Raw genomic sequence first — 57671 nt, 5'->3', positions numbered from 1 at the left:
CCCCAACGTCGTACGGGTCTACGACGTGGTCGACGAGGGCGAACGCCTGTGGATCGTCATGGAGTTGGTGGCCGGCCGCTCCCTGGAACGGATCATGGCGGAGGAAGGCCCGCTGGGTCCGCGCGAGACGGCCCGGATCGGGGTGGGGCTGGTGGCGGCACTGCGGCAGGTCCATGACCGTGGCGTGCTCCACCGGGACGTCAAGCCGGGCAATGTGCTGGTGGAGGCGGAGGTGGCGCGCGGACGGGGCCGCGTGGTCCTCACGGACTTCGGTATCGCGGCGATCCAGGACGCGAAGGCCCTCACCATGGTCGGCATGTTGGTCGGCTCGCCCGACTACATGGCCCCCGAGCGGATCTCCGGCCGTGTCCAGGGCCCGCCGTCCGACATCTGGTCCCTCGGCGCCACACTGAGCGCGGCCCTCGCCGGCCGCTCCCCCTTCTCCCGCGACACGACCCTGGCGACGCTGCACGCGGTCCTCTACGAGGAGCCCGAACTCCCGCCCACGGCAGGTCCGTTGAGCGACATCCTCGCCGCCCTGCTGGCAAAGGACCCGGCCCTCCGCCCCGGCCTGGACGAAGTGGAGACGGCCCTGCAACCGGTGGCGTATCCGGTACCGACGCCGATGATGCCGGTGATGGGGGGAGACGCGCGCAGGGAGGGGGCGGACGAGCCGGGTGGTGGGGCCGTCGGGAGGGAAGAGGCCGAGTCGGGGCGGGAGTTGGAGCCCGGGAAGCCGGAGCCGGAGCCGGAACCCCGCTCTGTGAGTGGTCCGGCGCCAGAACCCGAGGCACTGGCCGAGCCGGAACCGACAGGCCCGTCCGCCCACGAGCACGAGCGGACGCCGGCACCCTCAAGAGAATCACCCACCCCCGCCTTCCTGGACGTCTCCCGTGCCCCGTCCCCGCCCGACCCCCGACAGCCGGACGAGATACGCGACGCGATACCGCCACAGCCGTCGACGGACTCCCGAACCGGAGTCGAGCGACACACCATCAACACTCGACGAGCCACCGCCCCGACTCCCGCTCCAACTCCCGCCCCCGACGCCGGCCACACCCCCACACCCGTCCCCGCCTTCCCGGACCCCCTTCGCGCCCTCAACGCCTCCACAGAAGCCACCGCCCCCGAGTCCCGCCCAGAGGCGCACTCCGCGACCCCGGCCGGCAACTCCACCGGCCCCACTCCCCGCCGCGCGGGCGTCTCCCTCTCCCGCTCGGAAGCGGTGACCGAGCGCCGGCCCGCCCCAGGCCCGGGACGCGCGCCAGGTGGTGCCCGGGAGTACGGCGGCATGCCGCCCGGCGAACTCCCCGGCCCGGCGGTTCCGGCGCACCCCCGGCCCCGGCGCGGACATCGCCGTACGGGCATCGTGGCCGCCGTCGGAGTCGCGGCCGCGGGGGCTGTCGTCGCGGTCGTGCTGGCGACCGACTTCGGGGCGCCGAGGGACGATCAGGCAGGATCCTCGCCGTCGGCGTCGTCGGCCGCGTCCTCTCCGGGCGCATCCCCGTCGTCCACGGTCGAGGGCACGTCGAGGCCGCTGAGCCTGCCGCCGGGCGCGCACCGTGAGGCGGGCGGGTTCGCGTGGGCGCCGCCCGAGGGCTGGCGGCGGGACGTCAAGACCGGGTCGGAGGTGCACTACACCTCACCGGACGCCGCACAGGAACTCGCCGCCAAGTCGTCCCTGGCCCGCGACGACTTGATGGACTCCTGGCAGAAGTCCGAGCGGAACGCCCAACAGGGCAGGGACTACGTCAAGATCCGCCTGGAGCGCACGACCTTCCGCGAGCACCCCGCGGTCGTCTGGGAGTACACCTTCACCCTGAACGGCGACCCCTGGCACGCCCAGCTGCTCGGCTTCACCGTGGACGGCAGGACGTACCAGATCAACACGTGGTACCGCCCGGACATCGAGGCACAGGCCCTGAGGACCTACGAGAAGGTGAGGGACGGTTTCACGGTGCTGTGACCGGCAGAAGGCGAACGGGCAGAAGACGAAGGGGTGGTGGGTGCGATGCCGCACCCACCACCCCATACCTCCTACCGGCTACCGGATACCGGCTGTCGGCATTCGACGACCTCAGCCGGTCTTGACCTCGTCGCGGGCCGCGTCCGGGGCAGCCGCCTCGACGCCCGCCGGCCGTCCGCGGCCGACCTTCTGCTTCACGAACGCGGTCACCAGGACCAGCGCGGCCACGAGGAGCGACAGCAGCACGGTCTTACGTCCGTCGTGCTCGGTGTCGGTCAGCATGTAGCCGAGGACGAACACGATCAGCGCGGCCGTCGCCCAGGTCAGATACGGGTACAGCCACATCTTCACGACCAGCTTCTCCGGCGCCTCGGCCTGGATGATCTTCCGCATGCGCAGCTGCGAGAAGCAGATCACCAGCCAGACGAACAGCGCGACCGCGCCGGAGGAGTTGACGAGGAAGAGGAAGACGGAGTCCGGGAACTTGTAGTTGAAGAACACGGCCACGAAGCCGAACGCGACGGAGGCGAGGATCGCCGTGCGCGGCACGCCGTTGGAGGTCGTGCGGGCGAAGGCCTTCGGCGCGTCCCCGCGCTGGCCGAGCGAGAAGGCCATACGGGAGGCGGTGTAGAGACCGGAGTTGAGACAGGACAGCACCGAGGTCAGCACGATGAAGTTCATGATCTGACCGGCGTGCGGGATGCCGAGCGAGTCGAGCGCGGCGACGTAGGAGCCCTCGTCGGCGATGGCCTTGCTGTCCCAGGGGAGCAGGGTGACGACGACGAAGATCGAGCCGAGGTAGAAGACGGCGACACGCCAGATGATGCTGTTGGTCGCCTTGGTGACGGCCTGCTGCGGGTTCTCGGACTCACCGGCGGCGAGGGTGGCGATCTCGCTTCCCATGAAGGAGAAGACGACCAGTAGCACACCGGTGAGAATCGCACCTGGTCCGTTCGGCAGGAATCCACCGTGGTCCGTCAGATTCGCCAGCCCGGCCTGCTCGCTGTCCACACCCGGCAGCACCCCGAACACGGCCAGCCCGCCGATCACGATGAACGCGGCGATGGCGACGACCTTGATCCCGGCGAACCAGAACTCGAACTCGCCGTACGACCCGACGGAGACGAGGTTGGTGGCGGTCAGCACCACCATCACGATCAGGGCCCAGCCCCACTGCGGGACGGACGGGATCCAGCCCTCCAGAATCTTCGCACCGGCGGTGGCCTCGACCGCCAGCACGACCACCCAGAAGAACCAGTACAGCCAGCCGATGGAGAACCCGGCCCAGCTGCCGAGCGCCCGGTCGGCGTGGGCGGAGAACGACCCGGACGTCGGGTTGGCCGCCGACATCTCACCGAGCATCCGCATCACCAGCACCACGAGCGTGCCGACGAGGGCGTAGGAGAGGAGGATGCCGGGTCCTGCGGTGGCGATACCGGAACTGGACCCGACGAAGAGCCCGGCGCCGATGACACCACCGATGGCGATCATGGACAGATGACGGTTCTTGAGCCCGGCCTGTAGGCCGTGGCCGCCGGCGGCCGGTTGGGCCGTCTTCTGGGTCGGCTGCGAAGTCATGGAACGGATTTCCTTTGCGCCGTGGGAACGGTCCTCGTACGAGCGGATTTGGTGTGGTGTACGAGTCGGACCAGTGAATCGGAGGAGAACGGATTCGGGAACCTTTGATTCGGGATTGTTACTTGAGGTTTCCTTGAGCTTCTATAGTGCGCGTCACAATTCACGAGATCGGCACCCGACGCTGCTGCCCCGAAACAGCCGTGTCACACTCGTTCCATGCGCGTGTATCTCGGCTCGGACCATGCGGGCTACGAACTCAAGAACCACCTCGTCGAGTGGCTCAAGGCGGCCGGTCACGACCCGGTCGACTGCGGCCCCCACATCTACGACGCCCAGGACGACTACCCGCCCTTCTGCCTCCGCGCGGCGGAGAGGACGGCCGCGGACCCCGACGCCCTCGGCATCGTGATCGGTGGCTCGGGCAACGGCGAGCAGATCGCCGCGAACAAGGTCAAGGGCGTCCGCGCGGCGCTGGCCTGGAGCGAGGAGACGGCGTCGCTGGGCCGCCAGCACAACAACGCCAACGTCGTCGCGGTGGGTGCGCGCATGCACACCACGGAGGAGGCGACGAAGTTCGTCGAGACCTTCCTGGGCACCCCGTTCTCCGGTGACGAGCGCCACATCCGCCGAATCGACATGCTGTCGTCCTACGAAACGACAGGCGACCTCCCCCCGATCCCGCCGCACCACCCGCAGCAGTAGCCGAGGGCCACTTTCGTCCAGGCATTCCAGCCCGTCCGGCGTTTGAGGACGAGGCCCGTGCCGTTCCTAGCCCCCACCCACCCGCTGGAGGCCGTCATGAGGCCGCGGTCTCCTCTGGTTGGTTGCGGTCCCCTCTAGTCGCCGGTCCAGGCAATGTCAGCCCGTCCGGCGTTTGAGGACGAGGCCCGTTCAGGGCCGACAGCGGGGGTCTGGGGGCGGCAGCCCCCAGAAGGGCCCGGGGTCGAAGGGGCAGCGCCCCTGGAGGATGGGACGGGTAGGGGCGGCGGGGGCGAAAACCCATTGCGCCGCCCACCCCACCCGCACACGAACAAGGAGCCACCGTGCCCGAGGGCCACACCATCCACCGGCTGGCCCAGGACTACGCCACCGCATTCCTCGGCACGACCCCCCGCGTCACCAGCCCCCAGGGCAAGTTCTCCGACGCCGCAGCCCTCCTCGACCGCGCCGAACTCACCCACACCGAGGCCCACGGCAAACACCTCTTCCTCGCCTTCAGAGCCGCCGACTGGATCCACATCCACCTCGGCCTCTTCGGCAAGGTCAACTTCGGCCCCAGCCCCGCGCCCCCACCCACGGACACTGTCCGCCTCCGCCTCGCCGACACCACCTCGTACGTCGACCTCCGCGGCCCCACCACCTGCGCCCTGATCACCCACACCGAGAAGCAGGCGATACACGACCGCCTCGGCCCCGACCCCCTCCGCGACGACGCAGACCCCGGCACCGCGTACAAGAGGATCTCCCGCAGCCGTACGACCATCGCCGCCCTGCTCATGGACCAGAAGGTCATCGCGGGCGTAGGCAACGTCTACCGAGCCGAGGTCCTCTTCCGGCACCGCATCGACCCCTACCGCGCGGGCAAGGACATCACCCCCGCACAGTGGGACGCCATCTGGACGGACCTCGTGGACCTCATGCACGAGGGCGTCCGCAACAACCGCATCGACACCGTCCGCCCCGAACACACCCCGGAGGCGATGGGCCGCCCGCCCCGCGTCGACGACCACGGCGGCGAGGTCTACGTCTACCGAAGGGCCACCCTGCCCTGCCACATCTGCGGCAGCGAGATCCGCACCGCCGACCTCGCCGCCCGCAACCTCTTCTGGTGCCCGAACTGCCAGACGCCGTAACGCAATCCGGCCAAGTCTGAGAACCCCCGGATCAGAATCCGTGCGGCAACCACGGCGCCACAACAGACGCGAACCCCACCGAAGCCTCCGCCAGCGCCCCCTGCCGCACCTCCCGCACCCGCCCAGCCGCCCCCAGCGCCGCGAGGCTCACCCCGCCGAGGTAGGCCGCCCCCAACTCCCGTACGGACAGGGAGAGATCGGCCGCATCCGTCGTACGCTCGCACGACGCACCCTTGGCGTCGCCGCTCAGCCGCCAACGCCCCGAGTTCCAGGGGCAGAAGGCGTCCGCCACCTCGAACACCACATCCACCGGCGTCTGATAGGTCCGCGCCGCGAGCGCCGCCCCCACGTCCACCAGCCGTACGTGCAGCGCGTCCCGCACCCGCACCGCGCACCGCCGGATGTCGGACACCTGGTACTGCCACGCCTCGTCCACCGGCCGCGCGTACGCCTTCACCGTGGACGTCAGGTCGACATCGAACAGGAACCGCCACAGCGCGGCGGCCGCCGCCGGGTCCAGGGCCTGGGTGTCCCGCAGCCGCACGATGCCCTTGGCCCCGCTGCCGTCCCACTCCGGCTTGACGTGGAAGCGCGCGTAGCCCACGACCTCCCCGTCCCGCTCCGCCAGCACGCACTGCAGCGGCGACCCGCCCTCCCGCTCGCCCTCCGGGTCGAGCAGCCCGAGCCGCTCCCAGCCGGGCAGCCGCGCGAGCATCCCCGGCCGGCCGGATACCCGGCGCGCGTACACGGCCTCGCACGCGTCGATGACGTCGGCCGGCACGGCGTACCGCAGACGTACGTCGTCGGTACCGGGCGGCACCGACAGTGAGACGCGCGTCGTGTCGATCTCGGCGCTCACCTGGAAACTGCCGATGCCGTAGCCGAACCGGCCGTAGATCTCCGGCTCGGAGGCGGTCAGGATCGCCAGCGGCCAGCCCCACTCGCGCACGTCGTCCAGCTGCCGGCGCATCATCGACGTCAGCACCCCGCGTCGGCGATGCGTGGCGGCCACGCTGACCATCGTGACCCCGGCGGCGGGCACGGATGCTCCGCCGGGCACGGTGAGCCGGAAGGCGAACGCGCCGGTCGTGCCCACGCACGTGTCCCCGTCCCAGACGCCGATGGAACGGTCGGTCCCGATGAGCGAGTTCCACAACTCCCGCTCCTCGGCCGCTTCCGGGACGCCACCGAAGGCGCGGATGAGTGTGTCGTACCAGTTGTCCCACTCGTCCTGCCGCAACGCCCGCAGCTCGGGGTGGCCGGCCTCGCGCCCACTGTCTTTCGCCATGAACCATGCCTACCAGGGCATTGCGGGACGAGCGAGGGAATTTCTCATTGGCGGCGGCGAGACCGCTTTCCGTGAAGTTCACTGTGAAGTTGAACCTCGGACGGGGGACAAGTGGGACCTCCCGTGCCAAGCAGCTGGTCCGATGGATAGGGTCCCGAACTAATGGCAGCAGGACGAGAGCGGCGCGCGGCGGCCGAGACGTTCATGGCCCGGTTGAGGATGCACTGGCACCGGGCCCGCGTCGGCGTGCGCCGAAGCGCCGTGGACTACTTCCGCGGCGACGGCTCGGACTGGATCGCGCTGGCCGGCCTGCTCGTGACGGTGCCGCTGATCTGCGCCGTGACCATGGCCAACCCGGTGTGGTTCTCCCCGGCCGCGCTGGTCCTGCCGATCGTCGCGGGCGGGCTGCTGCTGCGCCCGGCGAGCCTGCTGGGCCTGTACGCGGCGGCGGCGACGGCACTGATCGTGGAGTCGGTGCAGCTGGGGCCGTACACGGAGGGCCCGTCCCGCGTCACCCCCGGCGTGGTCCTGGTCGTGGCGGCGTGCGGCTTCTTCGGCCTGCTGATCGCACAGTTCCGCAGCCGCGTCGGCGTGCCCTGGCGGCGCGGCGGCACGATGCTCTTCGACCTGCGTGAACGCATCCGCGTGCAGAGCAAACTGCCGCAGCTGCCGCACGGTTGGCATCGCGAGATGGCCCTGCGCCCGGCGGGCGGTCAGTCCTTCTCGGGCGACTTCGTGGTGGCGGCCCGCACGAACGGGGGCCGCACGCTGGAGGTCGTCCTCACGGACGTGTCCGGCAAGGGCATGGACGCCGGTTCCCGCGCCCTGCTCCTCTCCGGCGCCTTCGGCGGCCTCCTGGGCAGCCTGCCCCCACACGCGTTCCTCCCGGCGGCGAACGGCTATCTCCTCCGCCAGGACTGGGACGAGGGCTTCGCGACCTCGATCCACCTGGTCCTGGACCTGGACTCGGGCGACTACGAGCTGTACTCGGCGGGCCACCCGCCGGGCCTCCAACTGAGCGCGGGCAGCGGCCGCTGGGAGGAGAAGGCCGCCGAGGGCCCCCTCCTGGGCGTCTACGACGGCGCCCAGTTCGACCCCGTGAAGGGTTCACTCCGCCCCGGCGACGTCCTGATGCTGTTCACGGACGGCCTGGTGGAGACCTCCGACCGAGACATCGTCGAGGGCATAGACCGCCTGACGGGCGAGGCCGACCGCTACGTGGCCGGCGGCTTCCACGGCGCCGCCTGGCACCTGATCGAAGCGGTGGCAAAGGACGTCAACGACGACAGGGCCCTCCTACTGATCTGCCGAGAGGGCCCCACGGCAACGGCGACACGCTGAGCCCGCGAGCGGGTACGTCCCGACGCCGGTCCCGAGCGGTCCGGTCGGGTCTGCCGACGGCACGGTCCTGCCCGGTCTGGTCTGCCGGTGGCCAGGTCTCGTCGGGCCTGGTCTGCCGACGGCCCGGTCGTGTCGGGTCCCGTCTGCCGGTGGCCAGGTCTCGTCCGGTCCGGTCTGCCGACGGCCAGGTCCCGATCGGCCAGGTCTGCCGACGGCCAGCACGACGCCGATCCGCACCATCCGGCCCGTCCGGCATGTGAGGCATGTGAGGCATGTGAGGCATGTGAAGCCGAGCCTGCACCGTCCCTAGCCCCCACCCACCCACTGGGGGCGGCCATGAGGCCGCGGTCTCCTCTAGTTGCCGGTCCAGGCACGCTCAGCCCGTCCGGCCTGTAAGGCCGAGCCCCATGCCGTCCCTAGCCCCCACCCACCCGCTGGGGGCGGTCACCAGGATGCGGTCCCCTCTGGTCGCCGGTCCAGGCATTTCAGCCCGTCCGGCGTTTGAGGACGAGGCCCGTTCAGGGCCGACAGCGGGGGTCTGGGGGCGGCAGCCCCCAGGAGGGCCCGGGGTCGAAGGGGCAGAGCCCCTGGAGGATGGGACGGGTAGGGGCGGCGGGGGCGAGACACTGGACCGGTGACCGAAACACCGCACACCCACCTGTCCCTGCCCGACGTAGAGGCCATCGCCCGCGCAGCCCACGCCCACCAGACCGACAAGGCCGGCCGCCCCTACACCGAACACCTCATGGCCGTCGCCGAAGGCGTACGCACCCGCCACGGCAACGCCGACCAGATCGCGGCAGCCTGGCTCCACGACGCCGTAGAGGACGACGCACTCTCCGAACAGTGGCTGGAAGAGGCCGCCCTGAGCCGCCGTACAAAAGACATAGTGCGCGCCCTCACCAAGCACCCCGGCGAGCCCCCCGAGGCATACGCACAACGCATCCTCGCCACCGACGGCGCCCTACTGGTGAAGCAGGCGGACCTCGCCCACAACGCCGACCCGAAACGCCTCGCGGCCCTCGACGAACCGACCCGGAAACGACTGACCGAGAAGTACGCACGCATGCGCGCCCTCCTCAACCTCCCCGGAGACGAAGACGCCGCCGAGGACTGAGTAGTCCCCGGCGGCGTGAATCCCCGACGCAGCGTCAGGCGTTGACCCGCTCCCGAGCCACCGCACCCTCACGCTTCTCCCGCTCCCGAGCCACCTCGGCAGCATCCCGCTTGAACGCCCACTCCATCTTCGGCTCCATCGCGAACCGGAAGACCCGCTGCACCGGCGAGGTGCACAGCAGCGTGACCCCGGCAGCCGCGACGACACTGACGAAGATCTCGCCGAGCGGCCGATGCAGCCAGGCGTGCTCGAACCAGCCCTGGTAGTCACCGGCCTTCACCACGAAGCCGTGCAGCAGATAGCCGTACAGCGTGCCCGCGCCGAGCGCCGTGAACCACATGTGCCGGCGCGGCACCCAGGCGAAGAAGCAGGCCGTCAGCACCAGCGAGCAGCCGAACATCGCCAGCACCATGACCGGCCCGGCCCACCACGGCGCGCCCAGCTCCTGCGCGGCGTCCCGGTGGTAGAACCACGCGGTGTTCATCCGCGGCACCGCCCACCAGCCGAAGCCCAGCGCCACCGCGAACACCGGCACGGACAGGATCCGCACCGTGCGCGTGCGCACCATGTGGAAGTGCTCGGGCTTCATGCACAGACCCAGCACGAAGTACGGCAGGAACTGCAGAACCCGCTGCAGATCCAGGTCGTCACCGATCTCCGGGGTGACGGTCCCTGCCATGGCGAGGCCGAGCGCGAGCGGCAGCGGCCAGCGCACCATCTTCCAGATGGGCGTGGTCATCCGCCAGATGAACAGCGCGCACAGGAACCACGTCAGGTACCACGGGTCCAGGAGGCTGATGTCCTGGCCGGGGTCCTCGGCGATCCAGCGCTTGAAGAGCGGATAGGCCGTCTCGAAGACGATGTACGGCACCGCGACACCGGTGATCAGGCGCTTCATACGGCTGGGACTCGCGTCGAAACTGCGCGAGAAGAAGCCGGAGATGATGATGAACGCCGGCATGTGGAAGGTGTACACGACGGTGTACACGCCCTCCAGGATCCGGCTGTCGCCCTTGATCGGCTCCCAGGCGTGTCCTATCGCGACGAGCACGATCGCCAGGTACTTGGCGTTGTCGAAGAACGCGTCGCGCTGCTTGGCACCGCCGGACGCGGCTCTGGCGTCGCCCTGAGCCTTCTTGTTCAGCGGTGAGCGCGGACTCGGCACTCCGTCCGCCGACTGCTGTGCCGGGGGGAGTGGCGCTCTGTTGTTGCCGTGCGGTCGCAGCGAGTCCGTCACAGACCCTCCCGCCGGAAGCCGGGGAAGTCGATCCAGGACCCTGCTGCGTATGCGGGGGACGAGGCAGCGTGGAACATCTGAGGCACCCTAGCGTTGCCTGTGGGATTTCGTAAAACCCCCGAGGTCGTTAGCGGCTATTGCGTGAGACGTCGCGTGTACAACGAACATGCACCTGGCGGACACCCGTTGGTCACCCTCATTGTCCGGATTCATCCTGACTAAGTAGTGCATATGGCCAGGAGGTGACGTAGATGAAATGATCACCGTGCCGTGAATTCGAAATACCGGCGAACACGTTGTGTGGCAATGGAAACGATCTCCTCGAATTCTCTGTACGGGCGTCTCCTCGAAAAGCCGCACGGGTCCAACGCGAGAGGTCGGTGCGCGCCAAGGGTCCGCACGGATCCAGCACAGGTGTGGCGAACGAAACGTCACGTGCCGCATAGCGGGGCCCGGTTGGTGGCACGATGGTTCTGGCGGGGGTGTGCTGGGTCGCGTCCCCGGGCCGGGAGAGCGGACCGACCGAGGGTGTGATCTGTTGTGGCCATTTCGCTGTCAGTGGTGTTGCTGTTGGCGATCGTCTTGGTAGTGCTGATCCGTGGCGGATCCCTGAAGGCCGGTCCAGCCGTCGTCGCCGTGCTGTTCGGCTTCTTCCTGGCCTCGACCGGCATGGCCGACGACATCCAGAGATTCCTCAACTCGATAGCCGAGACCATCAACTCGATCCAGTTCTAGGGCCCACGGGGTGGCCCGGAGGGGTACGGATACCCTCGTTCGTGATCGTCGAACGTTATGGAACGACGGTGCGGACGGGGGACGTACGGGATGGCGCTGCGCGAATCGGACCCGGCCGAGGTCGGTGGCTATCGGATCGAGGACCGTCTCGGCTCCGGTGGCATGGGCGTGGTGTACCTCGCCCGCTCCGCCTCCGGCCGCCGCCTCGCCCTCAAGGTCGTACACGCGCAGTACGCCGACGACGACGAGTTCCGCATCCGCTTCCGCCGCGAGGTGGCCGCCGCCCGCCAGGTCAGCGGCGCCTTCACCGCCCCCGTCGTGGACGCGGACGCCGACGCGCCGCGCCCCTGGATGGCCACGCTCTACATCCGCGGCGAGGACCTCGGCACCCACGTCCGCCGCCACGGCCCCCTGCCCCTGCCGCAACTGCGCGAACTCGCCGCCGGCCTCGCCGAGGCCATCCGCGACATCCACCGCGCCGGGATGGTCCACCGTGATCTGAAACCGGCCAATGTCATGCTCGCCGAGGACGGCCCGCGCGTCATCGACTTCGGTATCTCCCGCGCCGCCGAGTTCGCCGCCTCCGACGTCCTCACCCAGACCGGCCGGGTGATGGGCACACCGCCCTTCATGTCCCCGGAGCAGTTCTCGTCCCCGCAGGACGTGGGCCCCGCCGCCGATGTCTTCTCCCTCGGCTCGGTCGTCGCCTACGCCGCCACCGGCCACGGCCCCTTCGACAGCCCGAGCCCCTACGAGACGGCCATACGCGTCGTCGACGGCGACGCGCAACTGGACGGCGTCCCGCCCGAGCTGCTCCCCTTCGTCCGCCTATGCCTGGAAAAGCACCCCAAGTCCCGCCCCTCGCCCGACGAGTTGATACGCCTCCTGCGCGACGGCGAACTCCCCGACCCGCGCCCCACTCCCGAGGCCGCCCCCACCCCGGACGCCCCCACGGCCTCCCGCCGCAGACGCCGAAAACGCCTCCTCCTCGCCTCCACCCTGGGCGCCCTCCTGCTGACCGCCGCGACCACCCTCACGGTCCTGGCCGTCAACGAGGAGCCGACCCCGGTCGATCGTGACCTGCCCGCCGGGTGGCAGGCCTGGCACAAGAAGTCAAAGGATCCGAGCGTCGACCGGGACCCGATCGGCGCCGACGGCCCGTTCAGCCGCTGCGCGGCCACCGGCCGCTCCCTCGTGTGTGCCGGCGACGACGTCATGGCGACCAGCTTCGCCCTCGCCGACGGCCGCAACACCTGGGCCCGACCCATCGACGACACCGCCGACGACCTCGGCGGCGGCGACCAGGGCACGATCATCGGCGCCGGCGGCGGCCGCGTGTATGTCTACGGCGCCGACGACCGGACGGTCGGCGACCTCAGCCCGTACCGCTACACGGTCCAGGCGCTCGACGCCGACACCGGCAAGGTGATCTGGAAGACGGTCACCGGCGACAGCCAGGAGGCCACGGAGCCCAACAGCGACCAGGGCTACTCCATCGCCGTACCCGACGGCGTCCTCGCCGTCTACGGCGCGAAGGGGCAGCAGTACGCCCTGCTGGACGCCGACGACGGCAAGGTCCGCTGGAAGCGCCCGCTGCCCGACCCGGACGAACGGATGTGCCTGCTGCGCGCCGCCGCCCGGAACGCGTACCTGGTGTGCCAGAAGTGGACCGGCGAGGACGTGACCAGCACGAGCATCGCCCAGCTCGACCCGGCCACCGGCCGCCCCCGCTGGACCGTGACGGTCGGCAAGGACCAGGACATCCTCGGACAGGCCGACGGACGCCTGGTCGTGCTCAACACATCCGGTACCCGCCGCACCCTGACCCTGGTCAACGCCGCCACGCACATCGTGACGACCGTACGGCTGTCCGAGCCCCAGCCCGAGTCCGCGGCCCCCGCCCTGCTGAACGGCAGGCTCTACTTCACCTTCCACAGCGGCAGCGTCCGCGCGTTCGCCCCGGACAGCGGACGCCGGCTCTGGGAGAGCAACTCCACCGTGGAGTCGTCCGGCCCACCGACCGCCTCCGCGACCCACCTCTACCTGGCATCCCCCAGCGGCCGCCTGGCAGCCCTGAACCTGCGCACAGGCACCGTCGAGGCCACCCTCCAGGGCCGGGACGACGGCGGCACCGCCGACTCCAGCGGCGTCGGCGCCCCACTGGTCCTCGTAGGCGACGCCCTCTACGTCCCGTACGGCATCCGCTGCGTCTACACCGTGGACGTACACACCCTGTGAACCCCCGCCCCGCCCCCGAAAACGATCAGGGCCAGGTCGAGGACTAACCCTCTGACCTGGCCCTGAGCCGTATGGAGCGGGCGACGGGAATCGAACCCGCGTAGCTAGTTTGGAAGACTAGGGCTCTACCATTGAGCTACGCCCGCACACGACGCGCCGCAGGTCAGGTGACCGCGGCACAGGATGCATCGTAGCGGGTCGGCCCCCCTCGCCGCACACCCCGTAAATGCGGCGGCCCGGCTGTCTGCGGGCATGTACCCTACGTGTCGCACCAGCACGGGGTGTGGCGCAGCTTGGTAGCGCGTCCGCTTTGGGAGCGGAAGGCCGTGGGTTCAAATCCCGCCACCCCGACCACGACCGGTGAAGACCGGCCACATGCGTGACGGCTTTGTGCGATCGCGTCGCATGATCGCCTTTGAGGGCGTGTCACCGCTGCCGTTACTATGCAAGCTGCACGCCCGTGTGTCTCTCCTATCCGAAGTCCTCCCGGGCGGCGAATCCGCCGGACCAGTCTGGTCCCGGCAGAATCCAAGAAGTCAGCCACAAGGAGACCGAACCGTGAAGAGCGCCGTGGAGACCCTGAACCCGACTCGGGTTCGGCTCACTGTCGAGGTGCCCTTCGAGGAGCTCAAGGACAGCCTCGACGCGGCGTACAAGAAGATCAACCAGCAGGTCACGGTGAAGGGCTTCCGTAAGGGCAAGATCCCCGCCCGCGTCATCGACCAGCGGTTCGGCCGCGGTGCGGTCCTGGAGGAGGCGGTCAACGACGCGCTTCCGAAGTTCTACACCGAGGCCGTCAACGAGGCCGAGCTCAACGTCCTGGGCCAGCCCGAGGTCGACATCACCGAGCTGAAGGACGGCGAGACGCTGAACTTCACCGCCGAGGTCGACGTCCGCCCGGCCATCGAGATCCCGGACTACGCCGGGATCGAGGTCGAGGTCGACGCCGTCGAGGTGACGGACGAGGACATCGAGAAGTCGGTCGAGCAGCTGCGCGAGCGCTTCGCGTCGACCTCCCCGGTCGAGCGGGGAGCCGAGGACGGCGACGTCGTCACCATCGACCTGGAGGCCAAGGTCGACGGCGAGGTCCTGGAGGACGGCGTCGCGAGCGGCGTCTCCTACACCATCGGCTCCGGCGAGCTGCTGGACGGCATCGACGACGCCGTGAAGGGCCTGGAGGCCGGTGGCGAGGCCACCTTCGCCTCCGAGCTCAAGGGCGGCTCGGCGGCCGGCAGGGAGGCCGAGGTCACCGTCAAGGTCACTCAGGTCGCCGCGCGCGAACTGCCCGAGCTGGACGACGACTTCGCGCAGCTCGCCTCCGAGTTCGACACCCTCGACGAGCTCAAGGCCGACAGCCGCAAGCGCCTCGAGAACATGAAGCAGTACGACCAGGCCACGCAGGCCCAGGAGCGCGTCCTGGAGAAGCTGCTCGAGCTGGTCGAGGTGCCCGTCCCCGAGAAACTGCTCGAGGACGAGATCAACACCCGTAAGCACAACCTCGAGCACCACCAGCTCGGCCAGATGGGCCTCGACCTCGAGAAGTACCTCGAGATCCAGGGCAAGACGGTCGAGGAGTTCGACGCCGAGACCAAGGAAGCCGCGGTCAAGGGCATCAAGACCCAGTTCGTGCTGGACGAGCTCGTCAAGCAGGAGAAGCTGAACGTCAACCAGGAGGAGCTCACCGAGCACCTCATGCGGCGCGCGGCCTCCTCCGGCATGTCCCCCGACCAGTTCGCCCAGGCGGTCGTCGAGGGCGGCCAGGTTCCGCTCCTGGTCGGCGAGGTCGCCCGCGGCAAGGCCCTGGCCGTCGTGGTCGAGAAGGCCGTGGTCAAGGACACCAACGGCGAGGTCATCGACCTGGACGACGAGGACGAGGTCGAGCAGGCCACGGAGACCGTGGAGGTCGCCGAGGGCACCGCCGACGAGGCCGCCGAGGAGAAGTCCGAGGGCTGAGCCCACGGCACCTGGAAGCCGTAAGGAGGGCCCTGGAGACGTATCGACGTCCCGGGGCCCTTCTGTCGTACGGCTCTGTCGTACGGCCGGGCAGTGTCCCTGAAGGGGCGGGTGGAACTGCGCGAACGGCCGCAACGGCGCCGCAGCCGCCCACGCACCCGCACAGTCACGGCGAGCGGGCGGCGGCCGCCCGCCGGAGGCTCTACGCCCCCGGCGAACACTCCCGGAACCGGGATGGCACCGCACAGCCTGCGCGTTAGGGTCCATGAGTATGGGGGCAGGGAAGTCGGCGAAACCGCCGGAGGCCCCCCGCAGGGAACACGTGAAGACGGCCCGGCGCCGTCGTAAGACGAGCAGGTGGATACGTGACGAATCTGATGCCCTCCGCCGCCGGCGAGCCTTCCATCGGTGGTGGCCTCGGCGACCAGGTCTACAACCGGCTGCTCAACGAGCGGATCATCTTCCTCGGCCAGCCGGTCGACGACGACATCGCCAACAAGATCACCGCACAGCTGCTGCTCCTTGCCGCCGACCCGGACAAGGACATTTACCTGTACATCAACAGCCCGGGCGGTTCGATCACGGCCGGCATGGCGATCTACGACACCATGCAGTTCATCAAGAACGACGTGGTGACCATCGCCATGGGCCTCGCGGCCTCGATGGGCCAGTTCCTGCTCAGCGCGGGCACCCCCGGCAAGCGCTTCGCGCTGCCGAACGCCGAGATCCTGATCCACCAGCCCTCCGCGGGCCTGGCCGGCTCGGCCTCCGACATCAAGATCCACGCCGAGCGGCTGCTGCACACCAAGAAGCGCATGGCCGAGCTCACCTCGCAGCACACCGGTCAGACGATCGAGCAGATCACCCGTGACTCGGACCGCGACCGCTGGTTCGACGCCTTCGAGGCCAAGGACTACGGCCTCATCGATGACGTCATCCCGACGGCCGCCGGAATGCCGGGCGGCGGCGGCACCGGGGCGGCCTGAGGCCCCCCTGCACAGCCCTCAGCCGACCGCCACAGCCCCTAGGAGACAGATAGTGAACGACTTCCCCGGCAGCAGCCTGTACGACCGCACGCGCGCCGAGTACACGGGTCCCGCCGCCGAGTCCCGCTACGTGATCCCGCGCTTCGTGGAGCGCACCTCGCAGGGCATCCGCGAGTACGACCCGTACGCGAAGCTCTTCGAGGAGCGCGTGATCTTCCTCGGCGTGCAGATCGACGACGCCTCCGCCAACGACGTCATGGCGCAGCTGCTGTGCCTGGAGTCGATGGACCCCGACCGGGACATCTCGGTCTACATCAACAGCCCCGGCGGCTCCTTCACGGCGCTCACGGCCATCTACGACACGATGCAGTTCGTGAAGCCGGACATCCAGACGGTCTGCATGGGCCAGGCGGCCTCCGCCGCCGCCATCCTGCTGGCCGCCGGTACGCCCGGCAAGCGCATGGCGCTGCCCAACGCGCGTGTGCTGATTCACCAGCCGTACAGTGAGACCGGCCGCGGTCAGGTCTCCGACCTGGAGATCGCCGCCAACGAGATTCTCCGGATGCGCTCGCAGCTGGAGGAGATGCTGGCCAAGCACTCCACCACGCCGATCGAAAAGATCCGCGAGGACATCGAGCGCGACAAGATCCTCACGGCCGAGGACGCGCTGTCGTACGGCCTGATCGACCAGATCATCTCGACCCGGAAGATGAACAACGCCGACGTTCGGTGACGCGGACCCGGTATTGTCTGCTGCCCCTTGGCACGGTTTGGGACGGTGCACGTCAAAGTGAACCGCGCCAAGGGGGGCCCGAACGGGGGGCCAGGCAAGGTACCGTCGACATAAGGCAGCACCAGGAGCCGCTGGATTCGAAAACGTCCAGTCGTCTCCCAGGCGAAGGGGAAGCACACCGTGGCACGCATCGGTGACGGCGGCGATCTGCTCAAGTGCTCGTTCTGCGGCAAGAGCCAGAAGCAGGTCAAGAAGCTCATCGCAGGCCCTGGTGTGTACATCTGCGACGAGTGCATCGATCTCTGCAACGAGATCATCGAGGAAGAGCTCGCGGAGACCAGTGAGGTCCGCTGGGAGGAACTGCCCAAGCCGCGCGAGATCTACGAGTTCCTCGAGGGCTATGTGGTCGGCCAGGAGGCGGCGAAGAAGGCCCTCTCCGTCGCCGTCTACAACCACTACAAGCGCGTGCAGGCCGGCGAGAACGGCGGCGGTCAAAGCCGCGAGGACGCCATCGAGTTGGCGAAGTCCAACATCCTGCTGCTGGGACCCACGGGCTCCGGCAAGACCCTCCTCGCCCAGACCCTGGCGCGCATGCTGAACGTTCCGTTCGCCATCGCCGACGCGACGGCGCTGACGGAGGCGGGCTACGTCGGCGAGGACGTCGAGAACATCCTGCTGAAGCTGATCCAGGCGGCCGACTACGACGTCAAGAAGGCCGAGACCGGGATCATCTACATCGACGAGATCGACAAGGTCGCGCGGAAGAGTGAAAATCCGTCGATCACGCGAGACGTGAGCGGTGAGGGCGTCCAGCAGGCCCTGCTGAAGATCCTGGAAGGCACCACGGCCTCGGTCCCGCCGCAGGGCGGCCGCAAGCACCCGCACCAGGAGTTCATCCAGATCGACACGACGAACGTCCTGTTCATCGTGGGCGGCGCGTTCGCCGGTCTGGAGAAGATCATCGAGTCCCGGGCCGGCGCCAAGGGCATCGGCTTCGGCGCGACGATCCGCTCCAAGCGGGAGCTGGAGGCCAAGGACCAGTTCGAGGACGTCATGCCGGAGGACCTGGTCAAGTTCGGCATGATCCCCGAGTTCATCGGCCGCCTCCCCGTCATCACCTCGGTCCACAACCTGGACCGCGAGGCCCTGCTCCAGATCCTGATCGAGCCGCGCAACGCCCTCGTCAAGCAGTACCAGCGCCTCTTCGAACTCGACGGCGTGGAACTCGACTTCGAGCGCGAGGCCCTGGAGGCCATCGCCGACCAGGCCATCCTCCGCCAGACCGGCGCGCGCGGCCTGCGCGCCATCATGGAGGAGGTCCTGATGTCGGTGATGTACGAGGTCCCGTCCCGCAAGGACGTGGCCCGGGTCGTCATCACGGCGGACGTCGTCCACTCGAATGTCAACCCGACGCTGATTCCGCGGGATGCGCGGGGTCGGGGGCCGGGGGAGCAGAAGACGGCGTAGCCGCAGCCACGGACACACGAAGGGGCCCCGGTCAACAGAACCGGGGCCCCTTCGCAGTTGACGCGTCGGGCGTCAGACCTCTTCGGGCGTCAGGCCGCGACGCGGATCTCCGCGCGGACCTTCGTCGTGATGTCCACGGCGACATCCTTGGAGATGCCCTTGGTGGCGTCACCCGGCGACACCATCGCGATGGTGCTGTAGTCCGCCCACGCGCAGAACCAGTCCGTCTTCTCCTTCTTGGTGGCCAGGTCGGTGCCCTTGGCGGCCTGGCACTTCATGACCGCGCCGTCGAGGTCGACGACCTCGGCCGTACCGACCAACTCGGTCGCGCCCGCGCCGGAGGAGCCGGAAGAGCTCTTCTCGGACGACTTCTTGAAGTCGGTGAAGAACTTGTCCAGGGCCGCCTCGGGATCGGCGATCTCGCCGTAGGCACCGAAGTACGTGATGCCCTTGGCCGTCGCCAGTTCGGACAGGTCCGGCGTGGTGCTCGGGTCGCTGGGGTCGTAACCGCTCAGGTCCGCGGTCGAGTAGACCCCGACCACGCTCTCGCCGTTCTTGACGCCGCTCTTCTCCAGGTCCTCGGCGGTGTCGTTGGACCCACCGATGGTCTCCCCGGCCTTGGTGGCCCGCGTGTACTCGCTGAGCAGCTTCTCCGGCGTAGCCAGCTTGTGTGCCCCGTCGTCCTCGACGCCGCCCGCGCCGCCACGCGCCCCGCCGAGCGCGAAGTACGCCCCGACGCCGATCGCCACCACGACCGCCACCGCGCCGATGATCAGGCCGGTCTTCTTGCCGCCGCCCGCCGGCGCCGGCGGCTGCGGCATTCCGTACGGTGCCTGGCCGTAGGGCGGCTGCTGGCCGTACGGCTGCTGCGGCGGGACGCCCTGCGGGGCCTGCTGCGGGTAGCCGTACCCGGGCTGGGGCTGGGGCGGCGGAGTCTGCTGAGGGTAGCCATAGCCGGGCTGGGGCGCCTGAGGCTGCTGCCCGTAAGGACCGGGCTGCTGAGGCTGCCCGCCGTACGGTCCGGGCTGCTGGGGCTGCCCGCCGTACGGGCCCGGCTGGTTGTAGCTCATTTCTGGGTTCCCCTCCAGATGCTTATGTGTTCCTGACATCCTGGCGCAGACGCAGGCAACGCATGGCATCGGGGTGCCCACCGTTACAGAACAAACGCGTTTCGGGACACGCCCGGGACACCCCTAAACTGAGCCCGTGACCGAGAACGCTCAGCAGCAGCCAACAGCGCCCGACACCGAACTGCCGACCCAGTACGCGCCGGCCGACGTAGAGGGGCCGCTGTACGAGCGCTGGGTAGAGCGCGGTTACTTCGAGGCGGACGCGAAGAGCGACAAGCCGCCGTACACGATCGTCATTCCGCCGCCGAACGTCACGGGCTCGCTCCACCTCGGGCACGCCTTCGAGCACACCCTCATCGACGCGCTGACGCGCCGTAAGCGCATGCAGGGCTACGAGACGCTGTGGCAGCCCGGCATGGACCACGCCGGTATCGCCACGCAGAACGTCGTCGAGCGTGAGCTGGGGAAGGAAGGCAAGTCCCGGCACGACCTCGGCCGTGAGGCGTTCGTCGAGCGCGTCTGGCAGTGGAAGGGCGAGTCCGGCGGGCAGATCAGCGGGCAGATGCGTCGGCTCGGTGACGGTGTCGCCTGGTCGCGCGAGCGCTTCACCATGGACGAGGGGCTCTCCCAGGCCGTCCAGACCATCTTCAAGCGCCTCTACGACGACGAGCTGATCTACCGCGCCGAGCGCATCATCAACTGGTGCCCGCGCTGTCTGACGGCCATCTCGGACATCGAGGTCGAGTACCAGGACGACGACGGCGAGCTCGTGTCCATGAAGTACGGCGAGGGCGACGAGACCATCGTCGTCGCCACCACCCGCGCCGAGACGATGCTCGGCGACACCGCCGTCGCCGTCCACCCGGACGACGAGCGCTACCGGCACCTGATCGGCAAGCTCATCAAGCTGCCGCTGACCGACCGTTCGATCCCGGTCGTCGCCGACACGCACGTCGACCCGGAGTTCGGCACCGGCGCCGTCAAGGTGACCCCGGCCCACGACCCGAACGACTTCGAGATCGGCCAGCGGCACGACCTGCCGGCCATCACGATCATGGACGAGCACGCGGTCATCACCGCCCACGGCCCCTTCCAGGGCCTGGACCGCCTCGAGGCCCGCTCGGCCATCGTCGCCGCGCTGCGCGCCGAGGGCCGGATCGTCGCGGAGAAGCGGCCGTACGTTCACAGCGTCGGGCACTGCTCGCGCTGCAAGACCACCATCGAGCCCCGGCTCTCCATGCAGTGGTGGGTCAAGGTCGGCCCGCTCGCCAAGGCCGCCGGTGACGCGGTCCGCGACGGCCGGGTCAAGATCCACCCGCAGGAGATGGAGAAGCGGTACTTCGACTGGGTCGACAACCTCCACGACTGGTGCATCTCGCGGCAGTTGTGGTGGGGTCACCGCATTCCGGTCTGGTACGGCCCGGAGGGTGAGGTCGTCTGCGTCGGTCCCGACGAGCAGCCCCCGAGCGGCGAGGGCTGGCATCAGGACACCGACGTCCTCGACACCTGGTTCTCCTCCGGCCTGTGGCCCTTCTCGACCCTCGGCTGGCCCGAACAGACCGAGTCGCTCGCGAAGTTCTACCCGAACTCCGTCCTGGTCACCGGCTACGACATCCTCTTCTTCTGGGTCGCCCGGATGATGATGTTCGGCCTGTACGCGATGGACGGCACCCCGCCGTTCCACACCATCGCCCTGCACGGCATGGTCCGCGACCAGTTCGGCAAGAAGATGTCGAAGTCCTTCGGCAACGCGGTCAACCCGCTGGACTGGATGGACAAGTACGGCTCCGACGCCCTCCGCTTCACCCTCGCCCGCGGCGCCAACCCCGGCGTCGACGTCCCGATCGGCGAGGACTGGGTCCAGGGCTCCCGCAACTTCGCCAACAAGATCTGGAACGCCACGCGCTTCGCGCTGATGAACGGCGCGACGGTCGACGGCCCGCTGCCGGAGCCGTCGGCGATGTCGTCGACGGACCGTTGGATCCTCTCCCGGCTGAACTCCGTCGTCGCCGAAGTCGACGCGTTCTACGACGACTTCCAGTTCGCCAAGCTGTCGGACGCCCTCTTCCACTTCGCGTGGGACGAGGTCTTCGACTGGTACGTCGAGCTCTCGAAGACGACCTTCCAGGCGGGCGGCGAGGCGGCCGAGGTCTCCAAGCGCGTCCTCGGCGAGGTGCTCGACGTCACCCTCAAACTGCTGCACCCGGTGGTCCCGTTCGTCACCGAGACCCTGTGGACCACCCTCACGGGCGGCGAGTCGATCGTGATCGCCGAGTGGCCGAGCGACAGCGGCTTCCGTGACAAGGGCGCGGAGCGGGAGATCGAGTCGCTCCAGTCGGTCATCACCGAGGTCCGTCGCTTCCGCGCCGACCAGGGCCTGCAGCCGGGCCAGCGCGTCCCGGCCCGCCTGACCCTCGACGGCACGGCACTCGCCCCGCACGAGCCGGCCATCCGCCAGCTGCTGCGCCTCCAGCCGGAGGGCGAGTCCTTCACGGCCACGGCGACGCTGCCGGTCGCGGGCGCGGAGGTCGCCCTGGACCTCTCCGGCGCGATCGACGTCGCGGCCGAGCGCAAGCGCCTCGCGAAGGACCTGGCGGCGGCCGAGAAGGAGAAGGCCCAGGCCAACGCCAAGCTCGGCAACGAGGCATTCCTGGCGAAGGCCCCGGACAACGTCGTGGAGAAGATCCGTGGCCGCCTGGCGAAGGCCGAGGAGGACATCGCCCGGATCGCGGCACAGCTGGAGCGTCTGCCGCAAGCGTGAGTCGTTCTGCGTGACCGAGGCCCCGGCGCCGCACAGCGCCGGGGCCCTTCACGTCCCAAGGGGCGCGGGGAACTGCGCGACCGGCCCAGAACGGCCCGCACTCGCCACACCGGACCGACCACCCCACGCCGTGGGCGCACTGTCAGTGGGCCTCCGTAGACTGACCCCGTGAGTGAAAGCGACGACCCCTTCGACGAGATCATCGCGGCCGAGACCGACCGGGACCCCGATCTCGCCGTCATCGAGGCCGGCAGCCGCACCCTGCGCACCCAGGGCGGCCCGCCGGAGGCGGACGTGCCCGCCCGCCCCGAGGACCCCGAGCTCGACAAGGCCCTGCGCGAGGTCGAGGCGGAGCTTGCCACCCGCTGGGGCGAGACCAAGCTGGAGCCCTCGGTCAGCCGCATCGCCGCGCTCATGGACGTCCTGGGCGAGCCGCAGCGGTCGTACCCCTCGATCCACATCACCGGCACCAACGGCAAGACGTCGACCGCCCGCATGATCGAGGCCCTCCTCGGCGCCTTCGAGCTGCGCACCGGCCGCTACACCTCGCCGCACGTCCAGTCGATCACCGAGCGGATCAGCCTCGACGGCGCCCCGATCACCGCCGAGCGCTTCATCGAGACGTACAGCGACATCAAGCCGTACATCGAGATGGTCGACTCCTCGCAGGAGTACCGCCTGTCCTTCTTCGAGGTGCTCACGGGTATGGCGTACGCGGCCTTCGCCGACGCGCCCGTCGACGTCGCCGTCGTGGAAGTGGGCATGGGCGGCTCCTGGGACGCCACCAACGTCATCGACGGTGACGTCGCCGTAGTGACGCCCATAGACCTCGACCACACCGACCGGCTCGGCGGCACCCCCGGTGAGATCGCCTCCGAGAAGGCGGGCGTCATCAAGCAGGACGCCACCGTGATCATGGCCCAGCAGCCGGTGGACGCGGCGCAGGTGCTGCTGAAGAAGGCCGTGGAGGTCGACGCCACGGTGGCCCGGGAGGGCCTGGAGTTCGGGGTCGTCGCACGTCAGGTCGCCGTCGGCGGGCAGCTGGTGACCCTGCGCGGACTGGGCGGTGAGTATCCCGAGGTGTATCTGCCGTTGCACGGCGCGCACCAGGCGCACAACGCCGCCGTCGCCCTCGCCGCCGTGGAGGCGTTCTTCGGCGTCGGCGCCTCGCGGGCCGAGCCGCTGGACGTCGACGCCGTCCGCAAGGCGTTCGCGGCCGTCGCCTCACCGGGCCGAATGGAGGTCGTACGGCGCTCTCCGACCGTCGTGCTGGACGCCGCCCACAACCCGGCGGGCGCGCGGGCGACGTCCGAGGCGATCCAGGAGGCCTTCGACTTCACCCGGCTGATCGGGGTCGTCGGCGCGAGCAGCGACAAGAACGTGCGGGAGCTGCTCGAGGCCTTCGAGCCGATCTTCGCCGAGGTCGTCGTCACGCAGAACTCCTCGCACCGCGCCATGGACGCCGACGAACTGGCCGCCATCGCCGTCGAGGTGTTCGGCGACGAGCGCGTGCAGGTCGAGCCGCGGCTGCCGGACGCCCTGGAGGCCGCGATCACGCTGGCCGAGGAGGAGGGCGAGTTCGCGGGCGGCGGTGTGCTCGTCACCGGGTCCGTCATCACGGTCGGCGAAGCCCGACTGCTGCTGGGGAAGGGCTGAGTCCGACCAATGCGTACTCTCTGTTCCTCGACCCTGATCGGTGAGTTCTTCGTCATCGGCTTCGCCGGTCTGGTCGCCATGAAGGATCCCGACCTGGCCATGTCAACGGTGTGGACGGTCAGCGGGATCGCGATGTTCCTGTGTCTGCTGCTGTGCGGCCTGGTGACCCGGCCCGGCGGGGTCGCACTGGGCTGGACTCTTCAGGTCGCGCTCATCGCGTCCGGCTTCATCATCCCCACCATGTTCTTCCTGGGTGCGGTCTTCGCGGCGCTGTGGTGGGCCTCGGTGCACTACGGCAGGAAGGTGGACGAGGCGAAGGCGAGATTCGCGGCGCAGGCCGACTCCTCCACACCTGACGCTGCGTAACGGGCGCCTGGACACGCCCTGTAACCTCATCCCACCGCACACCAGCAGTAAGAAGGAGCCCTCCCGTGACCCAGCGCACCCTCGTCCTGCTCAAGCCCGACGCAGTACGCCGCGGCCTGACCGGCGAGATCATCAGCCGTATCGAGCGCAAGGCTGGCTGGCAGATCACCGCGCTGGAGCTGCGCACCCTGGACCAGGAGACCCTGGAGCAGCACTACGGCGAGCACAAGGGCAAGCCCTTCTACGAGCCGCTGGTGGAGTTCATGGCCTCCGGTCCGGTCGTCGCCCTGATCGTCGAGGGAGAGCGGGTCATCGAGGGACTGCGCGCCCTCGCCGGTCCGACCGACCCGATCGCCGCCGCGCCCGGCTCCATCCGCGGTGACTACGGTGTGATCGTCCGTGAGAACCTCATCCACGCGTCCGACTCCGAGGAGTCCGCCGAGCGCGAGGTGAAGATCTTCTTTCCGGGCCGCGCGTAAAGCCCGTCCCAGTTGAACGGAGAGGGTGTGGGGATTGAAGTCTCCACACCCATGTGCATACCAGATGCATATGCGTGGCGATCGAGGGAACGAGTGCCCCCGATGGCCCGTCTCCACAAGCGGGGCGACTCGCCATCTGATGACAATGGCGAAGACCCTCCCGCAGTGTTCGTGCAGGCGCGTCTACGATGGAAGCCTTCACGTCACAGCACCCACTTCGCCGACCTGACAAGCCATCAAAAGCTCCCGGGAAGGCCAGACGAATCCTGATGGGGAACTCAATGTCGTTCATCGGCCGTGACATGGCTGTCGACCTCGGGACCGCCAACACGCTGGTGTACGTCAGGGGTCGCGGGATCGTACTCAACGAGCCGTCCGTCGTCGCGATCAACACCAACACCGGTGGCATCCTTGCGGTCGGCGCCGAGGCGAAGAAGATGATCGGGCGCACGCCCGGCAACATCGTTGCCGTACGTCCGCTGAAGGACGGCGTGATCGCCGACTTCGAGATCACCGAGCGGATGCTCCGCTACTTCATCCTGAAGATCCACAAGCGGCGGTATCTGGCTCGTCCGCGGGTCGTCGTCTGTGTGCCCTCGGGCATCACGGGCGTCGAGCGCCGCGCCGTCATCGAGGCGTCGTCCCAGGCCGGCGCCCGTCAGGTGCACATCATCGAGGAGCCCATGGCCGCGGCCATCGGCTCCGGCCTGCCGGTCCACGAGGCCACGGGCAACATGGTGGTCGACATCGGCGGCGGCACCACGGAGGTCGCGGTCATCTCCCTCGGCGGCATCGTCACCGCCCAGTCCATCCGCGTCGCGGGCGACGAGCTGGACAACGCGATCATCCAGCACATCAAGAAGGAGTACTCGCTCCTGCTGGGTGAGCGGACGGCAGAACAGATCAAGATCACGATCGGTTCGGCGTACGACCTCGACGCTGACGAACACACCGAAATCCGCGGCCGGGACCTTGTCTCCGGCCTGCCGAAGACCGTCGTCATCTCGGCCGCCGAAGTGCGCAAGGCGATCGAGGAACCGGTCAACGCCATCGTCGACGCCGTGAAGACGACTCTCGACAAGTGCCCGCCCGAGCTGTCCGGCGACATCATGGACCGCGGAATCGTTCTCACCGGCGGCGGTGCTCTGCTGCGCGGCCTCGACGAGCGGCTGCGCCGCGAGACCGGCATGCCGATCCACATCGCCGAGGACCCGCTGGACAGCGTGGCGCTCGGCTCCGGCAAGTGCGTCGAGGAGTTCGAGGCGTTGCAGCAGGTGCTGGACGCCCAGCCGCGCAGATGAGGTAACTCTTCGGTTCCGCCGTACGGGATGATCTCCTCTCGTACGGCGGATCGTTGATATAGAGGCATAAGCTCCCCGAAGAGCCTCGAACTTCCCATACAGCTCCGCGTACCAAATCCGTATAAGAACCCCTGGGGTTTACCGGGGGTTTCCCGAATTCCTATGAGGAAGGGCACGGCCGCCGCACGTGAGGGACACACGAGAGAGCCGGCTGCTCCTGGTGCTGCTGATCGCCATCGCGTTCGCGTTGATCACGGTGGATATCCGCGGTGGTGAGGATTCCCCGGTCGACGGTGCCCGCCAGGCCGCTGCCACGGTCTTCGGCCCTATCGAGGACGGCGTGTCGGCCGCGGTGAACCCGGTCGGCAACGCGGTCGCCGCGATCCGTGACTCCGGTGAGCGCCACGACCGGCTCGCCCGGCTGGAGCAGGAGAACGCCGCCCTCAAGGCGAAGCTCGGCAGCGAAGACCGCGATCGCAGCCGGCTGAACCAGCTGGACAAGATGCTGAAGATCGCGGGGAAGGGCCAGTACGGCATCAAGGGCGCCGAGGTCATCGCCATAGGAGCGGCCCAGGGCTTCTCCTGGACGATCACCATCGACGCCGGCGCGAACGACGGCATCCAGCGCGACATGACCGTCCTGAACGGCGACGGGCTGGTCGGACGCGTCACCACCGTCGGCCCGAACACCGCGACCGTGCTGCTCGCCAACGACCCCGACTTCACCGTCGGCACCCGCATGGAGTCCGGCGACGAACTCGGCTTCGCCTCCGGCCAGGGCGACCGCCCGCTGCGCGTCGAACTCCTCAACGGCAAGGCCGAGGTGAAGAAGGGCGACCGGCTCGTCACCTTCGGTTCGCAGGCCGACAAGCCGTTCGTGCCCGGGGTTCCCGTCGGATACGTCTCCCGCGTGGACCCCTCCGGCGGCGACCTGACCCGGACCCTCTACGTCACGCCCTACGTCGGCTTCTCCAAGCTCGACGTCGTCGGCGTCGTCGTCCAGGCCCCCACCAAGGACCCGCGTGACACGGTCCTCCCCGACAAGCCCCGGCCGACCCCCAGGCCCACCGTGACGGTCACCGTCACACCGGGCGCGCAGACGCCGGGCGACGGGCAGGAGCAGCCGCAGGCGGACGGTCAGAACCAGCCACAGGCCGACGGTCAGTACGAGCAGCCTCGGGTCGACGGCGAGGATCCGCCGCCGGACGACGGACAGAACCAGTACGAGTTCGAGCAAGAGCAGTAGGAGCTGAAGCCTCATGCGCGTCAACCGAATCCTGCTCTCCTCCGCTCTGGTCGTCGTCGCCCTGGTGCTCCAGGTCAGCGTCCTGTCCCGGCTCCACCTCCCGGGCGCCGTCCCCGATCTGCTGCTGCTCACCGTCCTGGGCCTCGCCATGGTCTACGGCCATGTCGGCGGCGCCCTCATCGGCTTCGGCGCGGGTCTGCTCGCCGACCTCGCCCCGCCCGCCGACCATGCCGCCGGCCGCTATGCGCTGGTGCTGTGCGTCATCGGCTACCTCGTCGGGCTCATCAAGCCGGACAACGGCCGGCTGAAGTCGGCCACCGGGCCGATGGTCGTCGTGGTCGTCGCGGCGATCGGCGCGACCTTGCTGTACGCGAGCGTCGGCGCCCTCGTCGGGGACACCGCCGCCCGCCATGTCGGCCTCGGCAGCCTGCTGTTCACGGCCGCGCTGTACGACCTGTTGCTCGCCCCGTTCGTCGTCCCCGGAATCATGTGGCTGGCCCGGCGCGCGGAGAACGACCCGCTGGCCGACACCAACTCCCAGGCCAAGAAGCCCGACATCTCCTCCGGCTGGCTCTCGGGCGGCACCGGCCTGCGCATCGGCGGCCAGCGCGGCGGTCTGGGCGGCCTGAAGGTGAAGGCGGTGCGGGCGCGGACGGCGCGCGCCGGGCGCATCAAGGGGGTCAAGCGACTGTGAGGACAGGGGAGTTCACCCGGACGAGTGAGGTCAGAGGGAACCGGGCCGTGAGGGCCGGTCGTTCATCACTCGAACGAACACAGTCGTATCCGCACCGGCACTCGCACTGAGAGGGGGAGGCAGCGCAGTGACCAACATCCCGGAGACCGGCCGGACGCCACGCGTCCAGATCCGGCTCATCGTCATCCAGATCCTCGTCCTCTCGCTCCTCGGCACCCTCGGCGGGCGCCTGTGGTACCTGCAGATCCGCGAGGGCGACGCCTACGCCAAGGAGGCGTCCGGCAACCACGTCCAGCAAGTGGTCCAGCCCGCCGTGCGCGGCTCGATCCTGGACGCGCGCGGCGTGCCCCTCGCCGACAACGAGACCCGGCTCGTGGTCTCCGCCTCCCGTACGGACCTGCTGAAGATGCCGGACGACGGCGAGGCGGTCCTGACCAAGCTGGCCGGCGTGCTGGGCATGAAGCCCAAGGACGTCAAGCAGAAGGTCCGGCTGTGCGACGCGCAGACGCCCCAGCCCTGTTGGAACGGCTCGCCGTACCAGCCGATCCCCATCACCGACGAGGCAACCGCCAAGCAGGCCCTGCAGATCCGCGAGCGTGCCGAGGACTTCCCCGGTATCACCGCGGAGCCCCAGGCCGTCCGCCGCTACCCGGCCCCCGGCAAGTCCAACACCGCCCAGGTCCTCGGCTACCTCTCGCCGGTCACCGACGAGGAGCTCCAGAAGGCACAGGACACCGACTCGCCCTACCTGCGCTCGGACCAGGTGGGCCGGTCGGGCCTGGAGCGTCAGTACGACAAGGAGCTGCGCGGCAAGGCCGGCGTCACCCGCTATGAGGTCGACAACCTCGGCCGGGTCATCGGCCAGGCCCAGGCCGACGCCGCGCAGCCCGGCTCCAACCTGGTCACCAGCATCGACGCCCGAGTCCAGCGGGTCGCCGAGTACGAGCTGAACGACGCCATGAAGAAGGCCCGCGAGGGGTGGGACCGCAACACCAACGAGCGGTACAAGGCCGACTCGGGCGCGGTCGTGGTGATGGAGGCCAAGACCGGCCGCATCGTCGCCATGGCGTCCAACCCGACCTACGACCCCAACGCCTGGGTCGGTGGCATCTCCGCCAAGGACTACAACACGCTGACGGGCAAGGACTCCAACTACCCGCTGCTCAACCGGGCGATCCAGGGCCAGTCGGCACCCGGCTCGATCTTCAAGGTCGTCCCGACGGCCGCCGCGATCAACGCCGGCTACTCCTTCGACGGTCCCTACGAATGCTCCAGCTCGTACTCGATCGGCGGCCAGGTCTTCAAGAACTTCGAGACCAAGGGATACGGCCCGATCAGTCTCGGCCGCGCCCTGGAGGTCTCGTGCGACACCGTCTTCTACCGGCTCTCCCACGAGGAGTGGAAGCGGGACGGCGGCACCAAGCCGAAGAAGAACGCCAACGACTGGTTCTACAAGACGGCCCACCAGTTCGGCCTCGGCGCGGAGACCGGCATCGACCTGCCCAACGAGGTCACCGGCCGCGTCCCCGACCGCCAGTGGAAGCAGGACTACTGGAAGGCCAACAAGGACGCCTGGTGCAAGTACGGCAAGAAGGACGGCTCGTACGCCGAGAAGATCGCCTACGAGAACTGCCTCGAAGGCAACCGCATGCGTGCCGGTGACTCCGTCAACTACTCCATCGGACAGGGCGACACCCTCGTCACCCCCATCCAGATGGCCACCATCTACGCCGCCATCTCCAACGGCGGCACGCTCTACGACCCCACCGTCGGCAAGGCTGTCGTCAGCGCCGACGGCAAGGCGTTCCAGGAGATCAAGCCCAAGTCCCACGGCAAGCTGCCGATAAGCCGCAAGACGCTGGCCGAGATGGACGACGCCCTCGCCGGCGTCGCCACCCGCGGTACCGCCGCCTGGCGGTTCGCGGATGTCGGCTGGCCGCAGGACAAGATCCCGATGCACGCCAAGACCGGTACCGCGGAGGTCTACGGCAAGCAGACGACCTCGTGGTTCGCGACCTACACCAAGGACTACTCGGTCGTCATGACCATCTCCCAGGGTGGTACGGGTTCCGGCGCCTCGGGTCCGGCCGTGCGCAACATCTACGACGCCCTGTACGGCGTCTCCGACGACGGCACGATCAACAAGAAGAACGCGCTGCTGTCCACGCCCCAGAAGAGCCTGCCGAAGGTCCGCCCCGACGGCACCCTCACCTCGCCGAAGGTCTCCAAGGACCCGGCGAAGGAGCAGCGGGCCAGCCAGGGGGGCGAGGAGGCGCCGGACGAGCAGCAGCTCGCCGGGACGGTGGCGACGCCGACGGCCGAGAACCGCGACACCCGGCGCAGGCGACGAGCGGGCCGTAAGCGGGGAAGCCGGAGGATGCTCACATGACCGGCGCCAACAGTTTCCAGGTCTCCGGGTACGGGCCCGACCGGGCGGGCTGGACCCGTCTGCTGGCCCGCGACTCGCTCGCCCGCCGGCTCGACTGGCCGATACTGCTGGCGGCGATCGTCCTGTCGCTGATCGGCGCGCTCCTGGTCTTCTCGGCCACCCGCAACCGCACCGAGCTCAACCAGGGCGATCAGTACTACTTCCTGATCCGGCACATCCTGAACACCGGTATCGGGCTGGCGCTGATGATAGGGACCGTGTGGCTGGGCCACCGCAACCTGCGCACGGCCGTGCCGGTCCTGTACGGCATCTCGGTCTTCCTGATCCTGCTGGTGCTCACCCCCCTGGGCTCCACCATCAACGGCGCCCACTCCTGGATCAAGCTGCCCGGCGGTTTCTCGTTGCAGCCCTCGGAGTTCGTGAAGGTCACGATCATCCTGGGCATGGCGATGCTGCTGGCGGCGAGAGTGGACGCGGGCGACAAGCAGTACCCCGACCACCGCACGGTGATGCAGGCGCTGGGTCTGGCCACCGTGCCGATGCTGATCGTGCTGCTCATGCCCGACCTAGGCTCGGTCATGGTCATGGTGGTGATCGTGCTGGGCGTGCTGCTCGCGTCCGGTGCCTCCAACCGCTGGGTCTTCGGGCTGATCGGCGCGGGGACGACGGGCGCGATCGCGGTCTGGCAGCTGGGCGTCCTGGACGACTACCAGATCGCCCGCTTCGCGGCCTTCGCCAACCCCGAGCTCGACCCGGCGGGCGTGGGCTACAACACCAACCAGGCGCGCATCGCGATCGGCTCCGGCGGGCTCACGGGTTCGGGGCTGTTCCACGGCTCGCAGACCACCGGCCAGTTCGTGCCGGAGCAGCAGACCGACTTCGTCTTCACGGTGGCGGGGGAGGAGCTGGGCTTCGTCGGCGGCGGGCTGATCATCATTCTCCTCGGCGTGATCCTGTGGCGGGCGTGCCGGATCGCCCGCGAGACGACCGAGCTGTACGGGACGATCGTCGCGGCGGGGATCGTGGCGTGGCTCGCCTTCCAGGCGTTCGAGAACGTCGGGATGACGCTGGGGATCATGCCCGTGACGGGTCTGCCGCTGCCGTTCGTGTCGTACGGCGGATCGTCGATGTTCGCGGTGTGGGTGGCGGTGGGGTTGCTGCAGTCGATCCGGGTGCAGCGTCCGATGTCGGCGTGACGCCGTCCCCCCGTTCGAGGCATGCGCTGTGTGGCCGCACGGCATGACCGTGCGGCCGCGGCACCGGACCTCACCGGCTGCTTCCCCCGTGGTCATCGGCCGTTCGCCTGTGGTTCATGGCCGGTAGGCTCTGTTGTCCAGTCGTGACGCCCACTAGATTCGGTTCATGGCGGACACGAAGCGCGAAATCGAGCGGAAGTATGAATCCGACGACAGCGGCCTGCCCGATCTGACCGGCGTCGCCGGGGTCGCCTCCGTCGTCGACAAGGGTGTCGCGCATCTGGACGCCACGTACTACGACACCGCGGACGAGCGCCTCGCCGCCTCGTCGATCACGCTGCGCCGCAGAACGGGCGGCTCCGACGCCGGCTGGCATCTGAAGTTCCCCGTCGCCCAGGGGGTGCGGGACGAGATCCAGGCCCCGCTGTCCGACGACCTGCCCGGCACGCTCGCCGGGCTCGTCCGTTCCCGGGTCCGCGACAGCGAGTTGGTGCCGGTGGTCCGGCTGCGTTCCGAACGGGATGTGCGCCACCTCATGGATGCCGACGGGCGGCTGCTGGCCGAGGTCAGCGTGGACGCCGTACACGCGCAACGGCTCGCCGGAGGGGACGGCAGCGCTCAATGGACCGAGATCGAGGTGGAGTTGGCCGACGGCGTGGACCCGGCCTTCCTCGACAAGGCGGAGAAGCGGTTGCGCAAGGCGGGGGTACGACCCTCGGAGTCGGCGTCGAAGCTCGCGCGGGCGCTGGCCGAGACGGCTCCGAAGAAGCTCGCCCCTGTGCCCGCCGAGGACCTCGTGACGGCCGGCGACCATGTGCTCGCGTATGTGCGGGCGCAGCGGGACGCGATCGTCGAGCTCGACCCCGCCGTACGCCAGGACGCCGAGGACTCCGTCCACAGCATGCGCGTCGCGACCCGCCGGACGCGCAGCGCCTTCAAGTCCTTCGGCAAGGTCCTGGACCGGGCGGTCACCGACCCGATCGGCGACGAGCTGAAGTGGCTCGCCGGTGAGCTGGGCCTGGACCGGGACCGCGAGGTGCTCAGCGAACGCCTGAGCGCGGCTCTCGACGAGGTGCCACGGCCGCTGGTCTCCGGTCCCGTTGCCGAGCGGATGAGCCACTGGGCGGGTGACAGGCCCGGCGGGGCGAGCGGCCGGCTGATCGGGGTCCTCGACTCCGGCCGTTACCTGGCCCTGCTCGACACCCTGGACGCGCTGCTCGCCGATCCGCCGCTGCGCAAGGCGGCCGGGCAGAAGCCCGGCAAGGTACTGCCCAAGGCCGTGAAGAAGGATTTCGGGAAGGTCTCCGCGCTGGTCGAGCAGGCGGTGGAGCTGGACCCCGGCACCGACCGGGACGTAGCCATCCACGAGGCCCGCAAGAAGACCAAGCGCACCCGCTACGCGGCGGAGGCGGCCACCCCGGCGCTCGGCAAGCCGGCCAAGGACCTGGCCAAGACGATGAAGTCCCTGCAGAACCTGCTCGGGGAGCACCAGGACAGCGTCATGGCCCGCCAGACCCTGCGCGAGCTGTCCGCGGTCGCGCACGCGGCCAGGGAGAGCGCCTTCACCTACGGGCTGCTGTACGGGCGTGAGGAGCAGCGCGCGGCGGCCGTGGAGGCCGAGCTGCCCGGGTTCTGGGACGGGATCAAGAGCGGGACGGACGTTCTCTGAGCTCTCGGACGGACAAGGGGTGTCCGCGGTCGCGTTAGGCTAGATGGTCACCCCTGTCAGTTCAGTCCAGCTCACGAAGGTTCGCGAGATGCCTGCCGAAGCCGCTGCGGTCACCGAGTCCGTGTTCCCGCAGCTCGAAGCTCTGCTCCCGCACGTGCAGAAGCCGATCCAGTACGTCGGCGGAGAACTCAATTCCACCGTCAAGCCGTGGGAGTCCTGTGACGTCCGCTGGGCGCTCATGTACCCGGACGCGTACGAGGTCGGGCTGCCCAACCAGGGCGTCATGATCCTCTACGAGGTGCTGAACGAGCAGGAGGGCGTCCTCGCCGAGCGCACGTACAGCGTGTGGCCGGACCTGGAGGCGCTGATGCGTGAGCACGGCGTCCCGCAGTTCACGGTGGACAGCCACCGCCCGGTGAAGGCCTTCGACGTGTTCGGCCTGTCCTTCTCCACCGAGCTGGGCTACACGAACATGCTCACGGCGCTGGACCTGGCCGGGATCCCCCTGGAGTCCAAGGACCGGACCATCGACGACCCGATCGTCCTCGCGGGCGGCCACGCTGCCTTCAACCCCGAGCCGATCGCGGACTTCATCGACGCCGCCGTCATCGGCGACGGCGAGCAGGCCGTGCTCGACATGACGCGGATCATCCGCGAGTGGAAGGCCGAGGGGCGGCCGGGCGGCCGCGAGGAGGTCCTGTTCCGCCTGGCGAAGACCGGCGCGGTCTACATCCCGGCGTTCTACGACGTGGAGTACCTCCCCGACGGCCGTATCGCCCGTGTCGTACCGAACAAGAGCGGTGTCCCGTGGCGTGTGTCGAAGCACACGGTCATGGACCTCGACGAGTGGCCGTACCCCAAGCAGCCGCTGGTCCCCCTGGCCGAGACGGTCCACGAGCGCATGTCGGTCGAGATCTTCCGCGGCTGCACCCGGGGCTGCCGCTTCTGCCAGGCCGGCATGATCACCCGCCCGGTCCGCGAGCGCTCCATCACCGGCATCGGCGAGATGGTCGAAAAGGGCCTGAAGGCGACGGGCTTCGAGGAGGTCGGCCTGCTGTCCCTGTCCTCGGCGGACCACAGCGAGATCGGCGACATCGCGAAGGGCCTGGCGGACCGGTACGAGGAGGACAAGATCGGTCTGTCCCTCCCCTCCACCCGTGTGGACGCCTTCAACGTCGACCTGGCGAACGAGCTGACGAGGAACGGCCGCCGTTCCGGCCTGACCTTCGCCCCCGAGGGCGGCAGCGAGCGCATGCGCAAGGTCATCAACAAGATGGTGTCCGAGGAAGACCTCATCCGGACGGTCGCCACCGCCTACGGCAACGGCTGGCGCCAGGTGAAGCTGTACTTCATGTGCGGTCTGCCCACCGAGACGGACGACGACGTGCTCCAGATCGCCGACATGGCGATGAACGTCATCGCGAAGGGCCGCGAGGTGTCGAGGTCCAACGACATTCGCTGCACGGTCTCCATCGGCGGCTTCGTCCCGAAGCCCCACACCCCGTTCCAGTGGGCGCCGCAGCTGTCGGCCGAGGAGACGGACGCGCGTCTGGAGAAGCTGCGCGACAAGATCCGCGGCGACAAGAAGTACGGCCGCTCGATCGGCTTCCGCTATCACGACGGCAAGCCCGGCATCGTCGAGGGCCTGCTGTCCCGCGGCGACCGCCGCATCGGCGCCGTCATCCGCGCGGTCTACGACGACGGCGGCCGCTTCGACGGCTGGCGCGAGCACTTCTCGTACGACCGCTGGATGCAGTGCGCCGACAAGGCGCTGGCGCCCTTCGGCGTCGACGTCGACTGGTACACCACCCGCGAGCGCACCTACGAGGAGGTCCTGCCCTGGGACCACCTGGACTCCGGCCTCGACAAGGACTGGCTCTGGGAGGACTGGCAGGACGCCCTCGACGAGACCGAGGTCGAGGACTGCCGGTGGACGCCGTGCTTCGACTGTGGGGTGTGTCCGCAGATGGACACGCAGATCCAGATCGGTCCTACGGGCAAGAAGCTGCTGCCTCTGACGGTCAAGAACGCGGCGCCGGCGCCGGGCGGTCACTCTCACTGAGTGGGCGAGGCACTCGATCGGGTGATTGAGGCGCCGGCGGGGATGGGCGAGGAGGAGATGGCTGCGGCGCCGGCTGCGGTCGTCGCTTCGCCCCCTCGCCCGTCGGCGTCCTCTCAATCCGGCGTCGTGGTCGGGGCGGTCGGACGCACGACGACGGCGCACGTGCGGAACGCGGTAGGTCAGGCCGGGGCGTCGGCGTCCTGCACGGAGGCTGCGAACGCCTCGGGGCCCTGCTCCACCGCCGCCGGGTCCATCCACATGACCTGCCAGCCGTGGCCGTCGAGGTCGAAGAAGCTGCGTGAGTACATGAAGCCGTAGTCCTCGGCGCCGTCCGCCTCGGAGCCGCCCGCCGCGAGCGCAGCGGCGCTGACCGTATCGACCTCATCGCGGGATGACACGCTGAAGCAGTACAGCGCCAGCGTGTGCGTGGTGGGATCGGCCATCGGCAGTTTCGCGAACTCCGCGAACTTCTCGCGGCTGAGCAGCATGACGAAGGCGTGCTCGCCGACCAGCATGCAGGCGGCGGTCTCGTCGGTGAACTTCGGGTTGAAGCTGAACCCGAGCTCAGCGAAGAACGCCTTGCTGCGCTCGAGGTCCGCCACGGGGATGTTCACGAACAGCATGCGGCCGGGGTGTGCGGGATCGGTCATGGTGGGTCTCCAGTCGGTGGCTCGATGGCGTACGTCCTGGTAGACCGGCGCGACCGGCGGAACTCATCGGTGGATCTCGGCCAGGTCGCAGTCGCCGCGTGCCACGCAGCGGGCGGTGCCGAGTCACATGCGCGGTCCGGCCCTCCGCGGACCCGCGTTCCCGTCCCCGCTCCGCTCCAGCCCGGCCGGTGTGCCGTTCGGGGTCGCGGGACCCGGATCCAGGAATTCGCGGACGGCGAAGCCCACCAGCGTGATCACGGCGGTCCACACCACGACCGCCGTGGTCGGGTAGCTCCAGGTGAACAGGACGATCGCCGCGACCACCAGGATGCCGACCCCGATCCAGCGCTTGAACCGATGGACGAACCGCCCGACCGGTCCGGTGCGGAACCCCGCCGACGTCGCGACGTCACGCAGGGCGCCGATACTCCTGCGGCAGCCCGTGCGAGTGAGTACGGCGATGCGGGACGGGCCGGCGAGAAAGGCGCCGACCGCGATGAAGAGGGCGGTTGCGCCGAGCGCCCTCGTGCCTGCCCGGAGGAACTTGACCAGCGCGTCGTACACGGACCCCGCGGCTGCCTGGGAGACCCCGGACGGCAGTCGGTCGAGGTAGACGTCACGGACGACGGTGAGGGAGATTCCGAGGACGAGCATGGCGACGAAGACCGCCAGGGCTGCCCCGATCAGCGCGTGCCGGCGGTTGAACGCCACGTACACTCCGGCGGCCGCGACCAGGAGCGCGATGACGGGCAGCCAGCCGCCGAGGATCTCCAGCACGCGCACATAGGTCTTGATCTCGCCGACGTCCTTCGACGCGAACACGACGAAGTTCGTCCGGACGTCCGGGATCTTCGCGGCGGGCGAGAAGCCGGCGTCGACCAGCCGGTTCTTGACCTGCTCGACGATCGGCCCGATGTCGATGACGACCTGGTTGTCCTTCAGCTGGACCGCACTGTCGGCCTCGCCCGTCAGAGCCTCGTCCAGCGCCGTGTGCGCCCTGCGGTTGGCCTCCACCCAGACCGTGTCGAAGGCACTGCTGGTGACCACCCGCTCCACCGTGCCGGAGACCAACTGCTTGAGACCGCTCTCGATCGGGCCGTCCAGGTTCTTCAGAAGTTCGGCCGCCCGCGGCGGCACCCCCTGCTGCGATGCCGCGTCCGTCAGCTGAGCGACCAGCGCGTCCACGTCGACGCGCTCCAGCACGGCGTCGGTGACCCGGTTGGTGACCGCCTGCTGCACATCGGGATCGCTCGCCAGCGGCCCGACCGTGGCTACGTAGCGGTCGGTGTCCTGCACGATGCTGTTCGCCCACACCGCGACGACGGACAGCAGCGACAGCAGCGCGGCCAGGAGAATCAGCAGGAACGAGCCGAGCGAACGAAACGGGTGGTGCCGCGAGGGGCCGACGCCCTCCAGGGCACTGACCCGGTGCCGCAGTTCGTCCAACTCGCTGCGCTCCCGGGCCGAAAGCTCCTCGCCACCGGTGTCACTCATGGGCACCAGCAGATTCGTGCCGCGCGTAGTACGCGACCGGGGAGGCACCAAGCGGGTGAAGGACGTACGGAATGGCTCACAATGGACCGTGCCCGGCTGCGCCAAGCGGCTGAACTCCGCGGCGGGTCAAGGATCTGGCACCGGGCGGCGGCAATGTCTGGTCCATGACGCCGAGGACAGGGACTGCCGAGGGTTCGGCGAACACGCGGCTCGTCCTGTGGACACTCGCGGCCGGTCAGTTCCTGATGGCGCTCGACAGCTCTGTCATGAACGTCTCCATCGCAACGGTGGCCGACGACATGGGCACGACGGTGACCGGGATCCAGGGCGCCATCACGGCCTACACGCTCGTGATGGCGATGTTCATGATCCCGGGCGGCAAGGTCGGAGCGCTGATCGGTCGCAGACGCGCGTTCGTGATCGGCTGCTGCATCTACGGATGTGGTTCCCTCACCACGGCACTCGCGCCGAACCTGCCCGTGCTGCTGTTCGGCTGGTCCTTCCTGGAGGGCATCGGGGCGGCGCTCATCCTGCCCGCGATCGTGGCGCTGGTCGCCGGGAACTTCGCCACTGAACGACGTCCAGCCGCTTACGGACTCGTCGCGGCCGCCGGTGCCGTGGCGATCGCGCTCGGGCCCCTCATCGGGGGCTTTGCCACGACGTACCTGTCCTGGCGCTGGGTGTTCGCCGGTGAGGTGCTGGTGGTACTCGCCATTGTGGTGCTCGCCCGTCGCATCTCCGACGTTGCGGGCCGCGAGCGCACGCACATCGACCTCATCGGCTCCGCGTTGTGCGCCCTCGGGCTCGGGACCTTCGTCTACGGTGTGCTCCGCTCGGACGAGTGGGGCTGGTTCCGGCCCAAGCCCGATGCGCCTTCGTGGCTCGGAGTCTCGCTCGTCGTGTGGCTGATGCTGGCGGGTGTGCTGCTGATCTGGCTCTTCCTCCGCTGGGAGGCCCGCCTAGTGGAGCAGCACAGGAATCCGCTCGTCGACCCGGCCCTGCTGCACACCAGGCCGTTCACCGGTGGCCTGATCATGTTCTTCTTCCAGTACCTCGTCCTGATGGGTGTGTTCTTCGTCGTTCCGCTCTATCTGTCGATCGCTCTGGGCCTGTCCGCGCTGGAGACCGGTGCCCGCCTCCTGCCGCTTTCCCTGACCTTGCTGGCGGCGGCGACCCTGATTCCCCGTCTCTTCCCGGACATCTCGCCGAGGAGGGTGGTGCGGCTCGGGATCCTCGCGTTGCTCGCGGGCGCGGTGGTCCTGATGGCCGCGCTGGACGCGGACGCCGGGGCGGAGATCGTGACCGTGCCGTTCCTGCTGATCGGGTTGGGCACGGGCGCACTGGCGTCCCAACTCGGGTCGGTCACCGTCTCAGCGGTGCCGGACGAGCAGAGCGCGGAAGTCGGCGGCATCCAGAACGCTGTCACCAACCTCGGTTCCTCGATCGGTACGGCACTCGCCGGATCGATCCTGATCGGGGTGCTGGCGTCTTCCTTCCTGGCCAACCTCGAGGAGAATCCGGCGATCCAGGCCGAGGTCACGGATCGGGCGGCCGTTGAACTCCAGAACGGTGTGACGTTCCTGTCGGACGCTCAGCTCAAGACCGCTCTGGACGAGGGGGGTGTGAACGAGGAGGTGGCTCAGGCGGCGCTGGAGGCGAACGCCGACGCCCGGCTGGACGGCCTGCGCGCCGCGCTCGCGATCCTCGGCTTCGCTTGCGCCCTGGCCCTGTTCTTCACGCAGAGAATCCCGACGACTCAGCCCCGCTCGGCGTAGCCCGATCCTCCAAGCCCGCTTTAGGGAGGTGGGGGGTGCGGTGGGTGCCTGAGGCTGCCGGACTGCTTGGTCACTTGGCCGACGAACGTGGCCGCGGCTGAGCGGAAGTTCGCCGGGGCCGGCAGTGTGATGTCGTTGATGGCTCGCTTGGCGGCCTTGACGCCCGCGCGTGGGAAGCCGGCGATGCGTTTGGCCAGATGCTCTACGAAGGCGTCCAGTTCGGCGTCGGGCAGGGCGCCGGTGCCGGACTCGAAGTGCGCGAAGATCGCGTTCTCCCTGGCCGCGAAGATCATGTCGCAGGCCAGGGCGAGTTCGTTGCCGCCGCCGCGGGCCCGGCCGCGCACCTTGGCGATGGTGATCGCCGGGACGCGCGCCAGCTTGTACAGGAACATGCCGAGCGAGGCGTCCCCGGGCCCTCCGGCCTTCGCCGCTTCCGCGGTGTATTGCGGGATCGCCGTGAGGTCCACATGCGCCGAGAAGAATTCGGCCGAGGCGCTCTCGATGACGACGACTCGCACGTCACCGGGGTCGCGGTACAGCGTGTCGACGAGCGCGACTGGCGCCGGGGCGCTTGCCGGACCGGCCCCGTCAGGGCGGCCCAGGGCTGCCGAACGGGGTAGCCCCGCGTGCGCGCGGGTGGGGCGCGTTTGAGCCTGGAGCCATGAGTATTCGCCCCTGGGTCGTCGTCGAGGCACCGGACAGTCGTGGTCTTCGGCGGGTGACCGTGGGCAGTGAGACGGTGGGCAGTGCATGGTCGTTGGGGGAGTTGCGGAGGGTCCTTCGGCGTCTTGGATTCCCGGAGGACGTGGATCTGGAGGACTCCGCATTCATATGCTGGCGCGGCGGTGACAGCAGCACGTGGCCCGATCGGCCTTGGCGACGGCGCGTGACCCTCGCTCTGATGGTGGTCGGACTGCTGGCTTCCATGATGCTCAGCGCTGTTGTCGGATGGCCGGACGCCGTCGGGGCGCTTACTTTCGCGCAACGGATCACCGGGGTCCTGTTCGTGCTGTCGGGCCTGGCGCAAGGTGTAGCCGCGGTGATGGCGCTCGACTACTGGGGGAGACGGCAGTTCAGGATCTCCGGGGCGCTTGCCCTGCTGGGCGTGCTCATCGCGCTCACCACGGACAGTCTTCTTCTCTTCATGTGGCTCGAAGAGAAGGAATACACGCCCTATTTGCTGGTATTCCTGCCGCTCTGGTGCTGGTCCCTCTGGGCGCTCGTCCTCCTTGTGCGGGAGAAATGCTGGAAGGGAGTGCCGTGGCCCAAGAGGTTTGCCGCCGGAGTGGTTGCCACCGCACTCCTGACCGGCGTCAGCCTGGCGTATTCAACCATGTACCAACCCGCGGCAGCCCCCGTGCACTTCACCTTGCGGGCGAAGTTCGGTGCGTCGCGAGCGGATCGTACGGTGTCCTTCGTTCATGTCCCGCTGTCGCTCTACCTGAAGAACACCGGCGGCATTCCCGTCTATGTCGTCAACGATATGTACACGGTCCGCGGCAGAGCTGCTGGGTACTCCAGACTCCCCGGGAACGACGATCTGTTGAGGGAGTGGCGGGAGAGCGCCGGACAGTCGAGGAATCCGGTGGGAGAGGCCGAGCTCTACGTCGATGACATCAAGAAGACCACCATCAGTAGTGGTCATTTCTTCGGCCCCGGTAAGTGGCTCGAGGTCGGCCAGGAGTATTCCCTTGAGCGGGTGTTTCAAATTCCCGAGGATACGCTTTACGACACGATCATCGTCAATGTGCAGGTTTCGTACATGAGGAAGGATCGAGGGAAGCTGGACGTGGACGAGTTCAGCACTGCTCACTATACGTGGCGTGAAAGTGAGGGGCAGTACTACTGCAAATGGCAGGGGTGCGGGCAACAGCTCATTTACAGTGGGCGGGTCCGGCACAACAACAACCTCATCAACGTGACGCGTCGGCCGCGCTTTGTGACAGCTATCTGGTCGCCGGGGCTCTGGTTCGTCTCCTCTATTTCTTCGCTTCGTTTCAAGGAGGCGAAGGGCCTCCTCAGAGAAGAAAAGAGGGAGTTGGACCGGTACGGAGCCGCGAGTATTCGGACCGATGCGGAGGTGCCCGTCGCGGAACTGCTGAGATCCGCCGGACTGTGACAGCCTTCGTCGCCGCCCTACCCTCCGTCGCTCGCGAGCCACGTCCCGGCCGTGATCCCTTTCTCCTCCAGATACACGGCTGTCTGCTTGCAATGGAGAGCCGCATTTCCGATGGTCCCGGTCAGGTCGTTTCCCGGCAGCACCTCGGCAAGCTTCTCAATGAGCCGCCCGACTGCGAAGGGGCCATGAGCGTGCTCGTTGTTCTGCAGCTGGGCGCGGACGTCGAGCAGGTCGTTTCCCTCTTCCGCGGCCTTCCAGAAATCCTTGACCCCTGTGCTGTCCCAACTGGAGGGAGTCAGACCCTTCAGTCCATTCGAGATTTTCCGGTCCGAGACGGTTTCGAAGATGGCGTTGGTGCATACTTCGGCAGCCTCCCCGAGTGCGGCATCCGGCGGATCCTGAGCCGAGCCGGATTCCTCCTGCTCGTCCTTCATATGGGTGGTCCTGTCTCCCATCTCCCGCCGGGCGTCGGCTCGGTCCTCCGACGAGGCTTTGGGGTCGCTCGCCCGCCTCATCGCCCTACTGGCCCGTGCCGACGCGTCCCCGAGTTGCTCCTGCTGCTCGTCGTACTCCCCCCGCAGCCCTTGAGATGGGTCCCGGGACGCGCTCGACTGTTCCGGAGATCCGTTCAAGGTGGTGAGAAAGCCCAACGACGAGCTCACCAAGATCGCTGTGCTGCCCATCTCTCCCGCGCCGCTGCTCTGCTCCAGGGCGTAGTTCACGTCCCCGACGATCGCCGCGAGCTGCTTTCCCTGGTTCTCGGGCGTCTTGTCATCGGCGATCGCGTCCAGGGCGGCTGTCGTCCGCTTCACCACCACGAAGAGCCTCGACCGGTCCTCGGGCCGCACGTCCGGCTCCTGGCCCGCCTCCAGGGTGGAGGTCGTTTGTTTCACGAGCACGGTCAGCCGGTCCCGCAGCTTGCCGGCTGTGCTGTCGTCGCTGATGACCTCAAGTGTCGAGGCCAGCGCGTTCGCGCTGTCGACGACCGCCCCTCTGTCCTGGGGTGACGTGGCCGGGTTCTTAACTTCCCGGAGCGTGGCGGTCAATGTGTCGACGGAAGACTCGAGCTCCTTCGGCACTTCCCCTCGCATCTCGCTGAGCGTCGCCGTTGTCTCTGCGAGCGCTTGCCTCTGCTCCGGCGGGGGGTCGGTCGTCTCTTCCCCTTCGTCGGTGGAATCTGACGACGGTTCAGTGGGCGGCGTGGCGGGTTCGTTCGTATGTGCCGTTTCGGTCGGTGTGTCCTCGGGCGGCGGAGGAGTCGACGGCGGAGGAGGAGTCGACGGCGGAGGAGTGGGTTCTGCCGTTGTCGGGCCGGGCGGTGTGGGCGTGGGCGGCGCCGGCGGTGTCGTCTGAGCCGGCGCGTGGGGCCCGCTCCCGCCCGGTGTCTGTTGCGCTGCCATCGCACTCGTCACTCCGGCCGGCAACGCGAGTGCCGCGGCCAGGAGACATGCGTGGACCCTGTGGAAGACGTATCGCCTGGTGGTTCTGGCCATATTGGTTCCAGATGCGCTGGGTGCTGTACCGCATCATCTGTTTGCCGACCCGGACCTATGCATCCACTGTTCACCCGCCCCGCGCATCCCGCAAACGCGAACGCCCCGCCTCGGAGCGGATGTTGTCGCCGCGGTTCCGATCTTTCCGACGGGCCCTCCACGCTCGTGGGCAGTGGCGGGATCCGGACGGGTGGCTGTGGCGTCTACACGGATATGGACCTTGAGAAGCCACCGGCTCGGCACCAGCAGCGACCAGCGTCGGAAGGGTGCCTTGTTGTTGCGATTCGGGTGCCTGTGCGGATCGTCGTGCTCGTGCTCGTGGTGCCGGTGCGGATGGTGTGGGACGCGCTCGTGGTCGTCGGGCGGTTTCTGAACGACACGGTGTTCCGGCCGGTGGGGCGGGGGCTGCTGTGGCTCGGGCGGGCGGTGTTCGTGTGGCCGTTCGTGGCGCTGTGGCGGTACGTCGTCGTACCCGTGGCCAAGGGGATCGGCCGGCTGGGGAACCTTCTCCTCGTCATACCCGCGGTGTGGCTGTACCGATATGTGCTGACTCCCCTCGGGCACGCGTGCGCGTGGGTGGCGCGGGGGATCGGGGCCGGGCTGGCGTGGCTGTACGCGCGCGTGCTCACGCCCGTCGGGCACGCGGTGATGTGGGTCCTGAAGGGGCTCGGCGCGGTACTCGCCGCGATCGGGCTCGGCATCTTCGGGGCGATGGCCTGGCTGGTGCGGTATCTCCTCGTCGTTCCCGCTCTGTGGGTGTACGAGTGGATCCTCGCGCCCCTCGGGCGGGCCCTCGGGTGGCTCGTGAGCACCGTCGCCACCGGCATCGGGATCGCCCTGTATTGGATCGCGCGCGTGCTGGTCGTACTGCCCGCGCTGGGGCTGTATCGCTGGGTCCTCGCCCCGGTCGGCCGCGCCCTCGCTGTCGTCGGCAGGGAGATCCGGGACGCGCTCGGACATGCCTGGCGGGTCGCCGGGCGGATCTCGCTCGCCGTCGGACGGTTCCTCGCCAACCTCTTCCGGTGGATCTTCGTGGAGCCGGTGCGGTGGGTGTACCGGACCGTGCTCACGCCCGTCGGGCACGTCGTCCGGGACGCCGTGCTGCGGCCCGCCGCCGAGGCCGCGCGCAGTGTGGGCCGGGCCACCCGGCAGGCCCTCACCGCCGCCCGTGAGTCGGTACGGCAGGCGCGCGCCGACTTCCGGCGGATGGTGTTCGGGGAGCCCCGGGAGCGGGAAGCGGTGGCCGGGCGGGAACCTCGGGGCCGTGAGACACGTACTCTTGGTAGTAGTACGACCGCTCTCACGAAGGACTGAACGACACTGGGCAAGCGACAGCCCGAAGGCCCGCCGCCCGCACCGGCGGTGCAGCGCATCCGACTGCGCTACACCAAGCGCGGCCGCCTCCGGTTCACCAGCCACCGTGACTTCCAGCGCGCCTTCGAGCGCGCGCTGCGCCGCGCCGAGGTGCCGATGGCGTACTCGGCGGGGTTCACGCCGCATCCGAAGGTGTCGTACGCCAATGCCGCACCCACCGGCACGGGCAGTGAGGCGGAGTATCTGGAGATCGCCCTCACCGAGGCGCGTGACCCGGAGCAACTGAGAGTGCTCCTCGACGAATCGCTGCCCCCCGGGCTCGACGTGATCGAGGCGGTCGAGGCCCGGACCTCCGGGCTCGCCGACCGGCTCACGGCGTCGGTCTGGGAGCTGCGGCTCGACGGTGTGGAGCAGGCCGACGCCGCGCGAGCGGTCGCCGCCTTCGACGCCGCCGAGTCCGTCGAGGTACAGCGCATGACCAAGAACGGCGTGCGTACCTTCGACGCCCGCCCCGCGGTCGCCCACCTGAAAAGCCTGGAAAGCCCGGAAAGCACCAACGGAACAGAAACGCACAGTTCCCAGGCTGATAGGCCGACGGACCAGCCCTGTGCGATACTGCGGCTGGTTGTTCGGCACGTGACGCCTGCCGTTCGACCCGACGACGTCCTGTCCGGTCTCCGCGCCGTGGCCGACCTGGCGCCGCCGGTCCCCGCAGCGGTGACCAGGCTGGCGCAGGGGCTGTTCGATGAAGAGACCGGCACGGTGACCGACCCGCTCGCGCCCGACCGCGAGGCAGCGACGGCCCCAACCGAGGCCGAGCCCGCTGCCACCGCGAAGGCGTCGGCGTAAGGAAGGTTCCGCGTAGGGACGGACGTCGAAGCGCCGCCCTCGTACTCGGGAGCCACCTGGGTCGGGCAGCGCACCGACCAGAAGACTTTCGCCAGGCCGTGCGCATGAGGCGTACGGAACCGGTGAGACAGGACACAGAGAGCTCCCGTGCGGCGCCCGCGCCCCGGACGGCGGCAGTCGCGCATCGCGCGAGCCGCGGACGTCACCGGCATGCTGCCGGACCAGGCGCGGCGCCCGGGAGCCTGACGGGAGAAACGCCCGCATGCTCGAACCGACCGAACCCAATGAGGGTTCCGAACTGAACACTCCCAGCGACACCCTGCCGCCGCGCCGGCGGCGTCGCGCAGCGTCCCGCCCGGCGGGACCGCCCGTGGCTGCCGCCGAGGCGCAGCCCGCGGAGGTCGTGGAGCCGGCCATACCGGCCGCTGAGGCGGCCGATGTCGCGGCGGTGATCGAAGAGGCCGAGAAGGCTGAGGAGAGCGTCGAGGCCGTCGAGGCCGATGTGATTCCTGAGGCCGCAGACGCCGAAGAGGCCGCTGAGACAGTGGAGGCCGCACCCGCCGGTCGTCCGCGCCGGCGTGCGGTGCGCCGCGCGTCCGCGCCCACCGGGTCGCCCGCGGCTGCCGAAGCCGCCGAGACCGTGGTGCCCGTGGCGGCCGCCGCGCCGGTCGCCGAGATGGCGAGCCCGGACGCGAGCGCCGTAGAGACCGCAGAGACCGTGGAGAGCACCGAGGTGGCCGCGGAGGCCGCGCCGCCCCGTTCGCGTCGGCGCGCGGTGCGCCGTGCGTCCGCGCCCGCCGGTGCTCCGGCGGCGGTGGAGGCGGCGGAGACCGCGGCCTCCGTGAACGCCGGTGCCGAGGACGAGAGCTCTGCTGCCGCCGAGGCGCCTGCGGCCACTGAGACCGCCCCCCCTGCCGAGGCCACCGAGACCGCCGAGGAGGCCGCCCCGCGTCGTACGCGTCGGCGTGCCACGCGTCGGGTCGCCGCGCCCACCGCTGCCGACGAGAGCGCCGAGGCCGCCGCCGAGGAGGCGCCCGCCGAGGCCGAAGCACCCGCCGAGTCCGGCGAGGCCGCCGAGGCCGCCCCGCGTCGGAGCCGGCGCCGTGCCACGCGCCGCGTGTCCGCGCCCTCCGCTGCCGACGAGGCTGCCGAGGCGACCGCCGAGACGTCGGTGACGGCGGAGACCCCCGTGACCCCGGGCCTCGAGACCGAGGCCGCCGCGGTCGCCGGAGTCGGCACGTCCGCCGAGACCCCCGCGCCCGAGGCCGCCGAGGAAGCCGCTCCCCGCCGCCGTCGCCGGGTCGCCCGAGGGGCCGCCACCGGTTTCGCCGAGCCCGCTCGGACCGCCGCCGCCAAGGCGTCCGACGAGACGTCCGACGAGGCCAAGCGCCCGGCGCGGCCCGCCGTGGCCGTGTTCCAGGCGCCCGTGTTCACCGAGCCGAAGTTCCAGACGCCCGAGCGCGCCGCCGCGGAGGCCGCCGCCGAGGCGGAGACCGAGGACGTCGAGGAGTTCCCGGAGGAGCCGGCAGGCGCCTCGCGGCGTCGTCGCCGGCGCCGTGGCGGCGGATACGCCGAGGAGGCCGAGACCCAGAGCACCGAGGCCGTCGCCGAGGACGAGTCCGAGGAGGCCGAGGAGTCCGCCGAGGACGCCGCCGAAGGCGATGAGGCCGAGGAGACCGGCTCGCGTCGCCGTCGCCGTCGCGGTGGCCGGCGTCGCCGTCGCGGCGAGGCGGCCGAGTCGGAGGGCGAGGAGTCCGAGGAGTTCGCCGCCGCACAGGCCGAGCAGGACGCCGAGGACACCGCCGAGCAGGAGGAAGAGGACGCCGAGGACGCCCGTGGCGAGGACGGTGGTTCCAGCTCCAGCAGCCGGCGCCGCCGACGCCGTCGTCGTCGCGCCGGTGACACCTCCGTCGACACCGAGCCCGGTGACGGCGACCCCGAGCGCACCGTCGTCAAGGTCCGCGAGCCCCGTCCCCTGCGGGAAAAGGGTGCCGAGCCGTCCGACGAGGTGCAGTCCATCAAGGGCTCCACGCGCCTGGAGGCCAAGAAGCAGCGCCGCCGGGAAGGCCGTGAGCAGGGCCGTCGCCGGGTGCCGATCATCACCGAGGCCGAGTTCCTGGCCCGCCGTGAGGCCGTAGAGCGCGTGATGGTCGTCCGGCAGCACGGCGACCGTACGCAGATCGGCGTCCTCGAGGACAACGTGCTCGTCGAGCACTACGTCAACAAGGAGCAGTCGACCTCGTACGTCGGCAACGTCTACCTGGGCAAGGTCCAGAACGTGCTGCCGTCGATGGAGGCCGCCTTCATCGACATCGGCAAGGGCCGCAACGCCGTGCTCTACGCCGGTGAGGTCAACTTCGAGGCGCTCGGCATGGCCAACGGCCCGCGGCGTATCGAGTCCGCCCTGAAGTCCGGTCAGTCGGTGCTCGTCCAGGTGACGAAGGACCCGATCGGGCACAAGGGCGCGCGTCTGACCAGCCAGGTCTCCCTCCCGGGCCGCTACCTCGTGTACGTCCCCGAGGGCTCCATGACCGGCATCAGCCGCAAGCTGCCCGACACCGAGCGGGCCCGGCTGAAGACGATCCTCAAGAAGATCGTCCCCGAGGACGCGGGCGTCATCGTGCGCACCGCCGCCGAGGGCGCGAGCGAGGACGAGCTGCGCCGGGACGTCGAGCGGCTGCAGTCGCAGTGGGAGGACATCCAGAAGAAGGCCAAGAACGGCAACGCGCCGACGCTGCTGTACGGCGAGCCGGACATGACTGTCCGGGTCGTCCGGGACATCTTCAACGAGGACTTCTCCAAGGTCGTCGTCAGCGGTGACGAGGCCTGGGAGACCGTCCACGGGTATGTCTCGCACGTGGCGCCGGACCTCGCCGAGCGGCTCCAGAGGTGGACCAGCGAGGTCGACGTCTTCGCCACGTACCGGATCGACGAGCAGCTCGCCAAGGCGCTGGACCGCAAGGTCTGGCTGCCCAGCGGCGGCTCGCTGGTGATCGACCGGACCGAGGCGATGGTCGTGGTCGACGTCAACACCGGCAAGTTCACCGGTCAGGGCGGCAACCTCGAAGAGACGGTCACCAGGAACAACCTGGAGGCGGCCGAGGAGATCGTGCGTCAGCTGCGGCTGCGCGACCTCGGCGGCATCATCGTCATCGACTTCATCGACATGGTGCTGGAGTCCAACCGGGACCTGGTGCTGCGGCGTCTGCTGGAGTGCCTGGGCCGGGACCGTACGAAGCACCAGGTCGCCGAGGTGACCTCGCTGGGGCTCGTGCAGATGACCCGTAAGCGGGTCGGCCAGGGCCTGCTGGAGTCCTTCTCCGAGACCTGCGTCCACTGCAACGGTCGCGGTGTCATCGTGCACATGGAGCAGCCGACGGCCGTCGGCGGCGGTGGCGGCGGCAAGCGCAAGAAGCGTGCGCGTGCCGGTGCCGGTCCTGAGCATGTGCACGAGGCGTCCGTCGCCGCCGAGCCGGTCGAGACGGCCGAGGAGGAGGCGGAGACCGAGGCCGAGGTCGCTGCCGAGGTCGCCGAGCCGGCCGCGCTGGCCGAGCCGGTCTTCGCCCCGGACGAGGAGCTGTACAGCAGCGTCGCCGAGGCCGAGGCCGCCGTGCGCGGCGGTCGCTCGCGGCGCCGTGGGGGCCGGCGGGTGTCGGCTCCGGCGGGTGCGCCGAAGAAGGCCGAGGCGGTTCCCACGGCTCAGGACGTGACCGTCGCCGAGGAGGTCGAGCGTCCGGTGCAGCCGGAGTCGGCCGAGGAGGCGAAGGCCGAGCCGATGGCTGTGGAGGACGCGGTGGTCGAGGCCCCGGTCGCCGAGGAGGCCGCGCCCAAGGGGCGTACGCGGCGTCGTGCGACCCGCAAGGTGTCCGCGCCCGCCGGGTCGCCCGCGGGGGCCGAGGCCACCGTGGTGACGGTCGGGGAGACCCCGGCCGAGGCCGCGGTCGTGGCCCCGGCGGAGCAGGCCGGGGAGGCTCCGGCCGAGGCGGTCGCGGAGAGTGCCGCTCCGGCCCGTCCGCGGCGCCGTGCCGTGCGCAAGGCCACCGCGCCGGCCGCTTCCGAGGAGGAGGCCGTCGTGGTCGTCCCGTCGTCGGAGGCCCCGGCTGCGGAGGAGACCGTCGAGGAGACGGCTCCGGCCAAGAAGACGGCCCGTAAGACGGCGAAGAAGGCGACGGCGAAGAAGGCCGCCACCAAGAAGACCGCGGCCAAGAAGACGGCCGCCAAGAAGACGGCCGCCAAGAAGGCGACGGCCAAGAAGGCGGCGAAGACCACCGCCAAGACGGCCGCGGCCAAGGCGACGGCTAAGAAGAGCACGGTCTCGGCCGCCACCGACGAGTGACGCACCGCGAGTGATACGAGGTGCGGCCGGTCTCTGTGACCGGCCGCACTCTCGTGGAGCCCGGCCCGGTTTGACCCTCTTGGCCGCGGCCCCGTAACCTTGACCGTCGGCGTGTCCATGGATATAGGCACGCCACATCCCCGTAAACCTCTTCCTCCGGAGCACAGGGTGTCCTGGAGAGGCTGACCGCGTGCCGGGCGGCTGGACTGCGGGGGTGCCGTTCCCGAGCGAGAGAGTGAGATCCGCGTGTACGCCATCGTGCGCAGCGGTGGTCGCCAGCACAAGGTTGCTGTCGGCGACATCGTTGAGGTTGACAAGATTTCCACTGCCAAGGTTGGCGACACGGTCGAGCTCTCGACCCTGCTCGTTGTCGACGGCGACGCTGTGACCAGCGACCCGTGGGTGCTGGCCGGCATCAAGGTCCAGGCCGAGGTCGTGGACCACCACAAGGGTGTGAAGATCGACATCCTTCGCTACAAGAACAAGACCGGCTACCGCCGTCGTCAGGGCCACCGCCAGCAGTACACGGCGATCAAGGTCACTGAGATCCCCGCGGCTGCGAAGTAAGGGACTGAGGAGACATGGCACACAAGAAGGGCGCATCGTCCACTCGGAACGGTCGCGACTCGAATGCCCAGCGGCTCGGCGTGAAGCGCTTCGGCGGTCAGGTCGTCAGCGCGGGTGAGATCCTGATCCGCCAGCGTGGCACCCACTTCCACCCCGGTTCGGGCGTCGGCCGTGGCGGCGACGACACGCTGTTCGCGCTGCAGGCCGGTGCGGTGGAGTTCGGCACCAGCCGTGGCCGCAAGGTCGTGAACATCGTTCCGGTCGCCTGAGTCCCCTGACTCAAGGTTTCGACCGAACGTTTCGCGAGGCGGACCTCACTTCCCGATCGGGAAGGCGGGTCCGCCTTTCGCGTGTTTTAGATTAGACGCAGTACGCAAGAGACATATCCGTACGTTTTCGCAGTGCTGGAGGCACCCCACCATGACCACCTTCGTGGACCGCGTCGAACTGCACGTCGCCGCGGGTAGCGGAGGCCACGGCTGTGCCTCCGTCCATCGTGAGAAGTTCAAGCCGCTCGGCGGGCCCGACGGCGGCAACGGCGGGCGCGGCGGGGACGTGATCCTCACCGTCGACCAGTCGATCACCACGCTGCTCGAATACCACCACTCCCCGCACCGCAAGGCCACCAACGGCAAGCCCGGCGAGGGCGGCAACCGGTCGGGCAAGGACGGGCAGGACCTGGTGCTCACGGTGCCCGACGGCACGGTGGTGCTGGACAAGGCCGGCAATGTGCTCGCCGACCTGGTCGGGCAGGGCACCTCGTTCGTCGCCGCGCAGGGCGGCCGGGGCGGGCTCGGCAACGCCGCGCTGGCGTCGGCGCGACGCAAGGCGCCGGGGTTCGCGCTGCTCGGTGAGCCGGGGGACCTCCAGGACATCGTCCTGGAGCTGAAGACGGTCGCCGACGTGGCGCTGGTCGGGTACCCGAGCGCCGGCAAGTCCTCGCTGATCTCCGTGCTGAGCGCCGCCAAGCCGAAGATCGCGGACTATCCGTTCACGACCCTCGTGCCGAACCTCGGCGTGGTGACGGCCGGTTCGACCGTGTACACCGTCGCCGACGTGCCGGGGCTCATCCCGGGCGCGAGCCAGGGCAAGGGCCTCGGCCTGGAGTTCCTGCGGCACGTCGAGCGGTGCAGCGTGCTGGTGCACGTCCTGGACACCGCGACGCTGGAGTCCGACCGTGACCCGGTCTCCGACCTGGACATCATCGAGGCTGAGCTGCGGGAGTACGGCGGCCTCGACAACCGGCCGCGGATGGTCGTCCTGAACAAGATCGACGTACCGGACGGCAAGGACCTCGCCGAGCTGGTGCGGCCGGATCTGGAGGCGCGTGGGTACCGGGTCTTCGAGGTGTCCGCCGTGGCGCACATGGGCCTGAAGGAGCTGTCGTTCGCGCTGGCGGACGTGGTGGCCGGGGCGCGGGCCGCGCGGCCGAAGGAAGAGGCGACGCGGATCGTGATCCGGCCCAAGGCCGTCGACGACGCGGGCTTCACCGTGACGCGCGAGGAGGTCGGCGGGGAGCCGCTGTTCCGGGTGCGCGGCGAGAAGCCCGAACGCTGGGTGCGGCAGACCGACTTCAACAACGACGAGGCGGTGGGCTACCTCGCCGACCGGCTCAACCGACTCGGTGTCGAGGAGGAGTTGATGAAGGCGGGCGCCAGGTCCGGCGACGGCGTCGCCATCGGACCCGAGGACAACGCCGTCGTCTTCGACTGGGAGCCGTCCTTGACGGCCGGTGCGGAGATGCTCGGGCGGCGTGGCGAGGACCACCGCTTCGAGGCGCCTCGCCCGGCGACCCAGCGCAGGCGTGACAAGCAGGCCGAACGGGACGAGGCGGCACAGGAGTTCGACGACTTCGAGCCCTTCTAAGGCACGGTGCCCGGCGTTGCCGTCGCCCTGGGGGCCTCAAAGGCCGGACGGGGGGCCGGAGCGGTTAACGCCGGGTGAATTCGTGGCGCATCCAAGGGCAACCCCCTGACCCCCCGGTGAGTCGTACAGGGCAGCGCGGAGCAAGATCCTCGATCTCTCCGCGCACTCCAACTGCCCTCCACACTCCCGGAGTCGACGTGGATCTGCCGGTCTCCCGTCCCCACCACCGCACGCCCCGCTCCCGTCGCGGACGTCTCGTCCTCGCCACCGGAATCGCGCTCGTGGCCGGTGCCTTCACGGTCCCCGCCGTCAACGCGGCCACCGAGGCCCCGGCCGCCGCCGCGAGCGCCAAGCGGCTGCACGACGACTTCAACGGCGACGGCTACTCCGACCTGGCCGTCGCGGCGCCCGACGCCACGGTCGACGGGAAGAGGCAGGCCGGGTACGTCGCCGTGCTGTACGGGTCGGCGAGCGGGCTCAGGACCGCGTCCAAGCAGGTCATCAGCCAGAACACCACCGGCGTCACCGACTCCGCCGAGACCGGCGACCGGTTCGGCAGCGCGGTCGGCAGTGCCGATCTCGACCGGGACGGCTACGCGGACCTGATCGTCGGCGTCACCGGCGAGGACTCCGTCGAAGGGGGCGCCGAGACCGGGCTCGTACAGGTCGTGTGGGGTGGGGCGAAGGGGCTGTCGGGCGGGGCGCCGCTGGCGTACGGGCACAGCACGTACGACCGGCTCAGCGCCCGGGGTCAGCTCACCGTCGGTGACGTGAACGGTGACGGGGCGGCGGACCTCGTGGTCGTCGAGAGTCTCTTCAAACTGCGGGTCGTCAAGGGGCCGTTCGGGCGCGATGGTTCCGCGAGCGGGGGCGAGCAGATCGTCCCGGACGAGTCCGACCCCCGGTTCCTGGACCTGGCCACCGGCGATGTGAACGGTGACGGCATCGACGACGTCGTCGGCACCATGAACGACGGCGACGAGTACGACGCCCGCCGTGTGACCTACTGGCGGGGCACCCCCGACGGCCTCGCCGAGGGGACCGTGGTCCGCGACAGCAGGGGGCTGCGGGTGCAGGGCGGCGAGTTTGTCGGCGTCGGCGACGTGAACCGGGACGGGTACGAGGACATCGTCGTGGGCCGTCCCGTGGACGGTTACGACAGCGACCTCGACACCCCGATCCCCAAGGGTGGCCGGATCGCCCTCATCCCGGGCTCCGCGAACGGGCCCGTCGGCACGAAGGTGCAGTACGTCAACCAGGACAGCGCCGGAGTCCCGGGTGCCGCCGAGCGCTCCGACGGCTTCGGCACCGACGTCTCGGTCGCCGACGTCAACGGTGACGGGTACGCCGACGTCTCGACGGGCGTCCCAGGCGAGGACCTGGACGGGCTGGGCAACGCCGGCGGAGCCGTCGTACTGCGCGGCGGTGCGAACGGACTGACCGGTGCCGGCGCCAAGGGGGTCAACCAGGCCACCGCCGGGGTGCCGGGGGCGGCCGAGGCCGGCGATGTCTTCGGTGCCGCCACCCACCTCGTCGACGGCAACGGCGACGGCCGTGCCGAACTCGTCGTCGGCGCACCGGGGGAGAACGCGAACGCCGGGTCGGTGTGGGTGTTCAGGTCCACCTCGACCGGGATCACCCCCACCGGCTCGGCCACCTTCGGGGCCGGGACGCTCGGCACGGTCGCGGCGAACGCGCGGCTCGGCTCCGGGTTCACCGACTGATCCATCGACAGGCCCGTCGCGGCAAGGGCACGTTCTCGTGCCCCTGCGACGGGTTTCCTGTTGTCTCCCTGTTTGTCATGCACGCGAAGTATGCCGTTCAACGGGCGGACCGCCCTGAAGCGTGAGCATCCGAAGTGTCCAAGAGGCCAGCGAGGCAAGGGAGTTCGCCGATGACCCAAGGGATGGGGTCCGTGTCCCCCGACCGACGTCGCTTTCTGACCGCCGGAGCCGCCGTGCTCGGCGCCGCGGCCTCCGCCCAGTTGTGGCTGCCGACCGCCGCCCGGGCCGCCGAAACCCCGCTGCCCGACGGCGTGTTCAGCCTCGGTGTCGCCTCGGGCGACCCGCTCCCCGACGGCATCGTGCTGTGGACCCGGCTCGCGCCGGACCCGTTCAACGGTGGCGGGATGCCCGACTCCGCCGTCTCGGTCGAGTGGGAGCTCGCCGAGGACGAGCGGTTCCGCAAGCCGGTGCGCCGGGGCGTCGCCCAGGCCCGGGCCGAGCTGGGGCACAGCGTGCACGTCGATGTACGGCGGCTGCGTCCGGGCCGTACGTACTGGTACCGCTTCCGCGCCGGCGGCCAGATCTCGCCGACCGGCCGCACCCGCACCGCGCCCCACCCGTACAGTTCCGGCGGCCGGCTGCGCATGGCGCTGGCGTCCTGCCAGAACTGGCAGCACGGCTACTTCACGCCCTACGCCGACATGCTGGAGCAGGACCCCGACTTCGTCCTGTTCGTCGGCGACTACATCTACGAGTCGACGCCGTCGTCGACGGGCGTGCGCCGGCACGAGGGCACGGGTGAGCCGTACAGCCTGGTGCAGTACCGCAACCGGTACGCCCAGTACCGCACCGACCCGGACCTCGCGGCGATGCACGCGAACGCGCCCTTCGTGGTGACCTTCGACGACCACGAGATCGACAACGACTTCGCCGGCGAGATCCCGCAGGACCCGGACAAGCAGTCGCACGACGCGTTCGTGGCCCGGCTGACGGCCGGCTACCAGGCGTACTACGAGCACATGCCGGTCCGGGCGAGCGCCATCCCTACGGGACCGCACATCCAGATGTACCGCCGCCTGGAGTTCGGCCGACTGGCCCGACTCAGCGTGCTGGACACCCGGCAGTACCGCAGCGACCAGGTCAAGAGCCAGGAGGCGGCCGAGGACCCCTCGCTCACCATGCTCGGCGCAGAGCAGAAGGACTGGCTGATCGACGGGCTGCGGCACTCGCCGGCCCGCTGGAACATGATCGGCTCGCAGATCATGATGGCCGAGACCGACCTCCAGGTCGGCCCGGGCAAGCTCTGGTTCTACGACGCCTGGGACGGCTACCAGGTGGAACGCAACGAGCTGATGGAGGAGTTGAAGCACGTCCGCAACCCGGTCGTGTTCACCGGCGACCGCCATCTGACGATGATCAGCGACCTCAAGGAGGACTACGCCGACCCGGACTCCGCCGTCGTCGGCGCCGAGTTCGTCGGTACGTCCATCTCCAGCAACGGCGATCAGGACCAGGCCGCGTTCCACAAGGAGTGGGACCCGCGTCTGCCGGACAACCCGCACTGGAAGCTGCTCGACGCCCATCGCGGCTACCACCTCTTCGACATCCGCCGTGACGGCATCGACGCGCAGGTGCGGATCGTGGACACGGTCCGGCAGCAGACGGCGACGCCGAGCACGCTGGCGCGGCTGCGGGTCGAGGCGGGGCGGCCCGGCGTCGAGGTCGTCTGACTCCCGTAGCACCAGGTGGGGGACCCGGGACTCATCCGAGTCCCAGGTCCCCCACAGCGCGGTCTCAGGAACCTGACGCCGGGCCGACCGAACGGCACTGGGACCTTCGGGACGCGGTGAATCGCTCACTCACCCGCGTCGAGACCGAATTGCTGCGGAATCTTAATAAGGAATTCCGGCGCCAATGAACTGCCCGAGGAGCTCTTTTCACAGCTCGTCCGGAACGGCGCCGTGACGCATATGAAGAACACGTGCAGTCCCGGTCCCGGTGATGTGAAGATCCGAACTCCGCAGTGGGTCTCGGTGACATGCGCCTTTTGTCGGCTATGCCGAAGCCCGGAACGTGTACCGCCGCGCCCGTGCGGCACACCGCGCCCGCCAAGTCGCGCACGGTGCATCAGGCGTCGTCCGGGGAACTCGTGCGAGTAGTCGGTCACCGTTGCCTCAAGCGGCTGCGACTGCCCTGAACCTGTGCGGTTACTCACAGCAATTACCCGGAACCTTCGGAGGGCCTCTCGGCAATGACCATGCGTACAAGGTGAATGACAGGTTGCGCGCACATATGCAGTCGGGGACGCTCACCTTGCACTGCGGTAACCACAAGTGGGACCATTTCCAAGTTCCCAGTCGCCACAAGGTAGGTCACCTGTGTCCCAGCGCATAGCCAAGCCCCGTACCACCGCAGTGATCCTGGCCGGGGGTACCGGTCAGCGGGTGGGTCTGTCGATCCCCAAGCAGCTGCTGAAGATCGCCGGCAAGGCAGTCATCGAGCACACCCTGACCACCTTCGAGAAGGCCGACTCGATCGACGACGTCATCGTGCTGATGGCGCCCGGGTATGTGCCGGACATCGAGAAGATCGTCGCCAAGGCCGGGTTCACGAAGGTCAAGAAAATCATCGAGGGCGGCTCGACGCGAAACGAGACGACCGAGCGCGCCATCGAGGCCCTCGGCGAGGGCCTGGCCGAGGGCGAGGACCTCAACGTCCTGTTCCACGACGCCGTACGCCCGCTGCTGTCACAGCGTGTCATCGACGACTGTGTCGTGGCGCTGGAGCGCTACCAGGCCGTCGACGTCGCCATCCCGTCCGCCGACACCATCATCGTCACGCGCACGCACGGTGAGGACGGCGAGTTCATCACCGAGATCCCGGACCGCTCCCGGCTGCGCCGCGGCCAGACGCCGCAGGCCTTCAAGCTGTCCACGATCAAGCGGGCCTACGAGGTCGCGGCCGGTGACCCCAACTTCCAGGCCACCGACGACTGCTCCGTCGTGCTCAAGTACCTGCCGGACGTGCCGATCAACGTCGTCGCGGGCGACGAGTACAACATGAAGGTCACCCAGCCCGTCGACGTCTTCATCGCCGACAAGCTGTTCCAGCTGGCCTCCACCGCCACTCCCGAACAGGCGAGCGAGGAGACCTACCGCCGGCTGCTGACCGGCAAGACCGTCGTGGTCTTCGGCGGTTCGTACGGCATCGGCAAGGACATCGCCGAACTCGCCGAGTCCTACGGCTCCAAGGTGTACGCGCTGGGCCGCTCCACCACCGGCACCCACGTGGAGAACCCGGAGGAGGTCGACGACGCGCTGTCCAAGGCGTACGCCGAGACCGGGCGCATCGACTACGTCGTCAACACCGCAGGTGTCCTGCGCATCGGCAAGCTCGCCGAGACCGACAACGCCACCATCGAGGAGGCGCTGAAGGTCAACTACCTCGCCCCGGTGCAGATCGCGCGCTCCTCGTACAAGTACCTGTCCGAGACCAACGGACAGCTGCTGCTGTACACCTCCAGCAGCTACACCCGCGGTCGCGCCGAGTACAGCCTGTACTCCTCGACCAAGGCCGCCATGGTGAACCTCACCCAGGCCCTGTCCGACGAGTGGGCCGGCGACGGCATCCGGGTGAACTGCATCAACCCGGAGCGCACCGCCACCCCGATGCGCACCAAGGCCTTCGGCCAGGAGCCCGCGGGCTCCCTGCTGTCCTCCGAGGCCGTGGCCCGGACCTCCCTGGACGTGCTGCTCTCCGAGCTGACCGGCCATGTCATCGACGTCCGCCAGCAGGACCCGACCGCGCCCGCCGGCCAGGCGTCCGGCTTCGAGCAGGCGCTGGCCAGTGTCCTGGACCGCCAGGACGGCATGGCATAATCAAGATTTAATAGCCTTATGGAATTCAGGCCTCTGCGATTCTTCGTTCACGAAGAATTCACAGGGGCCTGAGTCCTTCCCCCTTCAGACCGGCCCCGTCTCCCTGAGCAGGTTCTCCGTGATATCCACCGCTATTCGCGTCGCCCGGGTGGGCAGCGCGGCCGAGCTGGCCGCGGCGGCCCTCATGATGCTGGGCTTCCCGGCGCTCATGCTGGCCGCGCTCGT

General features: G+C 69.3%; 41 protein-coding genes, 2 tRNA genes and 1 pseudogene (1 of these 44 running past the window's edge). 35 read left to right on the top strand and 9 right to left on the bottom strand.

Translation table 11 applies throughout. The features are described from left to right. On the top strand, positions 1-1966 hold the 3' portion of the coding sequence (locus ACZ7NC_RS21100) for a serine/threonine-protein kinase (protein ID WP_471490287.1). The gene continues 149 nt to the left of window position 1, outside the view; only the last 1966 of its 2115 coding nucleotides appear in the window; its start codon lies beyond the left edge, outside the window; the stop codon is at positions 1964-1966. 111 nt (positions 1967-2077) lie between these two features. Here ACZ7NC_RS21100 and ACZ7NC_RS21095 read toward each other — a convergent pair whose 3' ends face one another. Beyond that, positions 2078-3544, bottom strand: a complete 1467-nt coding sequence (locus ACZ7NC_RS21095; RefSeq protein WP_471490286.1) for an amino acid permease — start codon at positions 3542-3544, stop codon at positions 2078-2080. A 216-nt stretch (positions 3545-3760) separates the two neighbouring features. Between ACZ7NC_RS21095 and ACZ7NC_RS21090 the strand changes: the two genes are divergently transcribed. Then, the gene (locus tag ACZ7NC_RS21090) at positions 3761-4246 is read left to right on the top strand and encodes a ribose-5-phosphate isomerase (RefSeq protein WP_471490284.1); all 486 of its coding nucleotides are present in this window, start codon (positions 3761-3763) and stop codon (positions 4244-4246) included. 341 nt (positions 4247-4587) lie between these two features. Next, entirely contained in the window at positions 4588-5397 is an 810-nt protein-coding gene (locus tag ACZ7NC_RS21085) for an Fpg/Nei family DNA glycosylase (RefSeq protein ID WP_471490282.1), read from the top strand. 31 nt (positions 5398-5428) lie between these two features. Here ACZ7NC_RS21085 and ACZ7NC_RS21080 read toward each other — a convergent pair whose 3' ends face one another. Next, the gene (locus ACZ7NC_RS21080; RefSeq protein WP_471490281.1) at positions 5429-6685 is read right to left on the bottom strand and encodes a GNAT family N-acetyltransferase; all 1257 of its coding nucleotides are present in this window, start codon (positions 6683-6685) and stop codon (positions 5429-5431) included. A gap of 162 nt (positions 6686-6847) precedes the next feature. On the opposite strand from ACZ7NC_RS21080, the gene ACZ7NC_RS21075 reads away from it, so the two are divergent. Both ACZ7NC_RS21075 and ACZ7NC_RS21070 read left to right on the top strand, forming a co-directional pair. Next, the gene (locus ACZ7NC_RS21075; protein ID WP_471490279.1) at positions 6848-8026 is read left to right on the top strand and encodes a SpoIIE family protein phosphatase; all 1179 of its coding nucleotides are present in this window, start codon (positions 6848-6850) and stop codon (positions 8024-8026) included. A gap of 634 nt (positions 8027-8660) precedes the next feature. Then, a complete protein-coding gene (locus ACZ7NC_RS21070) occupies positions 8661-9143 on the top strand; it encodes an HD domain-containing protein (RefSeq protein WP_471490278.1) in 483 nt (160 codons plus the stop codon). Between the two features lie 34 nt (positions 9144-9177). On the opposite strand, the gene ACZ7NC_RS21065 is transcribed toward ACZ7NC_RS21070, so the two are convergent. Then, positions 9178-10380 (bottom strand): acyltransferase family protein, encoded by a 1203-nt coding sequence (locus ACZ7NC_RS21065; protein WP_471490277.1) that lies wholly within the window; start codon positions 10378-10380, stop codon positions 9178-9180. Positions 10381-10920: 540 nt separating this feature from the next. Here ACZ7NC_RS21065 and ACZ7NC_RS21060 point away from each other — a divergent pair. Continuing rightward, entirely contained in the window at positions 10921-11115 is a 195-nt protein-coding gene (locus ACZ7NC_RS21060) for a hypothetical protein (protein WP_004001285.1), read from the top strand. 90 nt (positions 11116-11205) lie between these two features. Then, positions 11206-13353, top strand: a complete 2148-nt coding sequence (locus tag ACZ7NC_RS21055; RefSeq protein WP_471490275.1) for a serine/threonine-protein kinase — start codon at positions 11206-11208, stop codon at positions 13351-13353. Between the two features lie 72 nt (positions 13354-13425). On the opposite strand, the gene ACZ7NC_RS21050 is transcribed toward ACZ7NC_RS21055, so the two are convergent. After that, positions 13426-13499: transfer RNA gene (locus ACZ7NC_RS21050), tRNA-Gly, on the bottom strand. Between the two features lie 131 nt (positions 13500-13630). On the opposite strand from ACZ7NC_RS21050, the gene ACZ7NC_RS21045 reads away from it, so the two are divergent. The 5 genes from ACZ7NC_RS21045 to clpX all read left to right on the top strand — a co-directional run bounded on the left by ACZ7NC_RS21045 (position 13631) and on the right by clpX (position 18492). Further along, positions 13631-13707, top strand: a tRNA-Pro gene (locus tag ACZ7NC_RS21045). Positions 13708-13911: 204 nt separating this feature from the next. After that, a complete protein-coding gene (gene tig, locus ACZ7NC_RS21040; protein ID WP_471490274.1) occupies positions 13912-15306 on the top strand; it encodes a trigger factor in 1395 nt (464 codons plus the stop codon). A 377-nt stretch (positions 15307-15683) separates the two neighbouring features. Then, complete coding sequence (locus ACZ7NC_RS21035) at positions 15684-16292, top strand: ATP-dependent Clp protease proteolytic subunit (protein ID WP_471490470.1); 609 nt, start codon at positions 15684-15686, stop codon at positions 16290-16292. Between the two features lie 52 nt (positions 16293-16344). After that, positions 16345-17025, top strand: a complete 681-nt coding sequence (locus tag ACZ7NC_RS21030; protein ID WP_471490273.1) for an ATP-dependent Clp protease proteolytic subunit — start codon at positions 16345-16347, stop codon at positions 17023-17025. A gap of 180 nt (positions 17026-17205) precedes the next feature. Beyond that, complete coding sequence (gene clpX, locus ACZ7NC_RS21025) at positions 17206-18492, top strand: ATP-dependent Clp protease ATP-binding subunit ClpX (protein ID WP_471490271.1); 1287 nt, start codon at positions 17206-17208, stop codon at positions 18490-18492. 89 nt (positions 18493-18581) lie between these two features. On the opposite strand, the gene ACZ7NC_RS21020 is transcribed toward clpX, so the two are convergent. Further along, a complete protein-coding gene (locus ACZ7NC_RS21020; protein ID WP_471490270.1) occupies positions 18582-19562 on the bottom strand; it encodes a hypothetical protein in 981 nt (326 codons plus the stop codon). Positions 19563-19698: 136 nt separating this feature from the next. On the opposite strand from ACZ7NC_RS21020, the gene ACZ7NC_RS21015 reads away from it, so the two are divergent. The 11 genes from ACZ7NC_RS21015 (at position 19699) to ACZ7NC_RS20965 (ending at position 35381) form a co-directional block, all read left to right on the top strand. Then, positions 19699-22323: a valine--tRNA ligase gene (locus ACZ7NC_RS21015; protein WP_471490269.1), complete on the top strand. Its 2625-nt coding sequence runs from the start codon at positions 19699-19701 to the stop codon at positions 22321-22323. 168 nt (positions 22324-22491) lie between these two features. Beyond that, complete coding sequence (folC, locus tag ACZ7NC_RS21010) at positions 22492-23979, top strand: bifunctional tetrahydrofolate synthase/dihydrofolate synthase (RefSeq protein WP_471490267.1); 1488 nt, start codon at positions 22492-22494, stop codon at positions 23977-23979. A 9-nt stretch (positions 23980-23988) separates the two neighbouring features. Further along, positions 23989-24345, top strand: coding sequence for a DUF4233 domain-containing protein (locus tag ACZ7NC_RS21005; RefSeq protein WP_471490265.1), 357 nt, complete (start codon positions 23989-23991; stop codon positions 24343-24345). A gap of 65 nt (positions 24346-24410) precedes the next feature. Continuing rightward, positions 24411-24824, top strand: a complete 414-nt coding sequence (gene ndk, locus ACZ7NC_RS21000) for a nucleoside-diphosphate kinase (protein ID WP_030943193.1) — start codon at positions 24411-24413, stop codon at positions 24822-24824. 281 nt (positions 24825-25105) lie between these two features. Continuing rightward, positions 25106-26125, top strand: a complete 1020-nt coding sequence (locus ACZ7NC_RS20995; RefSeq protein ID WP_004931372.1) for a rod shape-determining protein — start codon at positions 25106-25108, stop codon at positions 26123-26125. A 187-nt stretch (positions 26126-26312) separates the two neighbouring features. After that, positions 26313-27371 carry a rod shape-determining protein MreC gene (mreC, locus tag ACZ7NC_RS20990; RefSeq protein WP_471490263.1) on the top strand — a complete coding sequence of 353 codons (1059 nt, stop codon included), beginning with the start codon at positions 26313-26315 and terminating at the stop codon, positions 27369-27371. A 13-nt stretch (positions 27372-27384) separates the two neighbouring features. Further along, positions 27385-28065, top strand: a complete 681-nt coding sequence (gene mreD / locus ACZ7NC_RS20985) for a rod shape-determining protein MreD (RefSeq protein ID WP_471490262.1) — start codon at positions 27385-27387, stop codon at positions 28063-28065. Positions 28066-28192: 127 nt separating this feature from the next. Further along, positions 28193-30454 (top strand): penicillin-binding protein 2, encoded by a 2262-nt coding sequence (gene mrdA / locus ACZ7NC_RS20980; protein ID WP_471490261.1) that lies wholly within the window; start codon positions 28193-28195, stop codon positions 30452-30454. Further along, positions 30451-31650 (top strand): rod shape-determining protein RodA, encoded by a 1200-nt coding sequence (rodA, locus tag ACZ7NC_RS20975; RefSeq protein WP_471490259.1) that lies wholly within the window; start codon positions 30451-30453, stop codon positions 31648-31650. The genes mrdA and rodA overlap by 4 nt, the downstream gene beginning before the upstream one ends. A gap of 166 nt (positions 31651-31816) precedes the next feature. Beyond that, a complete protein-coding gene (locus ACZ7NC_RS20970) occupies positions 31817-33319 on the top strand; it encodes a CYTH and CHAD domain-containing protein (RefSeq protein WP_471490258.1) in 1503 nt (500 codons plus the stop codon). 88 nt (positions 33320-33407) lie between these two features. Further along, positions 33408-35381 (top strand): TIGR03960 family B12-binding radical SAM protein, encoded by a 1974-nt coding sequence (locus ACZ7NC_RS20965; RefSeq protein WP_471490257.1) that lies wholly within the window; start codon positions 33408-33410, stop codon positions 35379-35381. Positions 35382-35560: 179 nt separating this feature from the next. Here ACZ7NC_RS20965 and ACZ7NC_RS20960 read toward each other — a convergent pair whose 3' ends face one another. Further along, complete coding sequence (locus ACZ7NC_RS20960; RefSeq protein ID WP_471490256.1) at positions 35561-36031, bottom strand: VOC family protein; 471 nt, start codon at positions 36029-36031, stop codon at positions 35561-35563. A gap of 123 nt (positions 36032-36154) precedes the next feature. Then, on the bottom strand, positions 36155-37525 hold the full coding sequence (locus ACZ7NC_RS20955; RefSeq protein WP_471490254.1) for a hypothetical protein: 1371 nt from the start codon (positions 37523-37525) through the stop codon (positions 36155-36157). A 164-nt stretch (positions 37526-37689) separates the two neighbouring features. Here ACZ7NC_RS20955 and ACZ7NC_RS20950 point away from each other — a divergent pair, with 164 nt between their 5' ends. Further along, complete coding sequence (locus ACZ7NC_RS20950) at positions 37690-39300, top strand: MFS transporter (protein ID WP_471490253.1); 1611 nt, start codon at positions 37690-37692, stop codon at positions 39298-39300. Positions 39301-39320: 20 nt separating this feature from the next. Here the strand turns inward: ACZ7NC_RS20950 and ACZ7NC_RS20945 are convergent, their stop codons facing one another. After that, positions 39321-39818 (bottom strand): enoyl-CoA hydratase/isomerase family protein, encoded by a 498-nt coding sequence (locus ACZ7NC_RS20945; protein ID WP_471490251.1) that lies wholly within the window; start codon positions 39816-39818, stop codon positions 39321-39323. 143 nt (positions 39819-39961) lie between these two features. Between ACZ7NC_RS20945 and ACZ7NC_RS20940 the strand changes: the two genes are divergently transcribed. Continuing rightward, on the top strand, positions 39962-41419 hold the full coding sequence (locus ACZ7NC_RS20940; protein ID WP_471490250.1) for an MATE family efflux transporter: 1458 nt from the start codon (positions 39962-39964) through the stop codon (positions 41417-41419). Between the two features lie 17 nt (positions 41420-41436). On the opposite strand, the gene ACZ7NC_RS20935 is transcribed toward ACZ7NC_RS20940, so the two are convergent. Beyond that, on the bottom strand, positions 41437-42498 hold the full coding sequence (locus ACZ7NC_RS20935) for a hypothetical protein (protein WP_471490248.1): 1062 nt from the start codon (positions 42496-42498) through the stop codon (positions 41437-41439). Positions 42499-43125: 627 nt separating this feature from the next. Between ACZ7NC_RS20935 and ACZ7NC_RS20930 the strand changes: the two genes are divergently transcribed. The 10 genes and pseudogenes from ACZ7NC_RS20930 (at position 43126) to ACZ7NC_RS20885 (ending at position 57446) form a co-directional block, all read left to right on the top strand. Continuing rightward, on the top strand, positions 43126-44226 hold the full coding sequence (locus tag ACZ7NC_RS20930) for a hypothetical protein (protein WP_471490246.1): 1101 nt from the start codon (positions 43126-43128) through the stop codon (positions 44224-44226). A gap of 48 nt (positions 44227-44274) precedes the next feature. Beyond that, on the top strand, positions 44275-45075 hold the full coding sequence (locus ACZ7NC_RS20925) for a TIGR03936 family radical SAM-associated protein (protein WP_471490245.1): 801 nt from the start codon (positions 44275-44277) through the stop codon (positions 45073-45075). Positions 45076-45337: 262 nt separating this feature from the next. Further along, positions 45338-49411 (top strand): Rne/Rng family ribonuclease, encoded by a 4074-nt coding sequence (locus tag ACZ7NC_RS20920; RefSeq protein ID WP_471490243.1) that lies wholly within the window; start codon positions 45338-45340, stop codon positions 49409-49411. Positions 49412-49657: 246 nt separating this feature from the next. Beyond that, positions 49658-49978, top strand: coding sequence for a 50S ribosomal protein L21 (gene rplU, locus ACZ7NC_RS20915; protein WP_007381993.1), 321 nt, complete (start codon positions 49658-49660; stop codon positions 49976-49978). A gap of 14 nt (positions 49979-49992) precedes the next feature. Then, positions 49993-50247, top strand: a complete 255-nt coding sequence (gene rpmA / locus ACZ7NC_RS20910; protein ID WP_471490241.1) for a 50S ribosomal protein L27 — start codon at positions 49993-49995, stop codon at positions 50245-50247. Positions 50248-50398: 151 nt separating this feature from the next. Then, the gene (gene obgE, locus ACZ7NC_RS20905; RefSeq protein WP_471490240.1) at positions 50399-51844 is read left to right on the top strand and encodes a GTPase ObgE; all 1446 of its coding nucleotides are present in this window, start codon (positions 50399-50401) and stop codon (positions 51842-51844) included. Between the two features lie 203 nt (positions 51845-52047). Then, on the top strand, positions 52048-53568 hold the full coding sequence (locus ACZ7NC_RS20900) for a VCBS repeat-containing protein (RefSeq protein ID WP_471490469.1): 1521 nt from the start codon (positions 52048-52050) through the stop codon (positions 53566-53568). Positions 53569-53738: 170 nt separating this feature from the next. Then, positions 53739-55298, top strand: coding sequence for an alkaline phosphatase D family protein (locus tag ACZ7NC_RS20895; RefSeq protein ID WP_471490238.1), 1560 nt, complete (start codon positions 53739-53741; stop codon positions 55296-55298). A 110-nt stretch (positions 55299-55408) separates the two neighbouring features. Continuing rightward, positions 55409-55765 (top strand): annotated as a pseudogene (locus ACZ7NC_RS20890) (hypothetical protein); the annotation flags it as partial. Between the two features lie 181 nt (positions 55766-55946). Next, the gene (locus tag ACZ7NC_RS20885; RefSeq protein WP_471490236.1) at positions 55947-57446 is read left to right on the top strand and encodes a D-ribitol-5-phosphate cytidylyltransferase; all 1500 of its coding nucleotides are present in this window, start codon (positions 55947-55949) and stop codon (positions 57444-57446) included. The last annotated feature ends 225 nt before the right edge of the window (positions 57447-57671 follow it).

It is taken from the genome of Streptomyces sp. NPDC111802, assembly GCF_055634335.1.
Note: the sequence above shows the minus strand (reverse complement) of the source record. Positions and strands in the feature narration are given on the sequence as shown.

Bases quoted from the DNA above. Each gene is read 5' to 3' on its own strand.
- ACZ7NC_RS21095 (WP_471490286.1), bottom strand. From the start codon at position 3,544: ATGACTTCGCAGCCGACCCAGAAGACGGCCCAACCGGCCGCCGGCGGC.
- ACZ7NC_RS21090 (WP_471490284.1), top strand. From the start codon at position 3,761: ATGCGCGTGTATCTCGGCTCGGACCATGCGGGCTACGAACTCAAGAAC.
- ACZ7NC_RS21080 (WP_471490281.1), bottom strand. From the start codon at position 6,685: ATGGCGAAAGACAGTGGGCGCGAGGCCGGCCACCCCGAGCTGCGGGCG.
- ACZ7NC_RS21075 (WP_471490279.1), top strand. From the start codon at position 6,848: ATGGCAGCAGGACGAGAGCGGCGCGCGGCGGCCGAGACGTTCATGGCC.
- ACZ7NC_RS21055 (WP_471490275.1), top strand. From the start codon at position 11,206: ATGGCGCTGCGCGAATCGGACCCGGCCGAGGTCGGTGGCTATCGGATC.
- ACZ7NC_RS21035 (WP_471490470.1), top strand. From the start codon at position 15,684: ATGCCCTCCGCCGCCGGCGAGCCTTCCATCGGTGGTGGCCTCGGCGAC.
- ACZ7NC_RS21020 (WP_471490270.1), bottom strand. From the start codon at position 19,562: ATGAGCTACAACCAGCCGGGCCCGTACGGCGGGCAGCCCCAGCAGCCC.
- ACZ7NC_RS21005 (WP_471490265.1), top strand. From the start codon at position 23,989: ATGCGTACTCTCTGTTCCTCGACCCTGATCGGTGAGTTCTTCGTCATC.
- ACZ7NC_RS20995 (WP_004931372.1), top strand. From the start codon at position 25,106: ATGTCGTTCATCGGCCGTGACATGGCTGTCGACCTCGGGACCGCCAAC.
- mreD (WP_471490262.1), top strand. From the start codon at position 27,385: ATGCGCGTCAACCGAATCCTGCTCTCCTCCGCTCTGGTCGTCGTCGCC.
- rodA (WP_471490259.1), top strand. From the start codon at position 30,451: ATGACCGGCGCCAACAGTTTCCAGGTCTCCGGGTACGGGCCCGACCGG.
- ACZ7NC_RS20970 (WP_471490258.1), top strand. From the start codon at position 31,817: ATGGCGGACACGAAGCGCGAAATCGAGCGGAAGTATGAATCCGACGAC.
- ACZ7NC_RS20965 (WP_471490257.1), top strand. From the start codon at position 33,408: ATGCCTGCCGAAGCCGCTGCGGTCACCGAGTCCGTGTTCCCGCAGCTC.
- ACZ7NC_RS20960 (WP_471490256.1), bottom strand. From the start codon at position 36,031: ATGACCGATCCCGCACACCCCGGCCGCATGCTGTTCGTGAACATCCCC.
- ACZ7NC_RS20955 (WP_471490254.1), bottom strand. From the start codon at position 37,525: ATGAGTGACACCGGTGGCGAGGAGCTTTCGGCCCGGGAGCGCAGCGAG.
- ACZ7NC_RS20950 (WP_471490253.1), top strand. From the start codon at position 37,690: ATGACGCCGAGGACAGGGACTGCCGAGGGTTCGGCGAACACGCGGCTC.
- ACZ7NC_RS20940 (WP_471490250.1), top strand. From the start codon at position 39,962: ATGAGTATTCGCCCCTGGGTCGTCGTCGAGGCACCGGACAGTCGTGGT.
- ACZ7NC_RS20930 (WP_471490246.1), top strand. From the start codon at position 43,126: ATGGACCTTGAGAAGCCACCGGCTCGGCACCAGCAGCGACCAGCGTCG.
- ACZ7NC_RS20920 (WP_471490243.1), top strand. From the start codon at position 45,338: ATGCTCGAACCGACCGAACCCAATGAGGGTTCCGAACTGAACACTCCC.
- rpmA (WP_471490241.1), top strand. From the start codon at position 49,993: ATGGCACACAAGAAGGGCGCATCGTCCACTCGGAACGGTCGCGACTCG.
- obgE (WP_471490240.1), top strand. From the start codon at position 50,399: ATGACCACCTTCGTGGACCGCGTCGAACTGCACGTCGCCGCGGGTAGC.
- ACZ7NC_RS20895 (WP_471490238.1), top strand. From the start codon at position 53,739: ATGACCCAAGGGATGGGGTCCGTGTCCCCCGACCGACGTCGCTTTCTG.